The organism is Microcoleus sp. Pol7_B2 (assembly GCF_036701035.1).
Lineage (GTDB): Bacteria > Cyanobacteriota > Cyanobacteriia > Cyanobacteriales > Microcoleaceae > Microcoleus.
Window position 1 is genome coordinate 1 of sequence record NZ_JAUBQB010000060.1, and the last position, 44,064, is coordinate 44,064.

The window sequence follows — 44,064 nt, forward strand, 5'->3', positions numbered from 1 at the left end:
ATGAGGACGACCAGACATTTTAATGTTTTCCTTTACTTTTTTTTTAAGTCTATCATAACTTTATAAAAATGGTATTACTATTACTTTCCTCCGCATCGCGAAAGCTAACGTGATATCAAATCTGTTAGCAGCGGAATTCTTCAGATATTTCTTATCGACATCTGCGTGAATCTGCGTCAATCCATTGTCATCTGCGGTTTACATTCTCTTTTTTTAACCGCAGATGAGGGCAGATAAACACAGATTAACGCAGATGAATTATATAAATTTCGGTTGCACCGGACGAATTGCCAAAAACAGCGAAGCATTCGAGTTTAAAATCTGGGCTTTTAGCCGTAAATCTTCCCCCGAATGCTTTTTTTAACTGAAACCCTACACAGGTTTTCTACCTAGATTTAGAAGGTGCCTCACTCGGTTTTGCTTGCGCCGCATTCGGTTTAGGTGGCGCTGCATTCGGTTTCGACTCCGCCTTATTGTTCCCTGTTTTACCAGTAACTTGCTGTGTCAAAACTTCCATAGCTTTTGCGTACTGCGGATCTGCCGTTGTAGCGATTTTATCGCGATCGCGCCTCAATTCCTGTTTTTGAGCCTCGGTGAGTTCTACCTTAAAATCCGGTTCAATCCCGGCCTTGTTGATATCAGTGCCCTTGGGAGTAAAATACTTGGCAATTGTCACCGCCAAACCGGCACCATTTCCCACGCCGCGTACTGACTGAACTAAACCTTTACCAAACGTCTTTGTCCCCACTAAAACCGCGCGCTTGTTGTCTTGCAAAGCACCGGATAGAATCTCGCTAGCACTTGCTGAACCGCCGTCTACCAGTACAACTAACGGTTTGTCTGTGAGCTCTCCCTTATTTGCCGTTTGTTTATCGGCCTCACCGACTCGATCGACCGTCGAGACGATCGTACCTTCTTTGAGCCACATCCGAGCAATTTCAATACTTCCGTACAGCAACCCGCCGGGATTGGAACGCAAGTCTAAAATATAACCCGTTACCTTTTTCTGTTCCAAATCCTTAATTGCCGATCGCATTTCCGATGCAGCATTCGCACTGAACTGATTTAAGCGAATATAGCCGACTTCTCCGATCGGAGTTTTCTGCACCGACTTCCGCACGGGATGAATTTCTATTTTAGCCCGTTTCAGCTTAAATTCTAATTCCTTGCTTCCCCGCAAAATAGTCAGCGTCACCTCAGTATCCACCTGACCGCGAATCAAACTTACCGCTTGATTCGTATCCATGCCTTCTGTGCTCTTGCCGTCAATCTTAGTAATGATATCTTTTGCCAGAATACCAGCAGTAAAAGCAGGGGTATCTTCGATCGGCGAAATCACCACCAACTTTTTGGTTTCCTCATCTTGAGTCAACTGAATCCCAACTCCTGTCAGTTCCCCAGAAGTGTCAACCTGCATATTTCTGAACTCTTGAGGGTCCATAAACCGCGTATAAGGATCGTCCAGCTTCTTCAGCATTTCCCGAATTGCTTTGTAAGCTTCCTCGTCGCTGGTATAAGTCCGGTTCAAATATTCATTCCGCACCGCTTTCCAGTCAACCTGGTTAAAAGTGCCATCTACATAACTTTTGTCAATAATTTGCCAAACTTCATCAACCAACTCTTTAGGGCTTCCCCGAAAAGAAGCCAGAGATTTAGAACTGCAACCTGTGTTCGCAAGAGTTACAGCAGTGAGTACCACCGCTGCTGCACTTAGAACAAGCCCTCGTTTTGTTATAACCATTTGTCTGACGCGCGGGAGGAAAAGAGTTCAGAATAATTACGCTCAATCTAACACAGGCAAGGCCGGCTCGCGTTTGGCGTACATATATTATTCCACTTTGGCGAGTTTTGTTCCCTTTCGCCACAGGCAAGATGCCTGTGCCACAAAAAACTCTTGTGGGGTGGGCATCTTGCCCGCCACAGGCAAGATGCCTGTGCCACAAAAAACTCTTGTGGGGTGGGCATCTTGCCCGCCCCCAAACTTCAAAACTAAATCCAGCAAAGCCTACTCTGGTTCAACCCAGCGATCGTCCGATTTAATCAAATCAATCAATTCTTGTACACCTCGGTCTTCCGGCACTTTCTTAATTTCTTCCCGGCCCCGGTACAGCGAAATATAACCGGGCTGCTTCCCGACGTAGCCGTAGTCAGCATCAGCCATTTCTCCGGGCCCATTGACAATACAGCCCATTACTGCTATGTCCAAACCCGTGAGATGCTTGGTCGCCTCTCTCACTTGGTGTAACACTTCCTCTAAATTAAACAAAGTGCGACCGCAGGAAGGACAAGCGACATACTCAACCATCGTTTTCCGCAGTCCCAAGGCTTGCAGAATGCTGTAGCAAACGGGAATCTCCTTTTCTGGGGCCTCTGTCAGCGAGACGCGGATGGTGTCACCGATACCGTCAGCTAACAAAGGTGCCAGACCTGCGGTGGATTTGATGCGGCCGTATTCGCCGTCTCCTGCTTCCGTGACGCCGAGATGCAGGGGGTAATCCATGCCGAGTTCGTCCATCCGGTGCACCATCAAGCGGTAAGCAGCAACCATCACCGGCGCGCGGGAGGCTTTGAGGGAAATCACGATATTTCGGAAGTCGAGGGATTCGCAAATTTTGATGAATTCCAGGGCGGATTCTACCATGCCTTCGGGCGTGTCGCCGTAGGTAAAAAGCATCCGTTCGGCGAGGGAACCGTGATTAACGCCGATTCGCAAAGCCTTGCCTTGGTCGCGCAGGGAAATCACCAAAGGTTCCAGGGTTTCGCGGATTTTTTCACCAATTTCGGCGAATTCGCTGTCGGTGTATTCGCTTCTGTCGGCTTTCGGCTTCTCGAACACGTACAGTCCGGGATTGATTCTCACTTTGTCTACGTGTTTGGCCACTTCCAGGGCAATTTTCATGCCGTTGTGGTGGACATCGGCGACGAGGGGCACGGGTTGGTAGGTGGCGTGCAGTTTTTGCTTGATTTCGGCTAAGGCTTTGGCGTGGGCCATGCTGGGCACGGTGACGCGGACGATTTCGCAGCCTATCTCGTGCAAGCGCCGAATTCCGGCGACTGAACCGTCGATGTCGAGGGTGTCTTCGTTAATCATCGATTGTACGACGACGGGGTTGCCGCCGCCGATGGTGACGCTACCGACTTGGACGGGTCGGGTTTTGCGGCGTTTGATGGTGGTGTCGAAAATCGGTTGGCTAGATGCGGTTTTAGTGGGGTTCGGCAGAGTTTGCATAACTGGTTGCGAGTGTTCTGTAATTAGAGTTTATAAAATTGTGTCTGCTGTTTTTTAGGTTTGCACAGAAAGGGTCTGTTTGGACAAAGAGGTTTTGGGATTTAGGATTCTTAATGAGATTGCTGCGAATTTGTCGATCGAATTATGTCGGAAAAGGGCGATCGAACTAAAAGCCAACCATCACCGGGAAGGCGAACTGAAGTTGGGCCCGTGGAACTAAACCCAACCTACAAAATACAGTTAAAATACAGGCTAGACCGAGATAAAAATTAATATTAGTTGGCGGTGAGGGGAATGGTTTGGACACCGGGGCAGGGGTTAAATGGCGATCGGTATATTATTGAAGGCAAGTTAGGTGAGGGCGGCTTTGGCATCACCTACCTAGCGCAGAAAGCGTCAAACGGGCAGCGGGTTGTCATCAAAACGCTGAAAGACGACTTATTGAGCGATCCAGATTTTGCCCGGTATCGGGAAAGATTCCTGCAAGAGGCACTACTGCTATCTTTGTGCAGGCATCCCAATATTGTGCAAATAGACAACTACTTCACTCACGGTGATTTGCCTTGCATTGCGATGGAATATGTGGCAGGAGAAGATTTGTGGAAATGGGTGGCAAGGCGCGGCATTCTGTCAGAAACAGAAGCTTTAAACTACATCCGCAAAGCAGGAGAAGCCGTAATAGTTGTTCACGAAAAAGGTTTATTACATCGGGATATCAAGCCACCAAACATTATGGTGCGTGACAATCAAGATGCAGTTTTGATTGATTTTGGTTTGGCGCGGGGTTTTATTCCCGATCGCACTCAGCAAATGACTTTTGGATTAACACATGGTTTTGCGCCTCCCGAACAGTACGGGGAAATTGGCAGATTTGCTGAGTACACAGATGTTTATGCTCTGGCGGCAACGCTATACTATATGCTAACAAAAACACCACCAACTGCTGCATTTATGAGGGCTTTCAATGATCCTTTAAAGCCGCCGTTTCAGATTAATCCTAATATTAGCGAGGCGGTGGATCGGGCAATTATGAAAGGGATGGAAATGGATGAGACAAAGCGCCCTCAGTCGGTTCAAAAATGGTTGGATATGCTTTCTCAACCTACCCTTGATAATTGTGGGCAAAGAGGGGGTGTTTTGCCAACGATTCCTAGCCGGCAGCCACAGCCACAACCTGTAAAATTGATTTCAGTTGATTATAGTCAACTCGATTGGCTGTTGGCTAGCGGAAAATGGGAAGAGGCTGATGAGGAAACGTTGAATAAGATGCTGGAAGCAGCAGGGAGAACAGAGGATGGGTGGCTCAGAAGGGAAGATATCGATCGATTCCCCTGTGAAGACTTACGAACTATTGACCAACTTTGGGTAAAATACAGTAACGGAAATTTCGGTTTTTCGGTGCAGAAACGCATCTATGAAAGTCTGGGGGGAACCAGAGAATATGATAAGAAAATTTGGGACGCTTTTGGCGAGCGGGTGGGTTGGAATGTGAATAACAGATGGTTGTACTACAAAAATCTAACATTTTACACCGCAGCACCAAAGGGGAAACTCCCTTTAGGGCAGCGGAGAAGCTATATTCGGACCTCGGGGGGGCTCGTTTTTGGGTGTGTGGACGGGATGTGGGAAGGGTACTCTTCTCTCGCGTCGAGACTTGTAGAGTGTAACATCTAAAGGTTTCAGAACTTTGTTAACTACGGATAGATTAAAGCCACTCGCATAAAATGATAGAAAAAGGTGCAACAAGTGGCAGACCTTTCAATCCCTCGAAAGCTGGTGGAAAGATTCTCAACTTATCTTATCAAAATGTTAAAATTACTGATAAAGGCGTTGGCTTAGTTGAAGCTCATGTTCGCAAATTTAATCCAGTTGGTGAAGCTGAGCTAAGAATGGTTGGAAGGTTAAGAGGTATCACCGCCCAAACCCTTGTAGCCGAGCCTGTTGATTTACGCTTTTATACTCACGAGTTACGCGAGTATCTCAGGTATAAAAAGCTTGGCTACTCAACTGGACAACCCGCTGACCCGGATGAGGCTTATCAACTTGGGAATAATGCTCACACACCTACTCTTGAAGATTATAAATTAAAAGAAGGATTCGGCGTTTTATTTCCTCCGCGCGTAGAGGAATTTTGATGAAAAACCTAACTCAATTAACCCAGCTTGAATTAGTGCTCCTGGAATTAGTAGCTAAAGGTCAAGGAAAGTGGAGTTGGTACGAACTCGCGAATGCACTTTCCCGTAGAGATGTACCGCGAGAACCTGACATGATGGTTGTCTTAAAAAAACTGGCTGCTGATGGATTGGTTAAACGATATGTAGAAACTAATTCGCCTCGCGACAGATGGGAATTGACGCCAGAAGGGTCTATGGTGTTGGCAAACCCAAAAGCATATAGTCAAAGCAGAATTAGAATTTATTTAATTCCCCTCCGGAAATCAGAAAGCAAATCTTTTGCTTTTGTTGCCCGAGGCACCCAGATGCCTAGCAACAGGAACAACAATCGAGATTTAATTCCCCTCCGGAAATCAGAAAGCAATTCTTCTGATTATTTTACCAGAGTTCCCCCAATGCCTAGGGACAGGTACAACTATCGAGGAAGTCGAACAGCAAATTAAAGCAGCAATAGTTTTTCATTTAGAAGAGTTGCGTCAATCTGGTTCGTCTATTCCTGAAGCCAGGACTTTATGCAAATATGTTGAGGTTTAATGTAATGAAAACTATCAATTAGTATGTGGATGGTGTTTTAGAAGTTATTGCAGGTAAGATTCGATCGCACTTTCCAATCATCCATCAAAAATCAAGGCGCGATCGCACTTCACTCCAGAAATCTCTCTCGCGGATGATGCGATCGCCCCTCCTCCCCAGCAAAACTAAAAAATGTACTGGCAAATCCCTTCACTGACCCAGGCTCAGCAGTTAAATAATCTGAGGTTTTCCATTGGACGATCGCACAAACTCACCCTCCACCGCTGTTAACAACCGCCGACCTCTAATTATCGCAGGAATTCTCCTCGGTATCGGTCAATCCGGCTTTTTTGACGGCATTGTCCTGCACCAACTCCTCCAGTGGCACCATATGTTTAGCAGCGTTAAAACCGATACTACCGTTGCCGGTTTAGAATTAAATACCCTCGGAGATGGATTGTTTCACGCTGCGGATTGGTTGGTAACAGTGGCGGGAATCTTCTGTTTGTGGGGTGCTGTGAAGCGCAAAGATGTTCCTTTGTCAACTCAAACTTTTTTTGGTTCCATATTAATTGGTGCTGGATTGTTTGACTTTGTTGAAGGCATTGTTGACCATCAAATTTTGGGAATCCACCACGTCAAACCCGGTATCAACGAGTTAGCTTGGGATTTAGGATTTCTCGCTCTTGGAGTTAGTTTAGCGCTGTTAGGTTGGATGCTGGTACAGAAAGAAGTTCCCGCAGATACTAAAGTTTAAATGAATGCAGAGATTGGGAATTATACCAAATCCACGTTAAAAATCCCCGACTCTCTTTTTAACTCATCAGTTCATCCAGCAGCCGACTCCAACTACGCAATCAAATCCTCTTGACTCCTAAAATCCAACAAAGCTTCTGCCAAATCATCTAACTGTTCCGCAGATAATCCCTGGATGCTAGTTTGAAATTCCAGTGTAACATCACCCACCCGCCGTATGATATGACGCATAATTAATCCTATTTCCCCCTCAATTTTACCCCTTTCTATTCCTTGTTCGATTCCTGAACGGTGGCGTTGAGTACCTGAATTTCCACAACCACGGTTTTGTTGCCGATAATCTTGGCTTTGACATCCAGGTAAGTGTCTTTCAATCCTGTAACGCTTCCTGCTGAATAAGGGTCAATGATTTCTATTTCTTGGATGGTTGGTTCTCCGTTATACAGCATTGCATTTAGGAAGCTGATTAAATTTTCTGGATGTTCGGAAGATCAAAATATTCTTTTGAATGCAAAGTCTGCTTTGGGGCTGATGAAACCCATATTGTAGAAGGAAGAAGGAAAATGCAATATCTTAGGGATTTTTTGGTTGGTAGTTGCGCTTTACCACCCTTAGCGCAACTACGAAGTTTTTCAATTATCAGCCTGTGGCTTGAGTAGTAGCAGGCGACACAACTAGCTTTCCAGTTATATCCATCGTCGCAAGCTTCAGCACTTCATTAAAAGCTAAACCCCGAATTTTGAGTTCCCACCGAATGCCTTTTGCTTTCATTCGCTTGGCTTTCCGCATATCGACATCAGCAGCTTTTTGATGCAAGAGCAAATATTTCATTGCTGCTGTAGCTTCTACTTTTGTGGGAAATGCAATATAAGTGATAAATCCGCCGTCCCAATGATTGGCGTTGCGGACACTGCTGATAGTCGCAACTCTCGGACTAAATCGGTTCCAGTACAAGTCGCCGTAGCCGATCGACTGTGTATTAACTTGGAGTTTGTTTGCCATTTGACTTAACTCCTATAACCTTGTGTGCGGGGTTAGCAGCACCAATTTGCTGCTATTAACTATTATAGCAAATTACTTAGAAATTGGTAACTGTTGGCTGTTGGCTGTTGGCGGATGTCTAAAACCTCAATTCATATTCAGCAGTGACGCGATTGTCTCCTTGAAAATTACTCGAACCCCTGAGTAAAATTTTATCGCTCAATCGATAACGCACAGTAAATTCTGTCGGTTGATTTGCTGACAAAACTCGAATGATTGAGGCTGAAATATTGCGCGTGATGTCAAACCCAACTTCTAAACCTAAACCGAGAGAACCCGCACCAGAACTGGAACTAGCTGTTTGTACTTCGTTGCCTCTAATCCGAGTGGGAAATAAGCGAAATTCGCTCAATCCTGTGGCGTTAGTAATCGCAGATTGAAGGTTGTTCAATAAACCCGCACCGGCTAAATTTGCGATCGCCAGTGTACTGTCTCCCTGTCCCAAAGTCTGCACGAAACTGCCGCCCAAGAGCGCTACAATCTCTGTTTCCGATCGACTCGGAGAACTCCTCAACTCCAGACTTTCCGCCAACTGAGAAGCTCTTCCCTGCACTAACGCTTGAATTCGGACACTCCGCACATTGCCGAAACTTGTCGGTTCGTCTGCGATTTCAGAGGCTACAGATGTGCCGGGAGTGCGGAACCGCGTTACTTCCTGCACCGAAGTTGCTAATCTCACATCCAGCGTCGGATCGAGTCCTTGTGTTGGTACAAAGATCGCAGTCTGCGGGTATCCTCGATCGAGTCTAAACTCTGTCGTAAACAAATTCACCGACCCGGAAGTCAACCGAATCGTACCCTCTGGGCGAAGGTCATCTAAAGTTCCATTCACCCTCAAGCCCCCAGTCGCCTGAAAACTCAATATCGGCGCACTTGTGACCCGAATTCCCCGACCCAAATTCAGCCGCAAATCGTTCAATCCAACTTCAAAGGAAGGGGAAGTCGGAGTTGCAGGGGAAGGAGAAACCTCAGTTGTAGGGGAAGCAGAAACGTCAGTCGCAGGGGAAGCCGAAGATGTAGAAGCAGAATCGGAAGCAGAAGAGGAAGAAGCTAACTCAGTTGTGCCGCCACCGGGACTCCGGAGAAATACTTCGCCGTTGTACAGTTCAATATTACCGCTCAACTGCGGGCGCCTAGCCGTGCCCCTTGCCTGCACTTGACCGACAACGCCGCCGCTGTACAATCCTCTGAGGTTCACTGCCAACTTGTCGAGATTCACAGCCAGGGGATTATCCGCATCGACATCGCCCTCCGCGAAGGGCACAGACAGCGGAATCACGCCAGCGGCCACAACTTGCCCCTGACTCAACTGTCCCCGAATTCCCTCTACCCGAATACGATCGCCCTCGAAGCGCACCGTCCCAGTCAGCCCTGTCAGCGGTTCTGGGAAGGCTTGCGCGCGGACAGTTGCATTTTCAAAATTCGCAATTCCTTGCGCTATAGGGTCTTGCAGCGTTCCTCCCACGCGAATTTGCACCTGTCCCTGGCCGCTGACCCACGCCACTTGCGGAGTCAATACATTAATAATTGCCAAACCTTCATTTTGCAAATTTGCCCTCACATCAATTTGATTGCTATCAGCTTTCACGGCGGCAAACGGCAACTCAAAAGGCAAACTTCCCTGCACTTCAATCGGTTCGGTTTGAGTTACCAAAGCGCTGCCGCCAAAATTCAGGCGGGCATTGCTGTAACTGAAACTGCCGTCGGCTTGCTTAATCGGTTCTCCGTTTAGCGTACCCTCAAGCAAACTCAATTCTCCCGTGGCTTGCGGGTTTTCCAAACTGCCGGCCAAATTCGCCCGCAAATTCAAATTTCCCGTGACATCCACAAAAGGCAATTCCACCAGTTTTGCCAACTCTTCCACCGGCACATTTTCTACCCGCAACTGCCCGGATTGAGCTTTTTGCCCTAGTTGTCCCGAAAAGCCGATCGCACTTTTTCCCGATCGAATTTCCAAAGGCAAAACAGTTAATATCCCGTCCTGAAAACTGCCTTCAATGCTGAACTTTTCAGCGACATATCTTCCCCACTGCCAGTTATCGCCTTTCACGTTAAATTGAGCTTGCACGCCCGTTTGCAAAGAACCTGCGACAGCAATTTCCGCGCCAAAAGTGCCTTGCAATTGGGATAAGGCAGGCAATTTTTCTGATGATTTAACTGCCTGCTGCTGCTGCAAAATAGTTTCAATTTCGGCCAAGCGGCGCAACTGTACAATTAGCGGGGCTTCTGGTTCTCCTACTGCTACAGTTTGCACGTCGCCGCTGTCACCGTAAACCGGAGGTTTTAAGCCTCTAGCCAAGTCGCCTAAATTGAAATATTGCAAAGCCGCTAAAACCTGCTGTAAATTGCCTTGCTGGACGTTAACTTTCCCGGCAAATTGCGGGTTGGCGCCTGTTTGAACATTGCCGGAAATTAAATATTGACCGCTGCCTTGGCGGAATATGCCATTTGTGAGAGTGGCGCTGCCGTTAGCGTAGCTGAATTCGGCTTGGAAACTGTCACCTTTAATGTAGCCGATCGCCGGTTGGGCGATCGCAATTTGTCCGCTTGCTTGCAAAGTCGCCGGATTTAACGGCATCTTCCAACCGGGCACATTTACTTGTCCCGAAACCGTACCGGTTATCGGCCCCAAACCGACCTCTTTACCGGGTGATAGATTCAAAGCAGCGAGGGGAAAATCGCTTAAATTAACTCGCAAAGTTTCTCCCTCGGTTTGGCCCCTAGCCACGGATTCCCCGCGTTGAATTAAGAAAGATGTCGGCAGAAAAGATTGATTTAAAGCTACTTCAATTTTGTCGCTGGCGCCGGCCAAACGCAAATCTACACTTTTCCCAGCATCCGCATTCACACTCCCCGCCAGTACCGGGTCAAAAGCGATTTGATTTACTGCTAAATCCCGCACTTCCACGTCGCCAACTAAGCTGAGGGCGGCGAGGGTTCCGGTGAGGCTGCCGGTAAAATCGACATTGCCGCGCAGGGGTGGGTTTTGCTGTGAGGAATTTTTGTCCCCAATTGCAGACAAAAATCCTAGTTGTTCTGCGGGTAAGGCTTCCAGGTTAAAGTTGGCGAGTTTGACATCCAAATCTAAGTTGGAAATTGAGGCCCCTCCTTTACCTCCGAGTTCGACGTTAACAAAGCCGTTTGCTGTCAAACCGGGAGTTGTGGCGTTCTCAATTTCCACCCGTTTGCCGTCCCAATTAAATACTGCCTCAAAAGGTTGTTTCAAAAATGGCAATTCCGAGATGCGGAAACTGCCGCCGGCGCGAACATTTTGTAGGGGCGGTGCCCCCGTGCCCGCCCCAATCGGGCCGGATAAATTGATATTGCCGTTAAACAATCCTACAAGCTGGGGGAGATTTTGGGAAGCAGAGGCTACACCTCCGGTTTGCAAGCTTTGTCGCTGCGACTCAAATGCTTGCTGGAAGCGACTTAGAGCAATTTGCTCGCCCTCGATAGACGCGCGCCAATTCCCCGATGCGGCGCTGCCTTTAGCATTGACAATTCCTCCGCCGTTGGCGAGTCGAATTTGTCCGTCGCCGTTGGCGGTGATGTTGTTGGCTGTTAGATTATCTACTGTTCCCAAAATGCGGACTTGGCCGTCGAGGGTTCCCTCAATTTCTGGCGGTAAATCCGCTGTCAGCAAACCTGTTTGTTTGAGGGTTTGTTCTAAATTACTGACGGCAATTCCGTTTGTTTCCAGCAATGCTTGCAAGTTGCCGTTTTCCAATTTTGCCGTAGTATCGATCGCCCCGAGTCGATCGACCACAATCACTCCCTCTCCGCTACCACTAATTCCCTTGGCTGTCAAGTTATCCAAACTGCCCGCTGCTTGGAATTCGCCGTTAACTCTGCCGTCAAATCCTTTAGGCAAAGTCGCCGTTAGCGGAAACAGTTGGAGATTGCGAACAGTTTGTTCTAAGCGGCTGAGAATAACTCGATCGGCATCGGCGAAAGCTTGCCAGCGTCTGTCTTCTAATTTACCTCTAAAAGCAAGAGTACCGTCCCCTATATTGAGTTTGCCGCTGCTGCTGACGCCTATGTCAGCGGCGGTTGAATTATCAAGACTGCCGCTGGCTTGAATTTGATTGGATATTTGTCCGTCAAGCGATTGGAGATTTTGGATTTTGGATTTTAGATTGTTGATATTGGCGACTGTTTGGGGATTGTCAGCAGCGAAAGCTAACCCAACATCTAACAGGGGCAATCCTAAATCTCCTAAGCGCCGGATGGAAGTGCGATCGGTTTCTGCTGTTGCTTGCCAGTTTCCCGCTACCAATTCTCCTTTTAAATTAACATTGCTGCCAGCAAGATTGAGTCTGCCGCTGCCGCTGGCATTGATGCTGCTACCCGTCAAATTGTCAAGACTTCCCGATGCTGTAATTTGACTCGATAGGAGTCCGTCAATCGATTTTAGATTTTGGATTTTGGATTTGAGATTGTTGAGATTGGCCGATTGCTGATTTTCGGGATTGAATGCTGAAGCCACATCTAAAATCGGCAGTGTCAAATCTACCAAGCGGCTGATGGAAGTGCGATCTGTTTCTGCTGTTGCTTGCCAGTTTCCCGCTACCAATTCTCCGTTTAAATTCACATTGCTGTCGGCAAAATTGAGCCTACCGTTGCCACTAACATTGATTCCGCCAGCAGTCAAATCGTCAACATTTCCCGCAGCTTGAAATTTACCTGCTAGCTGTCCGTTTAACGTTTTAAAATTTTGGATTTTAGCTTCTAAATTCTCCCGATTGGCGGGCGTTTCCCGTGTTAATAACGGCAACCCGATATCAATCAATTGATTGACAGCAACTTTTTCAGTGTTGCCGAAAACTTGCCAACGACCCGATTCTAGTTCGCCATTAACATCAACAATACTGTCAGCAATATTCAGCGTTCCCTTGCCCGTCGCAGCGATCGCATTTAAACTCAAATCGTCCAGAGTTCCGGCAGCTTCGGCGGTTCCGCTGAACAAACCAACCCGTTCAGGAGGCAAATTAAGGTCTGGCAGAACTTGCTGCAAACTGTTGAGGGCAACGCGATCGCCCTCGATGATAGCTTGCCACTGACGGTCTTTTAGTGCAGCATCCACGTTAACAGAAGCGTCGCCAATTTTCACAACCGTATTTTGCAAATCCGCCGAATTCCTTGCGGCTCGAATTTGGCCCGCTGCGGGGAAAGTTCCTTGCGGTGCTTGCCATTGAACTCTCGCTTGAATGTTGTCTAACGGACCAAAAATTTGAGCTTTTGCGGAGACACTGCCAATTGTAACAGTAGCAGGAATTGGGAGAGCGTAAATTTGGGCGAGATTATCTGCAGGCAAGTTTTCAGCTTGCAAGTCAAACACCAAACCAGATGGATAATTGCTACTTTTTAAAGCAATATCAACTTGACCTTTGCCGCCAATTTTACCACCCGCCGCAGGCACTACCAAGATATCGCTCAAAGCCAATGATAAAGAGGAAAACGGGGGAATAGAAGATTGAGAATTTGGAGTTGGGGTTTTAGCTATTTTCCCGCGTTCCAATTTGAAATTAGTGCTAATATTATTTAATTGCAGTCGATCGACCGTAGCGGGTTTTGTCGAGGCGATCGCACCTGTCACCACCGGTTGATCGACGGTTCCAGTTAGCTTGACATCCGCTTTCACTTCCCCGGCAACAGCAACGGGTAATACTACTTTCTGTCCTAACTCTGTCTCCACCGCACTGACAACACTTGCAAAAGCCACTGGTTGCACGCTAGTTGCCAGATTGAAGCTAGCGTTCTCCAAATTAAAATTAGTTCCAGTTGCAACTGTTCCGGCTATTCTAAGCGGAATTAGACCGTAATTAGCCGCCAGACTATCGACAATCACAGTAGTTCCCTGAAACCGCAACTGACCGCTGCTATTTTGTATGATTTGTTTCAAGGGAGAAATACTCGCTTGCACTCCTGCAAAACTAGCGGTTCCGGTAATTCCCGATACTTTATTCTCTCGCACTTGCACGGTCAAATTGCCATTAGCAAGACCTTTTTGTAAAGAAATGCCGGAAAGTTTCAGCAAGCGAGCGAGGTCGGACAAAGGCAAATTTTGACCTTGCAACTGCAGGTTAGTTTGAGCTGCAGGTAACATAGAATCAGCTTTAAGTATAAAATTATCGCTGTTAGTAAACTGACCGTTTACTTCGTAGAGAACTCGCTGGTTTTGGTCGCGAAATAGAGCACTGCCATTTTTCAGATTTACAGAAATAGGAGCCGAAGTTGTCTGCCCGACTGCGGGGCGCGGTACCAAAACTGCGACGGTATTTTCAGCTCGAATTGCTTCAACTTCAGTTTTAAATAAACCCGGAGATTTCTGCTCCGCAGTTGGAATATTAACCCAGCGGCCTTTAGCATCCTGTTCGATATAAGCGCTGGCTTTAACTAAGGTAATATCTAATTTGAGATTGCGGGTGAACAGCAGTTGCAAAACCGAAAACTTTACTTTAACTGCTTCTGTAGAAGCGTAATCCGGATCGGTAGGAGTTGCAGGTAAAGTCGATCGGCCAAACCGCAAACTTGTGGGAGAAAATCCCTCCAAACGTCCGAGTTGCACGGGCCGCTTCAGCAACTGACTGACTTCAGTTTCCACCAAAGGAGCTAACTTTTCCCGCACCCACTGGTATCCTACCGCCGCCGCAACCAAGGCGAGAATACCCAATCCCGTACCGCTAAGCAGCAGCAGACGCCACCAGCGGCGGTGGGGACGGGGTGCGAGTTGATTTTTGTTATCGTCGGAGTTAGTCATGGGTGTTTCTCAGAAATCAGAGAATTCAGGAATTAAGAAAATCAGCCGATTTTAGACAGGTATAATTTCTATGATTCGCCAGCGTGGCTTCTGCCTTTGGTAGACTCAGAATTTAGGTCGGAAGTGCCGATCGGGCGCAGCGAAGGTCGAAGGCACGCCCCCACTCCAGGGTAGACTCCAGAAACCTTTACCGAACTTAATCAAAACACGCAAGATCACCTAAAACCAAGTCCTCCAACTCCCCCAAATCCTCTAGGTTTCCCCCGCTGTGCAGGATCGGCGGTCAATCTAAAATCTCAAATATCAAACCAAGTCGTCCAAATGCCCCAATTCCTTTCGATCCCGCCAGTGCAGGATCGCTGGTCAATCTAAAATCTAAAATATAAAATTTAAAATCGGTTGCCCGATCGCTTCTAAGATAAAAAAACGGTGGTTAAGAAGGTCTTTAAAACTTATGCGAGTGTTCGTCTTACTCTTCAATGCCCGCACCGAGAATGAGGGAATTCATACCATTCAACTCGGCGATCGCAATAAAGTTCTGATGTTTGAGTCAGAAGACGACGCCACCCGCTTTGGCGTGATGTTGGAAGCTCAGGATTTCCCAGAGCCCACTGTCGAGGCGATCGACGAGGAGGAAATTAAGGATTTCTGCAACAGTGTTGATTATGATTGGGAACTCATACCGGCGGGGGCGCTGGAGATTCCGCCAGAAAACAATGTAACACAAACTCAGTGGCAGCCGGAGCCGGAGCCGGATCTCGATCTGGATTCTGAGGTGTCCCAAAACGAACTGGATTCTATTCGCCGCCGACTCGAAGGACTTTTGTAAAAGGAAGGTTCGGGAACGGATTGTGTAGCGGAGCTAACGGATGGATATTGAGATTCGAGGCTCGATGTGAAGAAGGAAGAGGGAAGAAGGATAAATTTAATCTCTTCCAGCGTACTCCATCAAGGGCTTGATTTGTAGATACAGGCTTGCAGGCTGAACCTGGGAGTCTGTATGTCTCTTGACTTCGCTTGAAGACCGACAACTGACAATTAACAACTGAGAAAAAATGAAGAATTTGGAAGAACGGGGCCATCTGCTGACTGAACAGGTGAATACCAACAGCGAGAATTTAGACCAACTCAGTTCGATCGAATTAGTGGACTTGTTCAACCGGGAAGACGCCCAAACCTTAAGCGCGATCGCCCGTGCCCGCGAACAGTTAGCCCAAGCGATCGATATTGCAGCCGAGTCTCTGCGTCAAGGAGGTCGCCTGTTTTACGTCGGTGCGGGTACTTCCGGACGTTTGGGGGTGCTGGATGCGGCCGAGTGTCCCCCCACCTTCTGCACGCCGCCAGAACTCGTACAGGGCATAATTGCCGGGGGTGCGGGGGCTTTGGTGCGGAGTTCGGAGGATTTGGAGGATCGGGCTGAAGATGGGGCTGAGGCGATCGCCCACCGTCACATTACCAACTTAGATGTGGTTGTCGGGATTACGGCTGGAGGTACGACGCCGTTTGTCGCGGGCGCTTTGCAGGCGGCACGCCAGCGGGGGGCGAAGACTGTGTTTATGGCCTGCGTACCCGTCGAACAAGTGAATTTTGAGGCTGATGTTGATATTCGGTTGTTGGTTGGCCCGGAGGTAGTGGCGGGTTCGACGCGCTTGAAAGCGGGTACAGTAACAAAAATGGCTTTAAATATCATTTCGACTGGCGTAATGGTGAAGCTGGGGAAAGTTTACGGCAATCGGATGGTTGATGTGGCGGTGACTAATAAGAAATTGCGCGATCGGGCTGTGCGGATGTTGCAGGATTTGACTGATTTAAGCCGGGAGGAGGCGGGTTTTTTGCTCGAAAAAAGTGGCAAGTCTGTTAAATTAGCTTTGATGATGCACTGGACTAATTTGGAGAAGGAAGAGTGCGATAGAATTTTGGGCGAGTTTCAAGGGAATTTGCGATCGGCTGTGGCATCAATTAGTCAGTAGTCATCAGTCATTAGTGATTAGTGAGAGGTGATTTGTTAGCACAATGCCTTTCGCCGATCATGCCCCATGCCCCATGCCCCATTCCCTATTCCCAAGTCATTAGTGATGAGTCATTTGCACTATCGATTCAAAAAATTGTGAAATCTCTTCAGTGGACCTGATGTGATAAACACTTTTGGTATTTTGAGCGCGATCGACATACTCGCGATATCTGGGAGTTAAATACTTGTGACACAACCAAAGAACACGGTAACTATTAATTGAACTCTTCAAGATAGGACTCTTTTGGGGCCAGCCTTCTGGCGGTATAAACTTACCTGTAATCAGCCGTTTAGTCACCCACCAGAAATGCACGTATAGGGGCAGATCGACAAAAACCAGAGTATCTGCCTCGTTGAGTCGAAGCCATAGGGTTTCCATGCACCCAAAACCGTCTATAATCCATCGGTCAGTCGCCAAAATTTTCTCATGGGTATGCTTATATTCTTCATTGGGAACCTCAGCGCCCCCAGATTGATATTGAATTTTATCCAAGGGGTAAAGTGGCAAACCAGTGATTTCCGATAATCTCTTGCTGAGAGTTGATTTACCACCTCCAGCGTTGCCAAACACCGCTACTTTTTTCATAGTTACCCTTTTAGTAATTTAGTTATTAGTCATTAGTTATTAGTTATCAGTAGCGGACTCAAAGCTGAAGATAGAGCGAATTTGTAGCTTTTAAAAAAGTCAACTTCGGTGATTTTTGACGTGGATCATTGACGTTTTTTAGAAATGCGATTAGGGTCAGTATATATATTTGTTATTTGGCGATCGCTTGGATATTTTATCACACAAGCGGTCGCGGTTCGGTATTGTCGATCGATTTGTAAAATATCGGTCAAATCTAAGGCGATCGCTCCTTAGTTAAAAAAGCCGTTTCTGAAGCCAACGCACCTAGTACGAGACTGCTGGATACTCTACCCACTTTAAATTCTCAAACCGAGTCATATGCAACCAAAGCCTAACCTTAACCTATACTCATCCTTGGCGCATCTCCCCTGGCTGAAAAAAAGCTACACTGCCAAAATTATGGTGGTTGCATTTTTAGGCACGCACGTTCCTTTGCTAACCTTAATGGTCTGGTTTCTTACCTCAAACGCTTACTCTGTAGAGACATCAGTCCGGGTTCTGCTGATTGCTCTGCTGGCGACATTAGCAGGTACGGCAGCAACGCTTTCTACGCTACGCTACCTCCTGGTTCCGGTAATCTTAACCTCGGAGGCTCTACAAAACTACCTCGATACAAGAACATTACCGAACTTACCCACAGAGTTTGCTGATGAAGTCGGTACGCTGATGGCAAATTCCTCACAAACGCTTTACAAACTAGATGAATTGATTAATTACATTACCCATTACGATGAACTGACTGGATTGCCAAATCGTGACTTATTCTGCGATCGCCTGAATCAAACCCGATCTCAAAATCACTCACCCTTGGTCGCAGTGCTCGTATTGGGTATCGACGATTTCACAGGGATGCGCCATGCGTTGGAGCCTGGGATATGCGACTTACTAATTAGAGCCGTTTCCCAACGGGTGGTACAGTGCATGGATGGGTCAGATGTCTTGGCGCGTTTGAGCGATGGTGAGTTTGCGATCGCTCGCAGCGAACTCCACTCGCTGGAGAGTGTGGTCAAGCTATCCCAACTGCTGCTGAGTACGCTAGCAAAACCTTTCTCTGTAGAGGGTCAACCGATCCACCTCACCGCCAGTCTTGGCATTACATTGAACCATTTAGAAAATACCAATTCTCCAGAGCAACTTCTTCAGCAAGCTCACTTCGCACTTCATCAGGCAAAGCAGCAAGGGCGGAGTCACTATCAGTTTTATTCACCCGAAATGAACGTTCAGTTACAGGAGCGACTGGCCCTAGAAAATAGCCTGCGCGGAGCGCTGGATCGTAATGAACTACTGGTTTACTATCAACCGCTGATCGACTTGCACGGCGGACGGGTGACAGCAACGGAGGCGCTGGTTCGCTGGCAGCATTCTACAGAGGGTTTGGTCTCTCCGGCAAAATTTATTCCGATCGCCGAAGCCAATGGCGAGATCGTCCCCATTGGTGAATGGATCTTGCGAACGGCTTGCGCTCAAAACCGTCGCTGGCAACTCGCAGGGCTGCCAGCCCTGCGGATTTCGGTGAACCTGTCGGCTCGACAATTTGAGCAGGCGAATCTGGTTGAGATGGTTCGCCAAATTTTGGCAGAGACCGAACTCGAAGCTGCGTATTTAGAACTGGAAGTGACTGAAAGTGCATTGATGACTGACATTGAGCGATCGGTCAAAACCTTAACGCAACTGCGAGAACTTGGCGTGTCGATCGCCCTAGACGACTTTGGCACAGGTTATTCTTCCCTCAATTACCTGCAACGGTTTCCGGTTAATATGCTCAAGATCGATCGATCCTTTGTCAACGATATACTGTCTAACCCGGACAGCGCCACCATTACTGATGCCATCATTGCTCTGGCAAAAAGTCTGCGGTTAACGATCACCGCAGAAGGCATTGAAACCAAGGAGCAGCGTGACTACCTGCAAGCGCGAGGCTGCGATGAAGGTCAAGGGTTTTACTTCAGTCGCCCTGCTAACGCTGATACAATCACCAAACTGCTAAAGGACTCGCTTCAGTCTGATCCAGCATCTATCGCTCTTGCCACCCACTTTTAAGCTGAACCAGTCAAGAACTCGCCGTCAACCCGAAGGGTATGACGGAAGCTTGCAAAAAGCTCTGACTTGACGGGATTAAGTTGGCTTTCACCGGTAATGCGATCGTAAACTCAGTACCCCTGCCTGCGGTTGAGTTGACGGCGATCGTAGCGCCGTGTTTTTCCGTCCACGACTGCATAACAACTAATCTCTCAAAACAGCCACCCCGATTATTCTCTCAAAGTTAAACGTAAAGCGCTCTCGTTTTTAGATTTCTGACTTCTCCAAGAAGTCGGGAATCTGGGTATGCTGTTTTTTAGGCGTTGACAAAAACAGAAGATGTAAGCTGACTTTCACTTACACCTTGCACGATGCCCAAATAATTGTTCCCCGACTTAATCGCCGTAGAAGCGACACTTGCCCCTCCATCCAACTGCAAACTCACAGCTTCAAAAGTCAAGTTTGCAAACCCGATACCGTCCGTCAAACCAATTTTATCCCCAGCCCCAAAATCGACGATTACGTCTGCACTTATTAAAGTAGCCGCAGCAGACAAACCTCCTGCTAGGATAAACGTATCATTTCCAGCACCGCCCGTCAGCATATCTTGCCCGCGATCGCCCGCCAACAAATCGGGCCCGTTACCGCCAGTCAAGACATCATCTTCTTTGCCGCCGCGAATAGTATTGTTACCGTCCGATCCGATTAGTCGATCGTTATCGTTATTGCCGCTGATAAAATCATTGCCAACACCGCCTTCAATTGAATCCGACTCTTTGCCACCCGATAAGCTGTCATTGCCGCCTGCGCCATTAATTGTATCCGCACCTTGCATTCCATTAATGCTATCAACACCTTCTCCCCCGGTGATATTGTCTTTGCCGGAAAGGGCAAAAATTGGCAATCCCGCAGCATTTGTCGGTATTTGAGTATCGGCACTATCTGATAGGAAATAATTGCCGTCGCTGGCTGTATTTTTGGGTGCTTGTGTCGGGCTGCCGTCCCCTATAGCGTTGGGTATTGGCGAAGTAATCGATACCGATGTGTTGGGAGTTGGTGTGGGAGTTGGTGTGGGTGTCGGTGTCGGTGTCGGTGCGGGATTGACACTACCGTCAAGAGAAGTCGCAAAAACTTGCGTCCAATAGTGATTCCAATTTTCTGTGCCCGTATCGTCGGCTAAGAAATAGTAACCGATGCCAATTTCTTTGAGATTCGGGTTAAGAATGTTAGCGCGGTGGCCGCTGCTGTTCATCCATGATGATACAACTTGTTCGGGTGTAGAAGAGCCAGCAGCGATGTTTTCTGCCGCCGCTGAGAATTGATAGCCCGTTGCACTAATCCGACTTCCTAATGACGAACCATCTTTTCCGGTATGGGAAAAGAAGTCTTGCAGTGCCATGTTTTGGGTGTGATTTTCCGCAGCATTTAGTAACTGAGTATTTAAGGTTAGCGGGGACAAACTCAATTTACTGCGTTCGATATTGGTAAGTTCTAAAACTCTATTAATAAAGTTTTGATTGGTTGGGCTTGGTGCTACTTGAGAGGCCGATCGCTCTCCTGTTAAAATGTCCAAAGACTCAGAATCAGAAGCGGAATTGGGTAGTTGTTCAAGCATGGGGATGATCAACAGTTTTAAGACTTGGTTTTGCTGGTAGATGGCTTACCGTCTTAACGATAGTTTCCCCGATCGCTAGCTGGCTGGGCACAATTCAATAATTTTGTTAATCCCTGCCGCTGCTCTATTTATTCTAATTATAGCTGTTGTCAAACTGTGGATGTCAAGATCCCAGCTCTGGTTGGGAAAGGGAAGAGTACGCTCGAATTTAAGGAGAATTTCAATGGAATTTGCGATCGCCCGTCGCATCAATACAATTTTAAATTTGAGATTGAAGATTTGAGATTTTTCCTGATTAGTAAGGTTTGCGCTACCCAACCAGCCCGCTGGCTGGCTGGCTAGAAACCCGGTTTCTACAAGTTTTGCAGACAGGAACAAGAAATATAGAAAGAAACCGGGTTTCTGAATTCTGTGTGCGATCGCGAACAGAGTTGTTACTAGAACCCGCACAAAAAATTCTAAATTAATTCAAAATTCACAACCGCGCAGAGTTGTTCGCGATCGCCAAAGCAATCTCAAGATTTCAAACTATTTTCTTGTCCGACTTTAGCTTCCTGAGCAACTTGTTCAACCTCATCTTTGGCGAGAATTTCCAAAGCCGCCTCTGCTTCTTTACCGCCCAACCTCCCGAGAGCTTGAGCTACTCTGTAACGGATCTGCCAATCTGCATTGGAAACGTAGGGAAGCAGCAGTGGCAGCGCCCGTTTATCTCCCAATTCACCTAATGCGCTGATGGCAATGGTTTGGATCAATTCGTTTTCAGAAGTCAGGGCATTTTCTAACATTGGAAAGGCTTTCGGATCTCCCATTTCTCCCAAAGCCGCAATGATGCTCAGTTGCACCAGCCATTCAGAGGTACTGCTATAAACTTGCTGCAAATCTTCTAAAGCATCGGTTAATTTCAATGCGCCCAAAGCATCGGCTGCTGCTGCTTGCACGTCGGGTTCGGGGTCGTTGTTCAGGCTGTTTCGCAGTACCTCTAAAGCGTTCGGCAGATTCTGCGTACCGAGGGTTGATATCTGGCTGACTGCTGCGTAGCGAACCCGGACGTTTTTATCGCCGATCGCAATTTGAATCAGTTTGTAGGCGATTGCGGGTTCTAGTTGCCGCAGTTGGTTGACTGCTCGCAGTCTTTCGCCAAAATCCTCGGAATTCAGCAATTGTTCGACAGACTCAGGGGTAATGCTCATTCGATTTTAAATTTGATAATTGGTAATTGGGAAGAAGGAAGAGGGAAGAGGGAAGAAGGAAGAGGGAAGAAGGAAGAGGGAAGAAGAAGCAAGAAAGAAAAAATTGCTCTGCGTCTATTCCTGACTTCCGTGTCGTGAATCTAGATAATTGGTAATTGCAAAAAGTCAGGGAGATTGAAAGAGCGATCGACTCATTTTTTGATAAAGTCCTGGAACTGCAACCGTTAATTAAGATTCCGCAGCCATCGATCGGATAATATCTCCCCTAGTGAGGATGCCGATTACTTTGCCAGCAGAATCGACCACCGGCAATCGGTGGATGCTGCGATCGTGCATCAGTTTGGCAGCTTCTTGGACAGATTTGTCGGGCCCGATGGTAACGGGTTCTGTACTCATCGCTTCTCCTACTGTTTGTCCTAAAGCCTTGTGCAGATCTCGCTCGTAACGAGATGGATTTTCTAAGTAAATCACGCTGTCAAGCACCATGATGTAAGCGGGGGGAGTTACGCCGGTTTCCCGCCACATCAAGTCGGTTTCGGAGATGACTCCTACCAACACGTCATTCTCATCTACGACGGGAAGACCGCTAATGCGTCGATCGGCTAAAATTTTAATCGCTTCGTTCAAGGGCATTTCGGGTCGCGCCAAGATGGGCTCGCGGCTCATCACATCGGCTACTGTTTTTGGCATGATTAGCGGTTGATTGAGTTGTTGCTCTAAATCGATCATATCGGGAAAGCGCGGCACAGACTGAAGAAAGGCAGATCTGCTGAAGGGATTCGTTAGAAGGTAGAAGGAAGGAAAAAGTTTGAATGCCAGAATTTTGCTGTTTTTTTCGATCGCACTATAAAATTCTGCCGTTTGCCTCCCTCCGGCGAGCGATCGGCTTGAGAAGATTGTTAAGATATCTTAAAGAGCGGATAAATCCTTACCAATGCCAGAATCTCCAGCCCGAGAACCAGACTCCCAACCAGAAGCGCGCTGTGTATTGGTTTGCCAGTATCTATCTTGCCTGAAAAATGGTTCAGCAGCAGTGCTAGCTGCTTTTGAAGCTCAACAAGTTGCAGGGGTGAAAGTTGAGGCTACTAGCTGTCAGGGACAGTGTACCACTGGCCCGACTGTGCGAGTTACCCCGGACGAAATTTGGTATTGTCGAGTTAAACCGAGTGATGTACCTTTAATTGTGGAAGAACACCTCAAAGAGGGAAAACCTGTAGAAGCGCTGTTCAATCCGAGAATTCATGCGCGTTATTATTATTAATATTGACTTGATTCGGTGAAACTTCCAAGCTCTGGCGCATCTAATTTTAATAGTTATTGTTAAGGAACTGCCACTTTGAAAATCCAAGGAATTGCGCTTAGTTTGTTAGTGCTGGTGCTGGGGCGTCCGTCGGCGGTTGCGGCTCAAACGTCGGCGGTTGCAGGGGATATTTGTCCTGGGGAATTGGGAGCGCAAGTAGATGCGATCGCCAATCGTCCCGAATTTAGCCGATCGCGCTGGGGCATTTTGATTCAACCTCTATCTTCTACTACTACTCTCTACAGCCGCGACGCCACCAAATATTTTATTCCAGCATCAAATGCCAAGCTGCTAACTACAGCCGCTGCTTTGCAGAAACTCGGTGCAGATTTTCGGATTAAGACTTCCGTTTACAGCGGCGAAAATGGAAGTTTGTACGTTGCCGGCAGGGGAGATCCGAGCATTGCTGAGGCTCAGTTGAAATCTTTGGCGCAGCAGTTGAAGCAGCGGGGAATCAGTCAAGTTAACCAGTTGATTGGCGATGACAGCTATTTTCAAGGCAGTGCAGTCAATCCGAATTGGGAATGGGAAGACGCGCAAGCTGGCTACGGAGCGCCGATTAACAGTTTAATTTTCAATCAAAACGCGATCGACCTTCTCTTGTCGCCACAGGCGATCGGGCAACCTCTGAAAGTTACTTTTGCCGAACCAAAGCTGGCAAATCAGTGGCAACTTCAGAACAATACTGTTACCGTCGCTCAAAACGAATCTGAGTTTATTGAAGTTGGCCGGGAGTTCGATCGACCTATAATTCGAGTGAGCGGACAGTTGAAAGTTGGTGGCGAACCTGAATCAGCTTATGTCGCAGTTGTCAACCCCGCTAATAATTTTTTGCAGTATTTTCAACAAGCCCTGGTGGCTGAGGGAATTCCTGTTAAACAGAGTTTAGTTGCATCGGCTTCTCGCAATTTAAATCAAGAATTAGCGACCGTTGAATCGCCGCCGCTGGCGGAATTGGTGAGAGAAACTAATCGCGAAAGTAACAATCTTTATGCAGAAGTTTTATTGAGATTGCTGGGAAAAGTTACAGGCAAGATGCCTGTGCCACAAGAGGATACAGGTGAAAGCGGTTTGAAAGAGCTAAAGGCAGTTTTAACTCAATTAGGAGTAAATCCAAACAGCTACATATTAGCCGACGGTTCCGGCTTGTCTCGGCACAATTTAATTACTCCAGAAGCATTGGTAGAAACTTTGAGATTTATGGCCAATTCACCTGCTGCATCGATTTACCGCCAGTCACTGTCGATCGCTGGGGAGAGCGGCACTTTGAAAAATCGCTTTAATAATACACCAAATCGCGTAATGTTGCAAGCAAAAACAGGAACTATGAGCGGAGTTTCGGCGCTGTCGGGATATATCGAAGTTCCGAATTACGAGCCGCTGGTGTTTAGCATTATCGTCAATCAATCTGACCTATCGACTGCAAAAATGCGATCGGCAACGGACGAAATTGTGCTATTATTGAATCGCCTGCGCCGCTGTTAAAACAATACATTTAAGGTGATAAACTTGAACTCAGTAGTTACACCTAAAACACAGGACACCCCAAAACCCTACAAGTTTTAAGTTTAATTAGATTGCAGCGGCGGGGATCGAAAAGCAGCTACAATAAAAGTAGAAAAATTAACACCATTGGGACGTTTTAGCCTGCTACCAGTCGGCGGGTTCTGTACTTCCCGAAAATAAGTCTAACTTTCCAACTATGAATTCTTTCGATTCCGAACAGCAACACATCTTTGTCGAAACCAATAACATCCGCCTGCACTGCGTTTCTCAAGGAGAAGGCGAGCTCGTTCTCCTCCTGCATGGGTTTCCAGAGTTTTGGTACTCTTGGCGTCATCAAATCCCTGCTTTAGCGCGTCATTTCAAGGTTGTGGTGCCGGATTTGCGGGGCTACAACGATTCCGACAAGCCGGAAAGCGGCTATGATTTAGATACGCTGAGCGCCGATATTCGCGGTTTGATTGCGAGCCTCGGTTATACAAAAGCTCACGTTGTAGGTCATGATTGGGGAGGGGCGATTGCGTGGCACTTAGCTCAAAAATTCCCCGAACAACTCAACCGCTTGGCAATTTTAAACGCTCCGCACCCGCAGCGATTCGTGCAGGAAATGGCGAGCAATTTAGATCAAATCCGCCGCAGTTGGTACGTTTTGGCGTTTCAGGTTCCCGGCATTCCCGAATGGTTGATCCGGCAAAACTTGAAAGATTTTGTACACAATGTTTTTCAAGGACAAGCTGTTCGCAAAGGATCTTTTAGCGCTGAGGAAACTAAGATTTATCAGACTGCTTTAGAAAAGCCGGGAGTATTAGCTGCCGCTATCAATTATTACCGGCAGATGTTTCATCCACAGAGGCTTTGGAATTTGGGGCAGAAATTAGAACCTGTGACAGTGCCTACTTTGGTGCTTTGGGGAGAAGAAGATGCGTTTTTGAGCCACAAACTTGTAGAAGGTTTAGACAGATTAATTACTGCTCCGTTTAAGTTGAAATTAGTTCCTCACTGCGGCCACTGGATTCAGCAGGAAGCGCCGCAAACGGTGAATCGAGAATTGCTGAGTTTTCTAAGAAATTCTTCTCGTTCTGTGGCTTTGGCATAGAAGGTTTTAAACATTGCAGATGAAAACCCGGTTTAGCTGTAAAGCCGGGTTTTCATCTGTCTAGGGATAGGTGTTTTTTAGGGTGCGTCGTGCCTAGAGTTTCTGGATTACCAGAGAATTCAAGCTAGCTGACGCACCCTAGTTATTTATTAGTCCCAGAGCAAATTTTCTTGGATCAGCAGTGCAATCATCGCAGTTCTGGAACACACACCGAGTTTGATAAAAATCCGCCTCACGTAAGTAGCAACCGTCCAGTGACTAATATTTAAATTTTTGGCAATACATTTGTTGGGCAGCCCTTGGGCTACTAATTGTGCGATCGCTCTTTCCCGTGGACTCAGGCTAATTTCCGGTTTGTAACTTTTGCTTTGCATACTTTTGCAGTGAGGTAACGAGTTAAAATCTAATCAATTAAGGGTAGAATTCCGAGTTTTTCTCGAACTTCAGATAAAGGAGTTTCCCAATCAGATGCAACGTCCCAATTAATTAGCCGAGTGGCTAATTTTCCGTGTTTTAAGCCTTTGATAATTTGTCCGATCGCGCATTTGCCGCTGATCAGTCCAACTAACACTAAAATCGCACAAGAAGGACGAAATACTTGAGCGCGAGTAAACGCTTGAAGTACCAATTCATCTTCTGTTGAAGCTGAAAGACCGGTCAGCACGTGCCAAACGTCGTGGTTTCGCTGAATCCAGTCTCCCGATGCGATCGGCTCAAAGCCTTGTTCGTCTAGAAATCGCGCCACTTCGCACCCTAATGTTCCTGCTGGCAGTTGGCGCAATTTTGCCAAGTCTATTTCAAAATGTCGATCGCTCTCAATTTGAGGATTAATTGTTTGAGCCATCTTTAATATAACTCCTAATTGACCGTCAGCCATAATTTATTCTCCCTTCAACAATGATTTAAGTTTCGAGCAAATTAATTTATGTTGGTCAAGTTCATTTTTGCGCTGAATCAATACGATTTTTTTACGGGCTGAACTTAGAAATCGTATTTTCTGTCAAAGCAATCGGCTGTCAGGAGCTTTTACATTTCTTTACAAGCATTCTTAGATTTGAAATCTGCTACCTGTAAAAATCGCCCTAGTGTTTGGAATCCCAACTTGACTCACCGGGAAGTACCAGTAAAATCCACAGTATTTAGCGGTGATTGGAACCCCCTTACTTACGTATATGAATTTATTCTGCTGCTAATTATTGGAACCTGCAATGAGTCAGAAGTTGAAGCTTGCAGACCTCGTGATGCAGGTGCATACAAGCGAAGAGAGTTGAAGGGAGCTGAAGTAAGGTGAAGTTATGCAGAGTTGATGTTTCGGAATTACGCAGTAGTGCCAATCCCCCGTGGTTGCCGAATTTGTCGTGGCAATCATGGGGGGTGGCCCGTATGTCGTTAGAATGTAGCTCAAATGAGTCACACTCATTTGAGCGACTTGTCAAATATCTTCACCAACAGCTACAAATAAAGTAGAGATTCATATCATACAAGGTGTTGCTGTGAAAAAACTTTCTATTTTGTTATCCACAGGAGTTGTGTCATTGATTTGGTGCGCTGCTGCTAGCGCTACGACTTATGTTAATCCTAACGGTAAAACTACTTTAAACCTGTCAGAAAAAGGGAACAATCGCAGCGGTTTTTACATTACCAAAGTAGGCAATCGGGAATTTTTGGGCAATATTCAAATTACCCGTTCCGAAGGAGCAGCAGGCTCTTACTATTACAATGGGACTTTCAAAGACAGTGCGAGCGGCCCTGGCCGAAAAATTGTTTGTTCTGGGGATATTATCATTGTTAGGCGTCAAGTTGGAAGGAGCAGCCAATTGGGAGCCGAAGTTACTTGGAAGGTGAAAGGAGGAGAAAATTGTCCTTCTATTGGCCAGACATTTAAAGTAAATTTAGTCGAATCTTTACCGCGTCCTAATGCTAGCGGCGACTATACTTCTAGCAATGCTAATACTTGGCTGGGTCAAACTTCTGGCTTAGGAACTTGGCCGTCTTGGCGAGTCACCTCGCGGGATGGAGAACTCAACTGTCGCCAGACTCCCAATGGAGCAATCAAACAAGTTTACCGCGCGAATCAAGATCCAATTGCTGCTGAACTCAGGGGAACAAATGCAATTAAAATTGAGAATGATCAACCCTGGCTGCTGACAACAAAAGGCTGTTATGTGCGGGCTAATTCTCAATACGTTCAGCCAGTTTCTATGCCACAGTAAGTGACCAAAGTGATAAATAAACTGCTGCTCATCTCAAAGCATGACTTCTTAAATAAAGAAGTCATGCTTCTGGGTGTTCTGTTTTTTTAACTTGTTCTACTTAAAACCTAATTTGCCATTTAGTGGCCCAGCAGCAAAGCTTCTTCTGCCAAATCTTGGCTTTCAATAACCTTTGGTTCCTTCAGGATAAAAACACAAAGGAAGCACACAATTACAGCCGCAATTCCGAGTAGCTCAAAGAAGCTGCGGTTGCCTGCCACTGTTTGGGGCAGAAAGCTATAAATGGTCGCATAAATTACAGAGCCGACACTGCCGTAAGCACCGATGTTGCCGGCAATTTGACCAGTTGCTTCTGGTTTAATTAAGGGGGCGATGCCAAAAGTTGCGCCGGCTGCGGCGAAGACAAAGAAGGCACATAACATGGTCATGATAATCACAATTGCTAAATGCCAGTTGGCGCTAATTTGGCTCATTATTAAATACCCCAATCCCACTCCGCCCGTCATGACTGTCAGCGTCCATTTGCGGCTGCCGATTTTATCAGAAATTAAGCCTCCGGCTGGACGGCTGACCAAGTTCATCAGCGGATAGCTAGCAGCTAGAGGCCCGGCGATCGCATGATTTAGATTAAAGGTGTGTTCAAAAAATTCCGGTAACATGGAAACCACAGCGAGCTCTGAACCAAAGCTGACTGCATAAGCTAATTCTAATACGAATACTTGACTGATTTGATAGCGTTCTTGAGGTGGGTAATGTTTTTGACCGGTGACAACTTCTCGGTTAACTTCCCAGGCTTTGTAAGCCTGAATTAAATAGAGTGCTGTCAAACTAATCCAAACAGCGTACATCACATTTGCCGTCAGAAAATTTGCTTTCTGCAAGCGCCACACAATCAAAGCTAAGGCACCAAATAGAGGAATATTGGTCATCGACAGTGCCCAAAAGCTTTTGGCGCTGGTGACTTCCATTGCGCCGTTGCGGGCGGGGCGCTGATAGACTTTGCCGGGAGGAGTGTCTTGAACGTTGCAGTAAAAAATGACTCCGAAAACTGCTGTGGCAATTCCAGTAAGGGCGATCGCCAGCCGCCAATTTGTGTGTCCGACTGAGAGAAAAGCTGTTCCTGCCGCGATCGCCGGTAACGCTGCTTCTGCGGCAAAAGAGCCAAAGTTGCCCCAGCCTCCATAGATACCTTGAGCGAAGCCGATATCTTTTGGGGGGAACCATTCGGCAACTAAGCGAATGCCAACTACGAATCCAGCGCCGACAATTCCCATTGCCAAACGGCTCAAAACCAACTGATTGAAGTTTTGGGCAAAGGCGAATGCCAGTGTAGGAAATGCTGCATACACCAGGAGTGAAGAGAAGGTGATGCGAGGCCCGAAGCGATCGAGCAACATCCCGATAATAATACGTGCAGGAATTGCGAAAGCTAAGTTACATAAACTGATGATTCTGGCTTGCCCAACTGTCAATCCCAAATCGTGCTGCACCGTTGTGCTGAAGGGTGCGTAGTTGAACCACACTACGAAAGTTAAGAAAAAAGCAAACCAACTCAGGTTCAGAATCCGAAAAGGTCCTCTGAACGATAAAAGCCCTTGAAGCATATATAACAACTTGTCCTAATAAATAATACAGATTATTAATTTCGAGTTGACTTTCTAACTGTTTGGGGTAACGGTTTATTTACTTTCGCGCTTTTATCCGTTGCGTTCCAATTCAAGTGGATGTCCAGAGGAAAAATTGTATACAAAGTTACTGTTTATCCTCAAAACGCCAGTTCGCGCATCGAATTGATGCGGCTATTGCATTTAAGTCTAAATTTAGTAATAAATACTTATTGCGTTAAAAATCAAAAAAATGTATATTTGAATACAGAAATTAAATTAATTATAAAAACAGGTAAGTAAAAATGCTTGTACGCTTAACCGAAATAGAAACCCAGCAAGGCGATCCCCACTCAACCAGTGCCATGAACAACGGATTAAAGGTTAAATCAAGACTTTTTAGTTTTCTGACAGTATGTGTAGCAGTGGCTGGATGCTTGGGAACTGCTCCTGGGGCGATCGCCCAGGAAGCTCAACCGCAAGTAAAAGCACAGGCTATCGAGCAATCCAATCAGCAGACAGTCAACAGCACGACAAGTCAACCTACTGCTGCGCCTCAATTCGATGCAGCAGCGCAAGAAGAAATTGCTCAGATGTTGCTGGGATTTATCTATTTTGTGTTGCCAGTGGGTGTGGGCTTAACTATTTTTCTGCACGACAAATATGCTCAGAAGCGCTCTGCTACTCTCAACCAGCAGATAGAAGTTTTAGAGATTTCCTTGCACCAAACTCCTCAACATTAAACAACGTCGTGAAATACTCTTCTTTTAGAACCCCGACTTCATCGAAGAAGTCGGGGTTCTTTGTATTCTCTCAAATGCTTTAGCCCGACATCTTAAAAAAACAGAATAAACAGAGCCCCGACTTCTTTAAAAAGTCGGGGCTCTAACAGCTATCGGATTTATTAACTAAAAGATTTAGATTTCTTCCAAATCCTCTACATCTTCTACATTGTTTAGATCTTCTACATTGTCTAGATCTTCTGCATCCTCATCCTCATTGTCAACAGGGGCAACAGAATTAGCAGAAACCACAGCACCAGTCTCAAGTTTCTTTTTAACTAGCTCCTCAATTTCATTTTTGAAGTCGGCATTTTTCTCCATGTGTTGGATCACTTTGTCTCGTCCTTGAGCTATGTTTTCGCCGTTATAGCTATACCAAGAACCTTTTTTGATAATTACTCCCATTTCGTCTGCCAAGTCAGTAAGACAGCCTAAGGTAGAAATGCCTTTGCCAAATACAATGTCAAATTCGGCAATGCGGAAAGGCGGAGCAACTTTATTTTTAGCAACTTTAACTTTCGTGCGGTTGCCGTACTCTTCTGTGCCTTTTTTCAAGGTTTGAATCCGGCGGATGTCGAGTCGCACGCTGGCGTAGAATTTGAGCGCGTTACCGCCAGTTGTGGTTTCGGGGTTGCCGTAAGTTACGCCGATTTTCTGCCGCAATTGGTTGAGGAAAATGACGGTACAGCCAGATTTGCCGATATTACCAGTGATTTTCCGCAAAGCTTGGCTCATCAAGCGCGCTTGCAAACCCATGTGGGAGTCGCCCATGTCGCCTTCGATTTCGGCGCGTGGGACGAGGGCGGCTACGGAGTCAATTACTACGATATCGACGGCGACGGAACGCACGAGTTGATCGACAATTTCTAGGCCCATTTCGCCGGTATCCGGCTGGGAAACTAATAGATTTTCAATATCGACGCCTAAAGCTGAGGCGTAGGTGGGATCGAGGGCGTGTTCGGCATCGACGAAGGCTGCGATACCGCCGGATTTTTGGACTTCGGCGATCGCGTGGAGGGCTAGAGTGGTTTTACCGGAACTTTCCGGGCCGTAAATTTCAATGACTCGGCCTTTTGGCAAACCGCCGCCCAAAGCAATGTCCAGTGTCAGGGCTCCGGTGGAAATGGTTTCTACCCTCATGCGAGTGGAGTCTCCCAATCGGACGATCGCTCCTTTGCCAAAGCTGCGCTCGATTTGGGACAGTACGGAAGTTAGAGCTTTTTGCTTTTCTGAGTTTTCAGTGGAAGTTTTTATAGACGTTTCTTTTTTTGCCATTTGCGGTACGCGGGTAGACCCCTTGCGGAGCTTGTTGATTAACTGTACAACACGTATGTTAGCAGTTATTTTTGGGGTCTGGAGGTTCTGGGAGGATCTGGTTGAAGATTCTTGATTTTGGGGAGGGCTCAGCCAGAGCCAGCTTTTTGAACGCTCTGATATATAAAGTATTCCGCATCCGGCAGAGGGTAGAATTATTGTCTGTTAGAGGATGTACTGGGTATCGATCGCTCTCGGAGTGCGGTTTACGATGATCTACAGTTCCAAATTCCGTGAAGCGTAGCTATCCCGGAGGGAATCGCCACAATTAGGACAAGCATGGGATCTACAACACATCAAGACACATCTGTTAATACCAAAAATTCCCGCTGGCTGATGAGCTTATTGGCGATCGGCATTTTACTAGGTATCGGATTTCGGTTTTTTGAGCTCGATCGCAAACTTTACTGGCACGACGAAGCTTACACATCAATCCGCGCCGCTGGTTTCACCCGTCAAGAAATCGACGACGAACTATTCCAAAACCGGATTTTCCCCGCACCACAATTGCAAAAATATCAGCGGATTAAACCGGGAAGTACAGAAGCAGACACAATTCGTTCTTTAGCACTAGAAGACCCGCAGCATCCGCCTTTATACTTTCTCATGGCTCGTTGGTGGATGCAGCAATTTGGCAGTTCTCTAACAGCATCCCGCACTTTGCCAGCGATATTGAGTTTGCTGTCGCTGCCTTTGATGTACGTGTTAGCTCAGGAACTTTTCGCCTCGAATTTGGCTGCGTTATTAGCAACAGCACTTGTGGCTTTATCTCCCTTTGACATATTGTTTGCTCAGACCGCAAGGCAGTACAGTTTGCTGACAGCAACAGTTATTGGCAGCAGTTGGCTGCTGCTAAGAGCAGTGCGGTTGCGGGGTTGGCAAGATTGGGTATTTTACTCGCTGGCGATCGCCTTTGGTTTCTACACTCACCCTTTCTTCAGTTTAACACTCATTGGACACGGAGTTTTTATAATTTCTTACTGGTTGTTTGTCAAAAAAACAAAATTGCCAGGTCACGTAACTAATTCCCAATTTTTCTTAGCAGTAACAGCAGCTTTAATATTGTATATCCCCTGGATTTACGTGCTGGCGACAAACCTGGAACGAGCATCAGCTACGACAGATTGGACGCGAGTATCTCCGGGTTGGCTGTATCTTGTCAAATTGTGGACACTCAGCTTTACAGCCTTATTTTTTGACTTCGACTTTGAGTTTAATAATATTTGGACTTATCTGCTGAGATTGCCATTTTTGTTGTTAATCGCGGCAGCCCTTTACACAATCTGCCGCAGGGTTAGCACTTCAACTTGGCTGTTTATTGTAACATCAATTTTTGTACCTTTTTTGATACTGGCATTACCGGATCTAATCCTAGGTGGCAAACGTTCCGCCGTCAGCCGCTATCTGATTTCCTGCTTTCCCGGAGTGCAGCTAGCAGTTGCTTACTTGATCGCCAGTAACGTGAAAACTCAGCAGCGGTTTTGGCAAGTCATTTTAGCCTTGGTATTTACAGCAAGTGTAGCCTCTTGTACAGTTAGCGCTTTTTCTGATACTTGGTGGAGCAAAGACTTGAGCTATTTTAATGCTGAAGTTGCGAAAATTATTAACAAAGAGGCGATAGCTAATCGGTCGATTAAAGATACAATTGTAATTAGCGATCGCGGCAACGATTTTACGAACATGGGAGATTTGCTGTCTCTGAGTTATTTGCTCGACAAAGACGTGAGGCTGATGCTGATGAGCCAGTCGCCAGATATGGAGATGCTGAACAAATATTCGGCTCCCCTGGTGTTCCGCCCTTCGGAAAAATTGCGATCGGCACTCAAGCAAAATCAACGCCGCTTAGAGCCAATTTTGCAGTATGCCAGACTTTTTCGAGCGCGGCGAGCTTCTTAGAGAAGATTGACAGAAATTGACGATCGTCCCCGGTAGGGTACGTCAGTCGATTTTAGATTTTAGATTTTAGATTTTAGATTTATTCCACAGATGAATCTGGGAGATTAAACTTTGGTCTAAAATTTTTGGAGATTCACGACAGGAGTAAGTGGCACAGTATCGGTTTTTGGGCGGGGTCAGAAAAAACTGTTTGAGTTGCCTCAAATATTTCGACTGAGGCACCTTAAATCACTATTTGGGCATTTTTGTCAATATTCGCGTTAAGATCCGTCATAAAAAAAAACTGTGTGAGTTGTCTCAAGTATTGGGGCTGACACACCCGACATCATCAGCAATAATTATTTGAATACTTAGGATAAAAAGCAATGCAAGAGTTAAATAATTCATCTTCCGAATCCGCGCAGAAGTTTCGCAATCTTCAGACAGAATTACGCGAACGTTGGCGAGCGATAGAAGAATTCGACAGCGGAGATTGTGACATTATTATCATTCCTTCTGTCAGCTTAGATCAGCAAGAAATGCGGAAAATTGAGGGTGCTTACCACTACGAAGAGCGGCATTTATTTTCATTGATCCGCCTGCGAAACCCCCGCACGCGCTTAATTTACATTACCTCGGAACCCTTGCACCCGATGATTGTGGATTATTACCTGCAATTGCTGCCGGGAATTCCATTTTCTCACGCGCGCGATCGGCTTTTGCTGTTCAGTGCTTACGATGCTTCTGCCAAATCCCTCACCCAGAAAATTTTAGAGCGCCCCCGCTTGATGGAGCGCATTCGTCAAGCAGTGCGGCCGACAAAATCTTATATGGTTTGTTATAACTCGACGCCCTTAGAACGCGAGTTATCTGTTAAATTGGGGATTCCTTTGTGGGCCAGCGATCCCGATCTGTTATACTGGGGAACAAAAAGCGGCAGCAGGCAAATTTTCCAAGAATGTGGCGTGCCTTATCCTGACGGTTCCGAGTTGGTTTGGAATGCGGAAGATTTAGCAGAAGCTGCCGCTCAATTGTGGGAACGGCAGCCGGATTTGCAGCGGATGGTAATTAAGTTAAATGAAGGTTTTTCGGGGGAAGGAAATGCAATTCTAGATCTGCGTTCCCTGACAAGTAAAGCGCCTCATGAAAGAGCGAAGGCAATTGGGGATTGCTTCCATAATTTGCGCTTTCAATCCACAGGCGAAACCTGGGAAAATTTTAGCAGCCGCATTCCCGAATTAGGGGCAATTGCCGAAGCATTTATCGAAGGAGAAGAAAAGTTCTCGCCCAGTGTTCAAGGCAGAATTATTCCCAGCGGGGAAGTAGAAATCCTCTCCACTCACGACCAGATTTTAGGAGGCCCAGACGGCCAAATTTTCTTGGGTTGCCGATTTCCTGCGGACGAATCTTACCGGCTGGCGTTGCAAGAATTGGGATGGAAAGTCGGGCAAAACTTAGCTAAAAAGGGGGCTTTAGAGAGATTTGGAGTAGATTTTCTCGCTGTAAAGCAATCCGATGGGAAATGGGATCTTCAAGCAATAGAAATTAACTTACGTAAAGGAGGCACAACTCATCCGTTTATGGCTTTGAAGCTGTTAACAAACGGTCGGTACGAGCGTACTAACGGATTATTTTACAGCCAGCAGGGCCGTCCGAAATATTATGTCGCTTCGGACAATTTGAAAAAAGAGCGCTATCGGGGATTATTACCGAACGATTTGATGGATATTATTGCTGACAATCAACTGCACTTTGACAGCGGCACAGAGACGGGCAGCGTGTTTCATTTAATGGGTTGTTTGTCGGAGTTTGGCAAATTGGGACTGACGAGTATCGGCAATTCGCAGCAAGAGGCAGAGGAGATGTATAACAAAGTGGTGAAAGTGCTCGATCGCGAAACATCGTACTAAATTTGCTGGAATGGCAGCACGATCGGAAGTTAAGCCAATTTTAAATTTTGACCTTCATTAATCTGTAGTAGTAAGGTGCGCCTAGCGCACCCTACTGAGGGTTGTAGCTAATTTTTAGCGGGATAAAGGGGCGTGGGGTCGATCGAACCTGTACGGTTGAGTGGCCAAAAACGCACAATTGCCCTACCGATAATATTTTGCTTGGGCACAAAGCCCCAATAATGGCTGTCACAGCTTGCGTTGCGGTTGTCGCCGAGCACCAAGTAAGAATTTGGAGCTACAACTACAGGCCCGTAGGGATACTGCGGAATTTCTTCAATATATTTTTCCTGTAGCGGCTGCTTGTTAATAAAAACTTTTCCCTCTTTGACTTCCACACTGTCCCCCGGCAGTCCGATCACTCGCTTGATATAGGCATCTTTGATCGGTGGCGGCTGTCCCGTACACAAACTAGCCGGGTCAGGAGGCATAAATACGATAATATCTCCTCGCTGGGGCTCTTGGAATCGATAGCTTACCTTATCTATAATTAATCGATCGTTAATTTGTAAGGTAGGGAGCATCGATCCCGTGGGAATGTAGCGTGCTTCGGCAACCAGGGTGCGGATACCAAAGGCTAAAAAGGCTGCTAAGCCGATCGTCTTAATTCCTTCGATCCAAGGATTTTCGGTGTCTTGCGGAGGTTTTTCGTCGGCTGACTTGTCTAGACGAGTCATAGGGTATTGTAGTGACTGAGCTGGATATAAATTATAAACTTAATAATGCTTCCATGCTAGCACGCTGTTTACTCAATTAATGATATCTTATGACTCCCCAATCAAGTTTGTTAATCCGTCGCGCTCGCATTCTTTTGCCCAATGGTGAGTTTTTGGTAGGAGATGTGCAAATCTGCGATGGCCAAATTGTCAAAGTTGCTGCTGAAATTGTCGAATCTGGCGATCGAGAAATAGATGCCAAAGGCTTAACTCTGTTACCCGGAGTAATTGATCCCCAGGTACACTTCCGGGAACCGGGTTTAGAACACAAGGAAGACTTATTTACCGCTAGCTGTGCTTGCGCTAAAGGCGGCGTGACATCGTTTCTGGAAATGCCGAATACGCGACCTCTGACCACAACTCAAGCTGCCTTAGATGATAAACTAAGTCGCGCTGCCGAGAAGTGTTTGGTGAATTACGGCTTTTTTATTGGTGCAACGCCCGAGAATTTGCCTGATTTGTTGAATGCGAATCCGACTCCGGGAATTAAGGTGTTTATGGGTTCGATGCACGGTCAGCTTTTGGTCGATGGAGAAGCAACTTTAGAGGCGATTTTTGCCAAGGGCGATCGACTAATTGCGGTACACGCAGAAGACCAAGCTAGAATCAATCAGAGGCGTCAGGAATTTGCCGGGATTTCCGATGTTGCCGTACACTCGCAAATTCAAGACAATCAAGCAGCTTTATTGGCAACTCAATTAGCAGTAAAACTTTCTAATAAATATCAGCGCCGACTGCACATTCTGCACCTTTCAACGGGGGATGAAGCTGAGTTTTTGCGCCAGGAAAAACCGAGTTGGGTGACAGCAGAAGTGACGCCGCAGCATTTGTTGTTAAATACCAGCGCCTATCAAAAAATTGGCAGTTTAGCTCAGATGAATCCGCCTTTGCGCGAACCCCGCGATAACGAAATACTTTGGCAAGCTTTACTCGACGGCGTAATTGATTTTATCGCCACCGATCACGCGCCGCACACATTAGCAGAAAAAGCTCAAGAATATCCAAATACGCCGTCGGGAATGCCGGGAGTCGAAACTTCTTTGCCTTTGATGCTGACGCAAGCCGTAGAGGGAAGATGTACAGTTGCTCAAGTTGCTAATTGGATGTCGGCTGCAGTTGCTAAGGCTTATAAGATTCCCAACAAAGGGGCGATTGCTCCGGGTTTTGATGCCGATTTAGTCTTAGTTGATTTGGAGAACTACCGCCCGGTGGTCGGAGCAGAGATGGCGAGCAAGTGCGGCTGGAGTTCCTTTGAAGGTTGGAGTTTGACTGGATGGCCAGTTGTGACTGTTGTTGGAGGAAAAGTTGTTTTTGAGAAGGGTAAATTGGATACAAATGTGAGGGGAGAAGCCTTGACATTTGACCCTGAGTAAGCATTGATTTAACTCAAGCGTTATAATTGGGTATTCCTGCCTCGCAAAGGCGATTTTACCCATGCTCCTCGAAGAACTAGAAACACAACTCCTGGCCTTAACTCCGACTGAGAAAGCTGAAGTCATCCGGCTTTTAACCCAAAGTTTAAACAATAGTTGGCCAGGAATTACCAAAACTCCTGACGTGTGTGGTGGCGATGCTTGCATTGCCAAAACTCGCATCCCAGTTTGGCTGCTTGAAAGTTTTCACCGTGAAGGTTCAAGCGATGCTGAACTTCTACAATTTTATCCCCATCTCAGCGCAGTCGATCTAGTCAATGTTTGGACTTATGCTGATGCACATCTGGAGGAAATCGAATAAGCAATCTGCAAGAATGAGGAAGCCTGAGTCATGCTGAATTTGTATGCAGACGAACAATTTCCTTTGCCCGTTGTGCAATTGCTGGGCGCTTTTGGTCACGATATCCTGACTGTTCAGGCAGCAGGAAAAGCAGGACTTGAGATTCCAGATCCAGAGGTGCTAGCATTTGCTATAAGCAAAGATAGAGCTGTTTTGACATTAAATCGGTTTGATTTTATCGGACTGCACAACCGACAGCCAGACCACTTTGGTATTATTGTTTGTACCAAAAATCGGAATGTAGAAAGGCTGGCAATACGCATCAATGATGCTATTACTGGTGAAGAAACTTGGAGGGCTAAATTGATTCGTGTCAACCGTCCGCAGTAAGTACGCGCGAGCGAAGCTATCTTCCCGCAGGGGTTCCGGAAGGGTAGGGAATCGCCCTTTCTCAAATTTCCCATTGCCAATCCAATAAGTCGCCATTACCAATTACTTCAGCTTGCCGCCCGTTATCGAGATAACTTAAAGAAATGTCCAAATAATTTTCTGGTTTGTACTGCAATCTTTCCGCCCATTCGATCGCCACAATTCCCAAATCCGTTTCTAACCCGTCCCAATAACTTTCTAAATGCAAAGCCTCCACTTCTTCGGGTTCTAGTCGATACAAATCTAGATGATACAGCGGAATTCGCCCTCCAAAATACTCGTTAATCAGCGTGAAAGTAGGACTTTCGATCGAGTCTGAGATTCCTAAACCTTCAGCGATGCCTTGAACCAAGGTAGTTTTGCCCGCACCTAAATCTCCTTGTAATAAGATTACAGTGCCGGCGGGGAGCGATCGACCTAACGCAACACCAAACTTGCGCGTAGCCTCAGAATCGGGAAGCAAAGTTTTCATGTCAATAATTAGTCATTAGTCATTTGTTATTTGTTATTTGTTACTCGCTGGCAGCCAATAACCAATAACCAATAATATTAGTCAACAGTCAACACTCAACAGTCAACAGTCAGCAGCTTAAATGTTCTGCGCGCGGCCGTACCAACGCAGCAACATCCCCGCCAACCTTTGCGAATTGTGGCGAATTAAACCCGTATTTTCATCTTCATCCATGACATTGGCGATGACAACTCGTCGCCCCAATTTCGTCACGGCTTCTCGATCGAGCACAACCGGATAAGAATTCTCCTGAGAATAGCGGATCAAAGCCTTTGCAGAAGGGACTTTTCCTTGAACTACTACAGCATCGAACAGCGGCCGGCCGCAAGCGCGGTCGATCGCCCGAATGTGGTCTGCAACACTGTATCCGTCAGTTTCCCCCGGCTGAGTCATAATATTGCACACATAAATGCGCGGAACTTCGCTGTGGGCGATCGCATCAGCAATTTCCGGCACCAACAAATTCGGAATGACACTCGTATAAAGACTCCCCGGCCCAATAATAATAAAATCCGCTTCCCGAAGACCTTCCACAGCCCTTGGTAATGCCGGAGGATTAGCAGGATTACAGCCTATTTTGAGGATTTGCCCGTTAGCTTTTGTAATGTTGGACTCCCCCTCAATCCTGCGGCCGTCAGCGAGTTCTGCCCACAAAGAAACATCGCTCAGAGTAGCCGGCAGCACCTCTCCCCTCACTGCTAAAACTTTAGAACTTGCCGCGATCGCCTGTTCCAAATCTCCAGCAATATCGCTCATCGCCGTCAAAAACAAATTCCCAAAACTGTGACCCACTAAACCGTCACCAGCCCGGAAACGATATTGAAATAACTCAGTCAATAACTTTTCCTCATCTGCCAAAGCAGCCAAACAATTGCGAATGTCTCCCGGCGGCAATACCCCAATTTCCCGCCGCAGCCGCCCGGAAGACCCGCCATCATCCGCCACCGTGACAATAGCAGTGATTTTGGCGCTGTAATCCTTCAATCCCCTGAGCAAATTAGAAAGACCCGTACCGCCCCCAATTGCCACAATTTTCGGGCCGCGGTTCAAGCGACGGTGGTTGAGGAGTCGATCGACCAGTTCCTCGTTGCCTTCGGGCATCAGCACTTGGGTAATAGAGTTCAAACTGCGAGTTTGTCCCCAAAGAATTAATAAAATCCCGCCAGCAATGATGATCGGGCCTGACACGTAATTGGGAATAACTTCCGCAATCCACGCCAAAAAATTTCTCAATAATTGCAATAAGAAGAAAATGGGAGTCATCCCAGTCCAAATTGCTAAACCCAAAGTGGCAAGTACCACGCCGCTGGCACTAATCAGCAGCCACCGTTTCACTAACAGTCCGGGGGCTAACCACTTAAACCACTGGTGAACTCGCCCGTTCCGCAAAGAAGGGGGGTAAGGATTTCTGGATTGGGCAAAAACCTGCTTGGCTTTAGCCAAGACGCGGAGGGCTTTAGGAAGTGAACTAATTGACATGGTTAATTAGTCTTAAGGGTATTGGAACAGCTCGATCTGACAAATTTACAATACAAGAGAGTTTTGATTCTGGCAGTCAATTGAAGTAATTAGTGATTAGTCATGAGTCATGAGTCATGAGTCATTAGGTAGACTGATGACTGAGGACTGACAACTTATTGATAACATCCTATGGCAGAGCCACTAATCGAACTCAAAGGGGTAAGTAAGTCCTTCGGCCAGAACCCGATCCTCGATCGAGTCGATCTGAGGATTTATCGGGGAGAGGCCCTGGCAATTATTGGTCCTTCCGGGACGGGGAAATCTACGATTCTGCGGATAATTGCGGGTTTGTTGGCCCCGGATGCCGGTGAGGTTTTTGTTCAGGGACAGCGCAGGGTCGGATGGGTGGACGACGTGGCAGATCCGATCGGAATTGGGATGGTGTTTCAGCAAGCGGCTTTGTTTGATTCGCTGACGGTGGAGGAGAATGTCGGTTTTTTACTTTACCAGCATTCTAAGCTGCCGCGCCGCCGCATTCGGGAATTGGTGGAGGAAAAGTTGGAGATGGTGGGTTTGCCGCGAATTGGCGAACGCTATCCAGCGCAGTTGTCTGGGGGAATGAGGAAGCGGGTAAGTTTTGCCCGCGCTATCATGGCGAATCCTGATAATGACAGGGATAATCCAGAGGTTTTGCTGTACGACGAACCGACGGCGGGTTTAGATCCGATTGCTTCGACGGTAATTGAAGATTTAATCAGGGACTTGCAGGCTGCCCAAGGTGTTTGCAGCACTTATGCGATCGTCACTCACCAAGACAGTACCATCCGCCGCACTGCCGATCGCATCGTATTTCTCTATCGAGGCAAAGTGCAGTGGGAGGGAACTGTCAGCGATATTGCATCGACAGATAATTTACTGATCCGACAATTTTTTAGCGGCAGTGTTACTGGCCCAATTCAAGCGCTTGGATAGTCAGCCAATTTTAGATTTTAGATTTTAGATTTTAGATTTTAGATTGAAATGACCGATGATGAATGACTAATAACCAATGACCAATGACTGAGGAGAAAATATGCAATCGCGAACTGTAAGAGAAGGTTCTGTCGGGTTCTTAATTTTAGTAGGAATCGGTTTATTTGGCGGCTTAGTGCTCTGGCTGCGGGGCGTGCAGCTAGGGAACCGCAGCTACAAATTCGCCGTAGAATTTGGCAGCGCCCAAGGAATGCAAATAGGCACGCCCATCAGGTATCGCGGGGTTGCAGTCGGTAAAATTACCGCCCTCAAACCGGGTTCCAACGGCGTAGACGTGACGCTGGAGATTGCCCCCGGTACTTTAGTGATTCCCAGGGATGTTACGATCGAAGCGAATAAATCGGGTTTAATTGGCGAATCGTCGATCGACATTACCCCCAACTCGATTTTGCCAGAATCGTTACTTACCGCCAATCCCGTTAGTGCCGACTGTCCCCCGGAGATAATCTGCCAAAATGCGCGCTTAAAAGGTCAAGCTGGAGTCACTATCGACGAACTAATTCGATCCACAGTCCGCCTAGCTAATTTCTACACCGACCCCGCGCTGTTCAACAATATTAAATCCCTCGCCGAAAATACAGCCAACACAGCTAAAGGTGCAGCTAAACTCACTCAAGATTTATCGAATTTAACTCAAACTGCCCAAGCCGAAATAAAAACTTTGAATCAAGATGTAAGGCGAGACATTGGGAGCTTAAATCAATCTGTAAAAACCGAAATAGCAAGTTTAAATCAATCGTTAAAGGGAGAAGCCAGCAGTTTAAATCAATCATTAAAGGGAGAAGCCAGCAATTTAAATCAATCGCTAAAAGCAGAAATATCCGGAGTCGCCACTGATATTTCTAAAGTAGCAGCTACGGCGGACACTTCCACAAAAGCCGTATCTGCCGCTGCGATAAATTCTGCTAATTCAGTAACTCAAGCAGCAAATCAAGTTACATTAACAGCCAACCAACTCAATTCTTTAGTAACAACAAACCGTGCCAGTTTAGTCTCTACTCTGAATAACATCAATCAAAGCAGTCAGGAACTGCGGGTAGCTGTCAGCAGTTTGAGTCCAACAATTAATCGCATCAACCAAGGACAATTGCTGAACAATTTAGAAGTTTTATCAGCGAATGCTGCCCAAGCTTCTGGTAATTTGCGAGATTTATCCAGCCAGGTAAACAATCCCGCCACTTTGCTATTATTGCAGCAAACTCTAGATTCTGCACGAGCTACATTTCAAAACGTGCAGAAAATTACTTCCGACGTGGATGATTTGACAGGAGATCCGGCTTTCCGCAACAACATTCGCAGGTTGTTCAACGGATTGGGAGGCTTATTGGGTTCGACAGAACAACTGCGACAGCAAGTTAAAGTGACTCAAACATTAGCTCCCCTTTCTGAGAAAGTAAATGCGAGTAAACCTGCTAGAAATCAATCAGTAGAGCCTGGATTTCCCAGCTTGCAAAAACAGCCAAAATTGCCTGTTATACCTTCTAAAAATGCAAGGTCAGCAGAACCAGTGGCTCCCGAAAATACTCCTTAAAACAGGGTATTATTGAATAACCGCCATTGCAAGATTCGCGACTTCCTCTAGTTAGTTAGGTGGGCAATACGCACTCCGATTAAAGCTATTTAATAAGGTGTGGCTTTGGCATCCGGCATTAAAGTTATTGTCAAAATCCTATTAACAAAAAGCTCTTTCTCTCGAAACAAGGAAAACCCCTGACGCCAACATTATCGAAACCGGAAAAAACCAAAACCAAGTATACTATAACTTGGGAAAAATTGCCAGATGACTTTAAATTACCCGACGAGCCCGTGGAAAACATCGATCAACCACTTTTAGCTGCGGCCCTCCGAGAAGCCTTGGATCTGGCAGGATTTATCCTAGCTTCAATGCTAATATAGCAATCCTAAATGATTCACAAAATTTTACAAATAACTTATAATGGTTAGGTAGTCTAATAATTAGAGATGGGATATTAGTGAAACAAAATGATAGGTCTAAGCAGCAATCTTTAAAAGAGCTAAGTGATTTTATCAATAGCAACCCCGATCCGAGAGAATTGAAGCGATCAATGTCCGTAATGATGTGGATTGAGGGCGTACCTTGTTGTGACATTCAAAAAATATTAAATGTATCAGCAACATTTGTCAGTCAAGTCAAAATGAAATTTATCCAACATGGAGTTAAAGAATTAAAACTGAGATATCAAGGGTCAAAAGCATATCTAAGTCGAGAAGAGCGCTCGGAAATTATCAATTACTTAGAGGCTCAAGAGTATTTGAGCTTACAGCAGCTTCGGGAATATATATAGCAATCCTAAATGATTTATGAGATAATAGCTAGAATCACTACATAATTTCTCTATGTTACAAGAGTTAACGGAATTTATCCAATCTAATCCCGATCCCCGTGAGTTGAAACGAGCAATTACCGTCCAAATGAAGCTTAAAGGATATAAGCAACGAGAGATTCAGGAAAGTCTATCAGTCAGTTCTGGTTATATAAGTAAATGGAGTCAGATATTTACCATGCAAGGTCTATCTGCTCTCAAGCTGGCTTATACAGCCGATTCCAGGTTTATGAAGTACAGTAGCAGCAGCTTGTAAACCAGTTTTTAAAGTGCTGTGGATTAACC

42 protein-coding genes and 1 pseudogene are annotated in these 44,064 nt (G+C 46.4%); 25 read left to right on the plus strand and 18 right to left on the minus strand.

Going from position 1 to position 44,064, the window contains the following annotated elements; all coding sequences use genetic code 11:
• Nucleotides 1-385: 385 nt before the first annotated feature.
• Together ctpC and ispG are read right to left on the minus strand one after the other, a co-directional pair.
• Nucleotides 386-1,741, minus strand: a complete 1,356-nt coding sequence (ctpC, locus tag QUA57_RS20340) for a carboxyl-terminal processing protease CtpC (protein WP_333063327.1) — start codon at nucleotides 1,739-1,741, stop codon at nucleotides 386-388.
• Between the two features lie 264 nt (nucleotides 1,742-2,005).
• Nucleotides 2,006-3,229: a (E)-4-hydroxy-3-methylbut-2-enyl-diphosphate synthase gene (gene ispG / locus QUA57_RS20345; protein WP_333063326.1), complete on the minus strand. Its 1,224-nt coding sequence runs from the start codon at nucleotides 3,227-3,229 to the stop codon at nucleotides 2,006-2,008.
• 79 nt (nucleotides 3,230-3,308) lie between these two features.
• On the opposite strand from ispG, the gene QUA57_RS20350 reads away from it, so the two are divergent.
• The 7 genes from QUA57_RS20350 to QUA57_RS20380 all read left to right on the plus strand — a co-directional run bounded on the left by QUA57_RS20350 (nucleotide 3,309) and on the right by QUA57_RS20380 (nucleotide 6,673).
• Nucleotides 3,309-3,449: a hypothetical protein gene (locus QUA57_RS20350; RefSeq protein WP_333063325.1), complete on the plus strand. Its 141-nt coding sequence runs from the start codon at nucleotides 3,309-3,311 to the stop codon at nucleotides 3,447-3,449.
• A gap of 74 nt (nucleotides 3,450-3,523) precedes the next feature.
• Nucleotides 3,524-4,903, plus strand: a complete 1,380-nt coding sequence (locus QUA57_RS20355; protein WP_333063324.1) for a serine/threonine-protein kinase — start codon at nucleotides 3,524-3,526, stop codon at nucleotides 4,901-4,903.
• Nucleotides 4,904-4,953: 50 nt separating this feature from the next.
• The gene (locus QUA57_RS20360; RefSeq protein WP_333063323.1) at nucleotides 4,954-5,364 is read left to right on the plus strand and encodes a hypothetical protein; all 411 of its coding nucleotides are present in this window, start codon (nucleotides 4,954-4,956) and stop codon (nucleotides 5,362-5,364) included.
• Nucleotides 5,364-5,846 (plus strand): hypothetical protein, encoded by a 483-nt coding sequence (locus QUA57_RS20365; RefSeq protein ID WP_333063322.1) that lies wholly within the window; start codon nucleotides 5,364-5,366, stop codon nucleotides 5,844-5,846. The genes QUA57_RS20360 and QUA57_RS20365 overlap by 1 nt, the downstream gene beginning before the upstream one ends.
• A complete protein-coding gene (locus tag QUA57_RS20370) occupies nucleotides 5,821-5,937 on the plus strand; it encodes a hypothetical protein (RefSeq protein ID WP_333251297.1) in 117 nt (38 codons plus the stop codon). The genes QUA57_RS20365 and QUA57_RS20370 overlap by 26 nt, the downstream gene beginning before the upstream one ends.
• A 25-nt stretch (nucleotides 5,938-5,962) precedes the next feature.
• Complete coding sequence (locus QUA57_RS20375) at nucleotides 5,963-6,133, plus strand: hypothetical protein (RefSeq protein ID WP_333063321.1); 171 nt, start codon at nucleotides 5,963-5,965, stop codon at nucleotides 6,131-6,133.
• Between the two features lie 36 nt (nucleotides 6,134-6,169).
• Nucleotides 6,170-6,673, plus strand: a complete 504-nt coding sequence (locus tag QUA57_RS20380; RefSeq protein ID WP_333063320.1) for a DUF2243 domain-containing protein — start codon at nucleotides 6,170-6,172, stop codon at nucleotides 6,671-6,673.
• Between the two features lie 92 nt (nucleotides 6,674-6,765).
• Here QUA57_RS20380 and QUA57_RS20385 read toward each other — a convergent pair whose 3' ends face one another.
• The 4 genes from QUA57_RS20385 to QUA57_RS20400 all read right to left on the minus strand — a co-directional run bounded on the left by QUA57_RS20385 (nucleotide 6,766) and on the right by QUA57_RS20400 (nucleotide 14,473).
• Entirely contained in the window at nucleotides 6,766-6,903 is a 138-nt protein-coding gene (locus QUA57_RS20385) for a DUF4351 domain-containing protein (protein WP_333063319.1), read from the minus strand.
• A gap of 35 nt (nucleotides 6,904-6,938) precedes the next feature.
• Nucleotides 6,939-7,121: a hypothetical protein gene (locus QUA57_RS20390; RefSeq protein WP_333063318.1), complete on the minus strand. Its 183-nt coding sequence runs from the start codon at nucleotides 7,119-7,121 to the stop codon at nucleotides 6,939-6,941.
• Nucleotides 7,122-7,311: 190 nt separating this feature from the next.
• Complete coding sequence (locus tag QUA57_RS20395; protein WP_333063317.1) at nucleotides 7,312-7,674, minus strand: hypothetical protein; 363 nt, start codon at nucleotides 7,672-7,674, stop codon at nucleotides 7,312-7,314.
• A gap of 118 nt (nucleotides 7,675-7,792) precedes the next feature.
• Nucleotides 7,793-14,473, minus strand: coding sequence for a translocation/assembly module TamB domain-containing protein (locus tag QUA57_RS20400; protein ID WP_333063316.1), 6,681 nt, complete (start codon nucleotides 14,471-14,473; stop codon nucleotides 7,793-7,795).
• A gap of 454 nt (nucleotides 14,474-14,927) precedes the next feature.
• Here QUA57_RS20400 and QUA57_RS20405 point away from each other — a divergent pair, with 454 nt between their 5' ends.
• Nucleotides 14,928-15,302 (plus strand): DUF3110 domain-containing protein, encoded by a 375-nt coding sequence (locus QUA57_RS20405; RefSeq protein WP_190660024.1) that lies wholly within the window; start codon nucleotides 14,928-14,930, stop codon nucleotides 15,300-15,302.
• Nucleotides 15,303-15,528: 226 nt separating this feature from the next.
• Entirely contained in the window at nucleotides 15,529-16,443 is a 915-nt protein-coding gene (gene murQ / locus QUA57_RS20410) for an N-acetylmuramic acid 6-phosphate etherase (RefSeq protein ID WP_333042206.1), read from the plus strand.
• A gap of 99 nt (nucleotides 16,444-16,542) precedes the next feature.
• On the opposite strand, the gene QUA57_RS20415 is transcribed toward murQ, so the two are convergent.
• A complete protein-coding gene (locus tag QUA57_RS20415) occupies nucleotides 16,543-17,070 on the minus strand; it encodes an adenylate kinase (RefSeq protein WP_333063315.1) in 528 nt (175 codons plus the stop codon).
• Between the two features lie 441 nt (nucleotides 17,071-17,511).
• Between QUA57_RS20415 and QUA57_RS20420 the strand changes: the two genes are divergently transcribed.
• Entirely contained in the window at nucleotides 17,512-19,152 is a 1,641-nt protein-coding gene (locus tag QUA57_RS20420; RefSeq protein ID WP_333251293.1) for a bifunctional diguanylate cyclase/phosphodiesterase, read from the plus strand.
• A 10-nt stretch (nucleotides 19,153-19,162) separates the two neighbouring features.
• Here the strand turns inward: QUA57_RS20420 and QUA57_RS20425 are convergent, their stop codons facing one another.
• The 4 genes from QUA57_RS20425 to QUA57_RS20440 all read right to left on the minus strand — a co-directional run bounded on the left by QUA57_RS20425 (nucleotide 19,163) and on the right by QUA57_RS20440 (nucleotide 22,626).
• Nucleotides 19,163-19,330: a hypothetical protein gene (locus QUA57_RS20425; RefSeq protein ID WP_333063313.1), complete on the minus strand. Its 168-nt coding sequence runs from the start codon at nucleotides 19,328-19,330 to the stop codon at nucleotides 19,163-19,165.
• Nucleotides 19,331-19,447: 117 nt separating this feature from the next.
• Nucleotides 19,448-20,746, minus strand: coding sequence for a CAP domain-containing protein (locus tag QUA57_RS20430; RefSeq protein WP_333063312.1), 1,299 nt, complete (start codon nucleotides 20,744-20,746; stop codon nucleotides 19,448-19,450).
• Nucleotides 20,747-21,261: 515 nt separating this feature from the next.
• Complete coding sequence (gene nblB / locus QUA57_RS20435; protein ID WP_333063310.1) at nucleotides 21,262-21,936, minus strand: phycobilisome degradation protein NblB; 675 nt, start codon at nucleotides 21,934-21,936, stop codon at nucleotides 21,262-21,264.
• Nucleotides 21,937-22,164: 228 nt separating this feature from the next.
• A complete protein-coding gene (locus QUA57_RS20440) occupies nucleotides 22,165-22,626 on the minus strand; it encodes a CBS domain-containing protein (RefSeq protein ID WP_333063309.1) in 462 nt (153 codons plus the stop codon).
• A gap of 244 nt (nucleotides 22,627-22,870) precedes the next feature.
• On the opposite strand from QUA57_RS20440, the gene QUA57_RS20445 reads away from it, so the two are divergent.
• From QUA57_RS20445 to QUA57_RS20455, 3 genes are all read left to right on the plus strand, one after another.
• Nucleotides 22,871-23,197 carry a (2Fe-2S) ferredoxin domain-containing protein gene (locus tag QUA57_RS20445; protein ID WP_333063308.1) on the plus strand — a complete coding sequence of 109 codons (327 nt, stop codon included), beginning with the start codon at nucleotides 22,871-22,873 and terminating at the stop codon, nucleotides 23,195-23,197.
• 81 nt (nucleotides 23,198-23,278) lie between these two features.
• The gene (dacB, locus tag QUA57_RS20450; protein ID WP_445304495.1) at nucleotides 23,279-24,721 is read left to right on the plus strand and encodes a D-alanyl-D-alanine carboxypeptidase/D-alanyl-D-alanine endopeptidase; all 1,443 of its coding nucleotides are present in this window, start codon (nucleotides 23,279-23,281) and stop codon (nucleotides 24,719-24,721) included.
• A gap of 217 nt (nucleotides 24,722-24,938) precedes the next feature.
• Nucleotides 24,939-25,835, plus strand: coding sequence for an alpha/beta hydrolase (locus tag QUA57_RS20455; protein ID WP_333063306.1), 897 nt, complete (start codon nucleotides 24,939-24,941; stop codon nucleotides 25,833-25,835).
• 149 nt (nucleotides 25,836-25,984) lie between these two features.
• Here the strand turns inward: QUA57_RS20455 and QUA57_RS20460 are convergent, their stop codons facing one another.
• Nucleotides 25,985-26,209, minus strand: coding sequence for a helix-turn-helix transcriptional regulator (locus QUA57_RS20460; RefSeq protein ID WP_333036912.1), 225 nt, complete (start codon nucleotides 26,207-26,209; stop codon nucleotides 25,985-25,987).
• A gap of 29 nt (nucleotides 26,210-26,238) precedes the next feature.
• Nucleotides 26,239-26,712 (minus strand): Coq4 family protein, encoded by a 474-nt coding sequence (locus QUA57_RS20465; protein ID WP_333036911.1) that lies wholly within the window; start codon nucleotides 26,710-26,712, stop codon nucleotides 26,239-26,241.
• Nucleotides 26,713-27,328: 616 nt separating this feature from the next.
• On the opposite strand from QUA57_RS20465, the gene QUA57_RS20470 reads away from it, so the two are divergent.
• Entirely contained in the window at nucleotides 27,329-28,048 is a 720-nt protein-coding gene (locus QUA57_RS20470) for a hypothetical protein (RefSeq protein WP_333063304.1), read from the plus strand.
• 119 nt (nucleotides 28,049-28,167) lie between these two features.
• Here QUA57_RS20470 and QUA57_RS20475 read toward each other — a convergent pair whose 3' ends face one another.
• The gene (locus tag QUA57_RS20475) at nucleotides 28,168-29,652 is read right to left on the minus strand and encodes a NarK family nitrate/nitrite MFS transporter (protein WP_333036909.1); all 1,485 of its coding nucleotides are present in this window, start codon (nucleotides 29,650-29,652) and stop codon (nucleotides 28,168-28,170) included.
• A gap of 305 nt (nucleotides 29,653-29,957) precedes the next feature.
• Between QUA57_RS20475 and QUA57_RS20480 the strand changes: the two genes are divergently transcribed.
• On the plus strand, nucleotides 29,958-30,395 hold the full coding sequence (locus QUA57_RS20480) for a hypothetical protein (protein ID WP_333063302.1): 438 nt from the start codon (nucleotides 29,958-29,960) through the stop codon (nucleotides 30,393-30,395).
• Between the two features lie 174 nt (nucleotides 30,396-30,569).
• Here QUA57_RS20480 and recA read toward each other — a convergent pair whose 3' ends face one another.
• Nucleotides 30,570-31,709: a recombinase RecA gene (gene recA / locus QUA57_RS20485; RefSeq protein WP_333063300.1), complete on the minus strand. Its 1,140-nt coding sequence runs from the start codon at nucleotides 31,707-31,709 to the stop codon at nucleotides 30,570-30,572.
• A gap of 318 nt (nucleotides 31,710-32,027) precedes the next feature.
• Here recA and QUA57_RS20490 point away from each other — a divergent pair, with 318 nt between their 5' ends.
• A complete protein-coding gene (locus QUA57_RS20490) occupies nucleotides 32,028-33,644 on the plus strand; it encodes a glycosyltransferase family 39 protein (RefSeq protein ID WP_333063298.1) in 1,617 nt (538 codons plus the stop codon).
• A 365-nt stretch (nucleotides 33,645-34,009) separates the two neighbouring features.
• Nucleotides 34,010-35,533 (plus strand): peptide ligase PGM1-related protein, encoded by a 1,524-nt coding sequence (locus QUA57_RS20495; protein WP_333063297.1) that lies wholly within the window; start codon nucleotides 34,010-34,012, stop codon nucleotides 35,531-35,533.
• A gap of 107 nt (nucleotides 35,534-35,640) precedes the next feature.
• Here QUA57_RS20495 and lepB read toward each other — a convergent pair whose 3' ends face one another.
• On the minus strand, nucleotides 35,641-36,249 hold the full coding sequence (gene lepB, locus QUA57_RS20500) for a signal peptidase I (RefSeq protein WP_333063294.1): 609 nt from the start codon (nucleotides 36,247-36,249) through the stop codon (nucleotides 35,641-35,643).
• An 89-nt stretch (nucleotides 36,250-36,338) separates the two neighbouring features.
• Between lepB and QUA57_RS20505 the strand changes: the two genes are divergently transcribed.
• The 3 genes from QUA57_RS20505 to QUA57_RS20515 all read left to right on the plus strand — a co-directional run bounded on the left by QUA57_RS20505 (nucleotide 36,339) and on the right by QUA57_RS20515 (nucleotide 38,391).
• On the plus strand, nucleotides 36,339-37,661 hold the full coding sequence (locus QUA57_RS20505) for a dihydroorotase (protein WP_333063292.1): 1,323 nt from the start codon (nucleotides 36,339-36,341) through the stop codon (nucleotides 37,659-37,661).
• Between the two features lie 61 nt (nucleotides 37,662-37,722).
• Nucleotides 37,723-38,022, plus strand: a complete 300-nt coding sequence (locus QUA57_RS20510; protein ID WP_333063290.1) for a DUF433 domain-containing protein — start codon at nucleotides 37,723-37,725, stop codon at nucleotides 38,020-38,022.
• Between the two features lie 30 nt (nucleotides 38,023-38,052).
• Nucleotides 38,053-38,391: a DUF5615 family PIN-like protein gene (locus QUA57_RS20515; RefSeq protein WP_333063288.1), complete on the plus strand. Its 339-nt coding sequence runs from the start codon at nucleotides 38,053-38,055 to the stop codon at nucleotides 38,389-38,391.
• A gap of 61 nt (nucleotides 38,392-38,452) precedes the next feature.
• Here QUA57_RS20515 and tsaE read toward each other — a convergent pair whose 3' ends face one another.
• Nucleotides 38,453-38,902, minus strand: a complete 450-nt coding sequence (tsaE, locus tag QUA57_RS20520; protein WP_333063287.1) for a tRNA (adenosine(37)-N6)-threonylcarbamoyltransferase complex ATPase subunit type 1 TsaE — start codon at nucleotides 38,900-38,902, stop codon at nucleotides 38,453-38,455.
• Between the two features lie 117 nt (nucleotides 38,903-39,019).
• Entirely contained in the window at nucleotides 39,020-40,420 is a 1,401-nt protein-coding gene (locus tag QUA57_RS20525; RefSeq protein ID WP_333063285.1) for a gluconeogenesis factor YvcK family protein, read from the minus strand.
• A 171-nt stretch (nucleotides 40,421-40,591) separates the two neighbouring features.
• Between QUA57_RS20525 and QUA57_RS20530 the strand changes: the two genes are divergently transcribed.
• The 5 genes and pseudogenes from QUA57_RS20530 to QUA57_RS20550 all read left to right on the plus strand — a co-directional run bounded on the left by QUA57_RS20530 (nucleotide 40,592) and on the right by QUA57_RS20550 (nucleotide 44,035).
• Complete coding sequence (locus tag QUA57_RS20530; RefSeq protein ID WP_333036901.1) at nucleotides 40,592-41,374, plus strand: ATP-binding cassette domain-containing protein; 783 nt, start codon at nucleotides 40,592-40,594, stop codon at nucleotides 41,372-41,374.
• Between the two features lie 100 nt (nucleotides 41,375-41,474).
• On the plus strand, nucleotides 41,475-42,965 hold the full coding sequence (locus QUA57_RS20535) for an MlaD family protein (RefSeq protein WP_333063284.1): 1,491 nt from the start codon (nucleotides 41,475-41,477) through the stop codon (nucleotides 42,963-42,965).
• 179 nt (nucleotides 42,966-43,144) lie between these two features.
• Nucleotides 43,145-43,327: pseudogene (locus tag QUA57_RS20540) on the plus strand (hypothetical protein); the annotation flags it as partial.
• Nucleotides 43,328-43,407: 80 nt separating this feature from the next.
• A complete protein-coding gene (locus tag QUA57_RS20545; protein WP_333063282.1) occupies nucleotides 43,408-43,740 on the plus strand; it encodes a hypothetical protein in 333 nt (110 codons plus the stop codon).
• Between the two features lie 52 nt (nucleotides 43,741-43,792).
• Nucleotides 43,793-44,035: a helix-turn-helix domain-containing protein gene (locus tag QUA57_RS20550; RefSeq protein ID WP_333063280.1), complete on the plus strand. Its 243-nt coding sequence runs from the start codon at nucleotides 43,793-43,795 to the stop codon at nucleotides 44,033-44,035.
• The last annotated feature ends 29 nt before the right edge of the window (nucleotides 44,036-44,064 follow it).

Coding starts and splice junctions, on each gene's coding strand:
- recA (WP_333063300.1), bottom strand. CDS start 31,709: ATGGCAAAAAAAGAAACGTCTATAAAAACTTCCACTGAAAACTCAGAA.
- QUA57_RS20445 (WP_333063308.1), top strand. CDS start 22,871: ATGCCAGAATCTCCAGCCCGAGAACCAGACTCCCAACCAGAAGCGCGC.
- QUA57_RS20490 (WP_333063298.1), top strand. CDS start 32,028: ATGGGATCTACAACACATCAAGACACATCTGTTAATACCAAAAATTCC.
- QUA57_RS20475 (WP_333036909.1), bottom strand. CDS start 29,652: ATGCTTCAAGGGCTTTTATCGTTCAGAGGACCTTTTCGGATTCTGAAC.
- QUA57_RS20400 (WP_333063316.1), bottom strand. CDS start 14,473: ATGACTAACTCCGACGATAACAAAAATCAACTCGCACCCCGTCCCCAC.
- QUA57_RS20525 (WP_333063285.1), bottom strand. CDS start 40,420: ATGTCAATTAGTTCACTTCCTAAAGCCCTCCGCGTCTTGGCTAAAGCC.
- QUA57_RS20515 (WP_333063288.1), top strand. CDS start 38,053: ATGCTGAATTTGTATGCAGACGAACAATTTCCTTTGCCCGTTGTGCAA.
- QUA57_RS20425 (WP_333063313.1), bottom strand. CDS start 19,330: ATGCAGTCGTGGACGGAAAAACACGGCGCTACGATCGCCGTCAACTCA.
- QUA57_RS20465 (WP_333036911.1), bottom strand. CDS start 26,712: ATGGCTGACGGTCAATTAGGAGTTATATTAAAGATGGCTCAAACAATT.
- QUA57_RS20505 (WP_333063292.1), top strand. CDS start 36,339: ATGACTCCCCAATCAAGTTTGTTAATCCGTCGCGCTCGCATTCTTTTG.
- lepB (WP_333063294.1), bottom strand. CDS start 36,249: ATGACTCGTCTAGACAAGTCAGCCGACGAAAAACCTCCGCAAGACACC.
- QUA57_RS20510 (WP_333063290.1), top strand. CDS start 37,723: ATGCTCCTCGAAGAACTAGAAACACAACTCCTGGCCTTAACTCCGACT.
- QUA57_RS20455 (WP_333063306.1), top strand. CDS start 24,939: ATGAATTCTTTCGATTCCGAACAGCAACACATCTTTGTCGAAACCAAT.
- QUA57_RS20355 (WP_333063324.1), top strand. CDS start 3,524: ATGGTTTGGACACCGGGGCAGGGGTTAAATGGCGATCGGTATATTATT.
- QUA57_RS20480 (WP_333063302.1), top strand. CDS start 29,958: ATGCTTGTACGCTTAACCGAAATAGAAACCCAGCAAGGCGATCCCCAC.
- ctpC (WP_333063327.1), bottom strand. CDS start 1,741: ATGGTTATAACAAAACGAGGGCTTGTTCTAAGTGCAGCAGCGGTGGTA.
- QUA57_RS20415 (WP_333063315.1), bottom strand. CDS start 17,070: ATGAAAAAAGTAGCGGTGTTTGGCAACGCTGGAGGTGGTAAATCAACT.
- murQ (WP_333042206.1), top strand. CDS start 15,529: ATGAAGAATTTGGAAGAACGGGGCCATCTGCTGACTGAACAGGTGAAT.
- tsaE (WP_333063287.1), bottom strand. CDS start 38,902: ATGAAAACTTTGCTTCCCGATTCTGAGGCTACGCGCAAGTTTGGTGTT.
- ispG (WP_333063326.1), bottom strand. CDS start 3,229: ATGCAAACTCTGCCGAACCCCACTAAAACCGCATCTAGCCAACCGATT.
- QUA57_RS20405 (WP_190660024.1), top strand. CDS start 14,928: ATGCGAGTGTTCGTCTTACTCTTCAATGCCCGCACCGAGAATGAGGGA.
- QUA57_RS20390 (WP_333063318.1), bottom strand. CDS start 7,121: ATGCTGTATAACGGAGAACCAACCATCCAAGAAATAGAAATCATTGAC.
- QUA57_RS20530 (WP_333036901.1), top strand. CDS start 40,592: ATGGCAGAGCCACTAATCGAACTCAAAGGGGTAAGTAAGTCCTTCGGC.
- QUA57_RS20395 (WP_333063317.1), bottom strand. CDS start 7,674: ATGGCAAACAAACTCCAAGTTAATACACAGTCGATCGGCTACGGCGAC.
- QUA57_RS20365 (WP_333063322.1), top strand. CDS start 5,364: ATGAAAAACCTAACTCAATTAACCCAGCTTGAATTAGTGCTCCTGGAA.
- QUA57_RS20440 (WP_333063309.1), bottom strand. CDS start 22,626: ATGCCAAAAACAGTAGCCGATGTGATGAGCCGCGAGCCCATCTTGGCG.
- QUA57_RS20495 (WP_333063297.1), top strand. CDS start 34,010: ATGCAAGAGTTAAATAATTCATCTTCCGAATCCGCGCAGAAGTTTCGC.
- QUA57_RS20385 (WP_333063319.1), bottom strand. CDS start 6,903: ATGCGTCATATCATACGGCGGGTGGGTGATGTTACACTGGAATTTCAA.
- QUA57_RS20460 (WP_333036912.1), bottom strand. CDS start 26,209: ATGCAAAGCAAAAGTTACAAACCGGAAATTAGCCTGAGTCCACGGGAA.
- QUA57_RS20550 (WP_333063280.1), top strand. CDS start 43,793: ATGTTACAAGAGTTAACGGAATTTATCCAATCTAATCCCGATCCCCGT.
- QUA57_RS20535 (WP_333063284.1), top strand. CDS start 41,475: ATGCAATCGCGAACTGTAAGAGAAGGTTCTGTCGGGTTCTTAATTTTA.
- nblB (WP_333063310.1), bottom strand. CDS start 21,936: ATGAGCATTACCCCTGAGTCTGTCGAACAATTGCTGAATTCCGAGGAT.
- QUA57_RS20420 (WP_333251293.1), top strand. CDS start 17,512: ATGGTGGTTGCATTTTTAGGCACGCACGTTCCTTTGCTAACCTTAATG.
- QUA57_RS20360 (WP_333063323.1), top strand. CDS start 4,954: ATGATAGAAAAAGGTGCAACAAGTGGCAGACCTTTCAATCCCTCGAAA.
- QUA57_RS20430 (WP_333063312.1), bottom strand. CDS start 20,746: ATGCTTGAACAACTACCCAATTCCGCTTCTGATTCTGAGTCTTTGGAC.